Source organism: Nonomuraea sp. NEAU-A123 (genome assembly GCF_018603905.1).
Taxonomy (GTDB): Bacteria; Actinomycetota; Actinomycetes; order Streptosporangiales; family Streptosporangiaceae; genus Nonomuraea.
The window spans coordinates 55,892-112,871 of sequence record NZ_JAHFZZ010000011.1 but is presented as its reverse complement, the minus strand read 5'-3'; the positions used below and the strand labels follow the sequence as shown (position 1 = coordinate 112,871).

The 56,980-nt window shown below is 69.6% G+C and carries 50 protein-coding genes (2 of these 50 cut by a window edge); 25 read left to right on the top strand and 25 right to left on the bottom strand.

Annotation, left to right across the window (positions count from 1 at the left end; all coding sequences use genetic code 11):
- On the bottom strand, positions 1-217 hold the beginning of the coding sequence (locus tag KLK06_RS32300; protein WP_214639459.1) for an ROK family protein. It extends 746 nt beyond the left edge of the window; only the first 217 of its 963 coding nucleotides appear in the window; its start codon is at positions 215-217; its stop codon lies beyond the left edge, outside the window.
- A 65-nt stretch (positions 218-282) separates the two neighbouring features.
- Between KLK06_RS32300 and KLK06_RS32295 the strand changes: the two genes are divergently transcribed.
- From KLK06_RS32295 to KLK06_RS32275, 5 genes are all read left to right on the top strand, one after another.
- Positions 283-1,089 carry a GNAT family N-acetyltransferase gene (locus KLK06_RS32295; RefSeq protein WP_214639458.1) on the top strand — a complete coding sequence of 269 codons (807 nt, stop codon included), beginning with the start codon at positions 283-285 and terminating at the stop codon, positions 1,087-1,089.
- A gap of 56 nt (positions 1,090-1,145) precedes the next feature.
- Positions 1,146-2,165: a phosphotransferase family protein gene (locus KLK06_RS32290; RefSeq protein WP_214639457.1), complete on the top strand. Its 1,020-nt coding sequence runs from the start codon at positions 1,146-1,148 to the stop codon at positions 2,163-2,165.
- Between the two features lie 84 nt (positions 2,166-2,249).
- Positions 2,250-2,510, top strand: coding sequence for a hypothetical protein (locus tag KLK06_RS32285; RefSeq protein ID WP_214639456.1), 261 nt, complete (start codon positions 2,250-2,252; stop codon positions 2,508-2,510).
- A 56-nt stretch (positions 2,511-2,566) separates the two neighbouring features.
- The gene (locus KLK06_RS32280; protein WP_214639455.1) at positions 2,567-3,418 is read left to right on the top strand and encodes a helix-turn-helix transcriptional regulator; all 852 of its coding nucleotides are present in this window, start codon (positions 2,567-2,569) and stop codon (positions 3,416-3,418) included.
- Between the two features lie 70 nt (positions 3,419-3,488).
- Positions 3,489-3,755 carry a hypothetical protein gene (locus KLK06_RS32275; protein ID WP_214639454.1) on the top strand — a complete coding sequence of 89 codons (267 nt, stop codon included), beginning with the start codon at positions 3,489-3,491 and terminating at the stop codon, positions 3,753-3,755.
- Positions 3,756-3,789: 34 nt separating this feature from the next.
- Here the strand turns inward: KLK06_RS32275 and KLK06_RS32270 are convergent, their stop codons facing one another.
- Genes KLK06_RS32270 through KLK06_RS32255 form a run of 4 tightly spaced genes read right to left on the bottom strand, consistent with a single transcriptional unit; the run spans position 3,790 to position 7,111 of the window.
- The gene (locus KLK06_RS32270) at positions 3,790-4,407 is read right to left on the bottom strand and encodes a TetR/AcrR family transcriptional regulator (RefSeq protein WP_214639453.1); all 618 of its coding nucleotides are present in this window, start codon (positions 4,405-4,407) and stop codon (positions 3,790-3,792) included.
- Positions 4,408-4,426: 19 nt separating this feature from the next.
- Positions 4,427-5,383 carry an ABC transporter substrate-binding protein gene (locus KLK06_RS32265; RefSeq protein WP_214639452.1) on the bottom strand — a complete coding sequence of 319 codons (957 nt, stop codon included), beginning with the start codon at positions 5,381-5,383 and terminating at the stop codon, positions 4,427-4,429.
- A gap of 10 nt (positions 5,384-5,393) precedes the next feature.
- Positions 5,394-6,341 carry an ABC transporter permease gene (locus KLK06_RS32260; RefSeq protein ID WP_250906378.1) on the bottom strand — a complete coding sequence of 316 codons (948 nt, stop codon included), beginning with the start codon at positions 6,339-6,341 and terminating at the stop codon, positions 5,394-5,396.
- 5 nt (positions 6,342-6,346) lie between these two features.
- The gene (locus tag KLK06_RS32255; protein ID WP_214639450.1) at positions 6,347-7,111 is read right to left on the bottom strand and encodes an ATP-binding cassette domain-containing protein; all 765 of its coding nucleotides are present in this window, start codon (positions 7,109-7,111) and stop codon (positions 6,347-6,349) included.
- A 100-nt stretch (positions 7,112-7,211) separates the two neighbouring features.
- Between KLK06_RS32255 and KLK06_RS32250 the strand changes: the two genes are divergently transcribed.
- The 3 genes from KLK06_RS32250 to KLK06_RS32240 are packed head-to-tail and all read left to right on the top strand — an operon-like array spanning position 7,212 to position 10,115.
- Positions 7,212-8,363, top strand: coding sequence for a hypothetical protein (locus tag KLK06_RS32250; RefSeq protein ID WP_214639449.1), 1,152 nt, complete (start codon positions 7,212-7,214; stop codon positions 8,361-8,363).
- A complete protein-coding gene (locus tag KLK06_RS32245; RefSeq protein WP_214639448.1) occupies positions 8,360-9,694 on the top strand; it encodes a hypothetical protein in 1,335 nt (444 codons plus the stop codon). Before KLK06_RS32250 ends, KLK06_RS32245 begins: the two co-directional genes overlap by 4 nt.
- Positions 9,695-9,725: 31 nt before the next feature.
- On the top strand, positions 9,726-10,115 hold the full coding sequence (locus tag KLK06_RS32240; protein ID WP_214639447.1) for a FixH family protein: 390 nt from the start codon (positions 9,726-9,728) through the stop codon (positions 10,113-10,115).
- Between the two features lie 93 nt (positions 10,116-10,208).
- Here the strand turns inward: KLK06_RS32240 and KLK06_RS32235 are convergent, their stop codons facing one another.
- Both KLK06_RS32235 and KLK06_RS32230 read right to left on the bottom strand, forming a co-directional pair.
- Positions 10,209-10,742 carry an ATP-binding protein gene (locus KLK06_RS32235; protein WP_250906377.1) on the bottom strand — a complete coding sequence of 178 codons (534 nt, stop codon included), beginning with the start codon at positions 10,740-10,742 and terminating at the stop codon, positions 10,209-10,211.
- Between the two features lie 110 nt (positions 10,743-10,852).
- Positions 10,853-11,281, bottom strand: coding sequence for a hypothetical protein (locus KLK06_RS32230; protein WP_214639445.1), 429 nt, complete (start codon positions 11,279-11,281; stop codon positions 10,853-10,855).
- A gap of 114 nt (positions 11,282-11,395) precedes the next feature.
- Between KLK06_RS32230 and KLK06_RS32225 the strand changes: the two genes are divergently transcribed.
- The 3 genes from KLK06_RS32225 to KLK06_RS32215 all read left to right on the top strand — a co-directional run bounded on the left by KLK06_RS32225 (position 11,396) and on the right by KLK06_RS32215 (position 12,856).
- A complete protein-coding gene (locus KLK06_RS32225) occupies positions 11,396-12,217 on the top strand; it encodes a helix-turn-helix transcriptional regulator (protein ID WP_214639444.1) in 822 nt (273 codons plus the stop codon).
- Positions 12,204-12,425, top strand: a complete 222-nt coding sequence (locus KLK06_RS32220; RefSeq protein ID WP_214639443.1) for a DUF397 domain-containing protein — start codon at positions 12,204-12,206, stop codon at positions 12,423-12,425. The genes KLK06_RS32225 and KLK06_RS32220 overlap by 14 nt, the downstream gene beginning before the upstream one ends.
- 89 nt (positions 12,426-12,514) lie before the next feature.
- Positions 12,515-12,856, top strand: coding sequence for a hypothetical protein (locus KLK06_RS32215; protein ID WP_214639570.1), 342 nt, complete (start codon positions 12,515-12,517; stop codon positions 12,854-12,856).
- On the opposite strand, the gene KLK06_RS32210 is transcribed toward KLK06_RS32215, so the two are convergent.
- The 8 genes from KLK06_RS32210 to KLK06_RS32175 all read right to left on the bottom strand — a co-directional run bounded on the left by KLK06_RS32210 (position 12,844) and on the right by KLK06_RS32175 (position 29,088).
- The gene (locus KLK06_RS32210; protein WP_214639442.1) at positions 12,844-13,071 is read right to left on the bottom strand and encodes a hypothetical protein; all 228 of its coding nucleotides are present in this window, start codon (positions 13,069-13,071) and stop codon (positions 12,844-12,846) included. The genes KLK06_RS32215 and KLK06_RS32210 overlap by 13 nt on opposite strands.
- A 286-nt stretch (positions 13,072-13,357) precedes the next feature.
- Positions 13,358-13,855, bottom strand: coding sequence for a hypothetical protein (locus KLK06_RS32205; protein WP_214639441.1), 498 nt, complete (start codon positions 13,853-13,855; stop codon positions 13,358-13,360).
- 32 nt (positions 13,856-13,887) lie between these two features.
- Positions 13,888-21,258 carry an RHS repeat-associated core domain-containing protein gene (locus KLK06_RS32200; protein WP_214639440.1) on the bottom strand — a complete coding sequence of 2,457 codons (7,371 nt, stop codon included), beginning with the start codon at positions 21,256-21,258 and terminating at the stop codon, positions 13,888-13,890.
- A 910-nt stretch (positions 21,259-22,168) separates the two neighbouring features.
- A complete protein-coding gene (locus KLK06_RS32195; RefSeq protein WP_250906349.1) occupies positions 22,169-24,562 on the bottom strand; it encodes a glycosyltransferase family 39 protein in 2,394 nt (797 codons plus the stop codon).
- A complete protein-coding gene (locus KLK06_RS32190) occupies positions 24,559-25,725 on the bottom strand; it encodes a bifunctional glycosyltransferase family 2/GtrA family protein (RefSeq protein ID WP_214639439.1) in 1,167 nt (388 codons plus the stop codon). The genes KLK06_RS32195 and KLK06_RS32190 overlap by 4 nt, the downstream gene beginning before the upstream one ends.
- A 43-nt stretch (positions 25,726-25,768) precedes the next feature.
- Positions 25,769-27,106 carry a cell wall metabolism sensor histidine kinase WalK gene (locus KLK06_RS32185; protein WP_214639438.1) on the bottom strand — a complete coding sequence of 446 codons (1,338 nt, stop codon included), beginning with the start codon at positions 27,104-27,106 and terminating at the stop codon, positions 25,769-25,771.
- Positions 27,107-27,129: 23 nt separating this feature from the next.
- Positions 27,130-27,825, bottom strand: a complete 696-nt coding sequence (locus KLK06_RS32180) for a response regulator transcription factor (RefSeq protein ID WP_214639437.1) — start codon at positions 27,823-27,825, stop codon at positions 27,130-27,132.
- A 54-nt stretch (positions 27,826-27,879) separates the two neighbouring features.
- A complete protein-coding gene (locus tag KLK06_RS32175) occupies positions 27,880-29,088 on the bottom strand; it encodes a cytochrome P450 (protein ID WP_214639436.1) in 1,209 nt (402 codons plus the stop codon).
- A gap of 105 nt (positions 29,089-29,193) precedes the next feature.
- Between KLK06_RS32175 and KLK06_RS32170 the strand changes: the two genes are divergently transcribed.
- Positions 29,194-29,778, top strand: a complete 585-nt coding sequence (locus KLK06_RS32170) for a TetR/AcrR family transcriptional regulator (RefSeq protein ID WP_214639435.1) — start codon at positions 29,194-29,196, stop codon at positions 29,776-29,778.
- Here KLK06_RS32170 and KLK06_RS32165 read toward each other — a convergent pair.
- Positions 29,767-31,269 carry an NAD(P)/FAD-dependent oxidoreductase gene (locus KLK06_RS32165; protein ID WP_214639434.1) on the bottom strand — a complete coding sequence of 501 codons (1,503 nt, stop codon included), beginning with the start codon at positions 31,267-31,269 and terminating at the stop codon, positions 29,767-29,769. The two genes, KLK06_RS32170 and KLK06_RS32165, sit on opposite strands and share 12 nt — an antisense overlap.
- A gap of 42 nt (positions 31,270-31,311) precedes the next feature.
- On the opposite strand from KLK06_RS32165, the gene KLK06_RS32160 reads away from it, so the two are divergent.
- Positions 31,312-31,761 (top strand): NUDIX hydrolase, encoded by a 450-nt coding sequence (locus KLK06_RS32160; protein ID WP_214639433.1) that lies wholly within the window; start codon positions 31,312-31,314, stop codon positions 31,759-31,761.
- Between the two features lie 22 nt (positions 31,762-31,783).
- Here KLK06_RS32160 and KLK06_RS32155 read toward each other — a convergent pair whose 3' ends face one another.
- Positions 31,784-32,662, bottom strand: a complete 879-nt coding sequence (locus tag KLK06_RS32155) for an SDR family oxidoreductase (RefSeq protein ID WP_250906348.1) — start codon at positions 32,660-32,662, stop codon at positions 31,784-31,786.
- 80 nt (positions 32,663-32,742) lie between these two features.
- Entirely contained in the window at positions 32,743-33,633 is an 891-nt protein-coding gene (locus KLK06_RS32150; RefSeq protein WP_214639432.1) for a LysR family transcriptional regulator, read from the bottom strand.
- A 110-nt stretch (positions 33,634-33,743) separates the two neighbouring features.
- On the opposite strand from KLK06_RS32150, the gene KLK06_RS62555 reads away from it, so the two are divergent.
- The 5 genes from KLK06_RS62555 to KLK06_RS32125 all read left to right on the top strand — a co-directional run bounded on the left by KLK06_RS62555 (position 33,744) and on the right by KLK06_RS32125 (position 39,547).
- Positions 33,744-33,911, top strand: a complete 168-nt coding sequence (locus KLK06_RS62555) for a hypothetical protein (protein WP_214639431.1) — start codon at positions 33,744-33,746, stop codon at positions 33,909-33,911.
- A gap of 8 nt (positions 33,912-33,919) precedes the next feature.
- Entirely contained in the window at positions 33,920-34,828 is a 909-nt protein-coding gene (locus tag KLK06_RS32140; RefSeq protein ID WP_214639430.1) for a putative sulfate exporter family transporter, read from the top strand.
- 107 nt (positions 34,829-34,935) lie between these two features.
- Positions 34,936-35,862, top strand: a complete 927-nt coding sequence (locus KLK06_RS32135; protein ID WP_214639429.1) for a pseudouridine-5'-phosphate glycosidase — start codon at positions 34,936-34,938, stop codon at positions 35,860-35,862.
- The gene (locus tag KLK06_RS32130; RefSeq protein WP_214639428.1) at positions 35,859-36,788 is read left to right on the top strand and encodes a carbohydrate kinase family protein; all 930 of its coding nucleotides are present in this window, start codon (positions 35,859-35,861) and stop codon (positions 36,786-36,788) included. Before KLK06_RS32135 ends, KLK06_RS32130 begins: the two co-directional genes overlap by 4 nt.
- 83 nt (positions 36,789-36,871) lie before the next feature.
- The gene (locus KLK06_RS32125) at positions 36,872-39,547 is read left to right on the top strand and encodes a hypothetical protein (protein ID WP_214639427.1); all 2,676 of its coding nucleotides are present in this window, start codon (positions 36,872-36,874) and stop codon (positions 39,545-39,547) included.
- A gap of 28 nt (positions 39,548-39,575) precedes the next feature.
- Here the strand turns inward: KLK06_RS32125 and KLK06_RS32120 are convergent, their stop codons facing one another.
- The 3 genes from KLK06_RS32120 to KLK06_RS32110 all read right to left on the bottom strand — a co-directional run bounded on the left by KLK06_RS32120 (position 39,576) and on the right by KLK06_RS32110 (position 43,964).
- The gene (locus KLK06_RS32120) at positions 39,576-42,452 is read right to left on the bottom strand and encodes an AAA family ATPase (protein ID WP_214639426.1); all 2,877 of its coding nucleotides are present in this window, start codon (positions 42,450-42,452) and stop codon (positions 39,576-39,578) included.
- Positions 42,453-42,562: 110 nt separating this feature from the next.
- A complete protein-coding gene (locus KLK06_RS32115; RefSeq protein ID WP_214639425.1) occupies positions 42,563-42,997 on the bottom strand; it encodes a GNAT family N-acetyltransferase in 435 nt (144 codons plus the stop codon).
- 43 nt (positions 42,998-43,040) lie between these two features.
- A complete protein-coding gene (locus KLK06_RS32110) occupies positions 43,041-43,964 on the bottom strand; it encodes a hypothetical protein (protein ID WP_214639424.1) in 924 nt (307 codons plus the stop codon).
- A gap of 83 nt (positions 43,965-44,047) precedes the next feature.
- On the opposite strand from KLK06_RS32110, the gene KLK06_RS32105 reads away from it, so the two are divergent.
- Genes KLK06_RS32105 through KLK06_RS32090 form a run of 4 tightly spaced genes read left to right on the top strand, consistent with a single transcriptional unit; the run spans position 44,048 to position 49,587 of the window.
- A complete protein-coding gene (locus KLK06_RS32105; protein ID WP_284735203.1) occupies positions 44,048-45,634 on the top strand; it encodes a serine/threonine-protein kinase in 1,587 nt (528 codons plus the stop codon).
- A 4-nt stretch (positions 45,635-45,638) separates the two neighbouring features.
- Positions 45,639-47,240 carry a serine/threonine-protein kinase gene (locus KLK06_RS32100; RefSeq protein ID WP_214639422.1) on the top strand — a complete coding sequence of 534 codons (1,602 nt, stop codon included), beginning with the start codon at positions 45,639-45,641 and terminating at the stop codon, positions 47,238-47,240.
- 2 nt (positions 47,241-47,242) lie between these two features.
- Positions 47,243-48,820, top strand: coding sequence for a serine/threonine-protein kinase (locus KLK06_RS32095; protein WP_214639421.1), 1,578 nt, complete (start codon positions 47,243-47,245; stop codon positions 48,818-48,820).
- A complete protein-coding gene (locus KLK06_RS32090; protein ID WP_214639420.1) occupies positions 48,817-49,587 on the top strand; it encodes a hypothetical protein in 771 nt (256 codons plus the stop codon). The genes KLK06_RS32095 and KLK06_RS32090 overlap by 4 nt, the downstream gene beginning before the upstream one ends.
- Here the strand turns inward: KLK06_RS32090 and KLK06_RS32085 are convergent.
- The 4 genes from KLK06_RS32085 to KLK06_RS32070 are packed head-to-tail and all read right to left on the bottom strand — an operon-like array spanning position 49,584 to position 55,296.
- Positions 49,584-50,720 carry an acyl-CoA dehydrogenase family protein gene (locus KLK06_RS32085; protein ID WP_214639419.1) on the bottom strand — a complete coding sequence of 379 codons (1,137 nt, stop codon included), beginning with the start codon at positions 50,718-50,720 and terminating at the stop codon, positions 49,584-49,586. The two genes, KLK06_RS32090 and KLK06_RS32085, sit on opposite strands and share 4 nt — an antisense overlap.
- Before the next feature lie 6 nt (positions 50,721-50,726).
- Complete coding sequence (locus tag KLK06_RS32080; protein ID WP_214639418.1) at positions 50,727-51,638, bottom strand: hydroxymethylglutaryl-CoA lyase; 912 nt, start codon at positions 51,636-51,638, stop codon at positions 50,727-50,729.
- Positions 51,638-53,692, bottom strand: a complete 2,055-nt coding sequence (locus KLK06_RS32075) for a biotin carboxylase N-terminal domain-containing protein (protein ID WP_214639417.1) — start codon at positions 53,690-53,692, stop codon at positions 51,638-51,640. Before KLK06_RS32075 ends, KLK06_RS32080 begins: the two co-directional genes overlap by 1 nt.
- A 35-nt stretch (positions 53,693-53,727) precedes the next feature.
- Positions 53,728-55,296, bottom strand: a complete 1,569-nt coding sequence (locus KLK06_RS32070) for a carboxyl transferase domain-containing protein (protein ID WP_214639416.1) — start codon at positions 55,294-55,296, stop codon at positions 53,728-53,730.
- Between the two features lie 64 nt (positions 55,297-55,360).
- On the opposite strand from KLK06_RS32070, the gene KLK06_RS32065 reads away from it, so the two are divergent.
- The 3 genes from KLK06_RS32065 to KLK06_RS32055 all read left to right on the top strand — a co-directional run.
- Complete coding sequence (locus tag KLK06_RS32065; RefSeq protein WP_214639415.1) at positions 55,361-55,945, top strand: TetR/AcrR family transcriptional regulator; 585 nt, start codon at positions 55,361-55,363, stop codon at positions 55,943-55,945.
- An 84-nt stretch (positions 55,946-56,029) separates the two neighbouring features.
- Positions 56,030-56,674, top strand: a complete 645-nt coding sequence (locus KLK06_RS32060) for a PadR family transcriptional regulator (protein WP_214639414.1) — start codon at positions 56,030-56,032, stop codon at positions 56,672-56,674.
- Positions 56,675-56,676: 2 nt separating this feature from the next.
- Positions 56,677-56,980 carry the 5' end (the start) of an ATP-binding cassette domain-containing protein gene (locus KLK06_RS32055; protein WP_214639413.1) on the top strand. The gene runs 677 nt beyond the window's last position, so 304 of the gene's 981 nt are visible here — the first part of the coding sequence; the start codon lies at positions 56,677-56,679; the stop codon falls past the right edge of the window.

Below are 56,980 nucleotides of genomic sequence, written 5' to 3'. Positions count from 1 at the left end.
CGGCCAGCCCCACCGCGACAGGACTCAGCTCAACAGGCTCCGCAGAAGTGCCGACCCGGCGCGGGCGGGACAGGTCCGTGACGAAGGCCGAGATGGCGGCGATCACCCGTTCCGGGCCCTCGGCGCGCGGCGTGGCCCGGCGCTCCACGTACAACAGAGTCCCGTCGCGACCGACGAGGCCGCCCTTGATCGTCGTCCCACCCACATCAACCGCCACAACACACTCCACGCTCCCAGTAAATCGTTTTGAACGAGCGGCCGGGAACCAGAAGGATGTCCAACATGAACCCGCGTCTGCTCTCCCCGACCGACCTGGACGACTGCGCCCGGCTGGCCCAGGACCGCGAGTGGTTGCCCGAGCGGCACAAGTGGGGGCTGCTGTTCGAAGTCGGCGAGGTGTACGGGATCGACGCGCCCGACGGGGACGGCCTGGCCGCGACGACCATCCTGACCCGCTACGGCCACGACCATGCCGTGATCAGCATGGTCCTCACCGCCTCCAGATACGGCAGGCAGGGGCTGGCGGGCAAGCTGATGGAGCACGTGCTGCAGCAGGCGGGAGACCGCGTCGTCTCGCTGCACGCGACCGAGAACGGGCGCCCGCTGTACGAGCGGCTCGGCTTCCGTACCGTCGGCCGGGTCGCCAAGCACACCGGCGTCTTCCGGGGCGAGCGTTCCGGAAGAACCCGGCCCGCCACGGCGGAGGACCTCGACGCGATCCTGGCGCTGGACGCGGAGGTGTTCGGCACGGACCGGTCGGCGCTGCTGCGCCGCATGTTCGGCTTCGGGGAGCAGGTGCGGGTCGCCGAAGGCGGTTTCGGCCAGGCGTGGCGCAACGACGACAGCGTCGTCATCGGACCGGTCGTGGCGCGGGACCAGGAGACCGCCGAGGCGCTGATCGGCGACCTGGCCCTGCACGTGGGCGGCGTCGTACGACTGGATCTCGACCTGGCCAAGGACGGCCTGGTCAGGTGGGCGGGTGAGCACGGCATCGGCAACCCGTGGCAGGTCTCGCTCATGGTGCTGGGCGGCGAACTCCCCGGCGACAGGAGCCGTCAGTTCCTGCCGTTCATGCAGGCGCTCGGTTGACCGCTCGAACGGGGGTCTCGTAGGGTACTAGAACATCATTCTACAAAAGGGCGGCGATGACCTCCACCCACATCGACGTCGGCGCCATCGACTTCGGCGCGCTCGGAGCCTGGATGGACGCTCAGGGCCTGCCGGGCGGCGTCATCAGCGGCGCCGCCCCGGTCCTCGGCGGCACGCAGAACGTCATGGTCCGCTTCGAGCGCGGCGGCACCCCGTACATCCTGCGCCGACCTCCCCTGCACGCCCGGCAGAAGAGCAACGAGGTGCTGCGCCGGGAGGCGCGGGTGCTCGCGGTGCTGCGTGACACGCCGGTGCCCGCGCCGAGGCTGGTGGCCGCGCAGACGGCGGACGAGCCGGTCTTCTACCTGATGGAGCCGGTCGACGGGTTCAACCCGTCGACCGGGCTGCCCGAGCCGCACGCCTCCGATCCGGCGATCCGGCATCGGATGGGGTTGGAGGCGGCGGCCGCGCTGGCCGAGCTGGGGCGCGTCGATCCGGCCGCGCTGCCCGGCTTCGGCCGGCCCGACGGGTTCCTGGAACGGCAGGTGCCGCGCTGGCTCAAGGAGCTCGACTCCTATGGCCGCCTCGACGGCTACCCCGGACCCGACATCCCGCATCTCGCCGAGACGGCCGAGTGGCTGGAGCGGCACCGGCCCGCGGCGTTCACGCCGGGGGTCATGCACGGCGACTATCACTTCGCGAACCTGATGTTCGCCCACGACGGCCCGCGCGTGGCGGCGATCGTCGACTGGGAGATGTGCACGATCGGCGACCCGCTGCTCGACCTGGGCTGGCTGCTGGCCACCTGGCCGTCGAACAACGACCACGTCCCGGGCCTGCCGCAGCCGGCCGAACTCGTCGCCTACTACACGGCGCTGTCCGAGCGCGACCTGTCGGCCATCGACTGGTACGCCGTGCTGGCCTGCTTCAAGCTGGGCATCGTGCTGGAGGGCAGCCACGCCAGGGCCTGCGCCGGCCAGGCCCCCAAGGACATCGGCGACCTGCTGCACGCCACCACGCTTGCTCTGTTCGCGAGGGCCCAGGAGTTCATGGAGGGGCTTCTCGACCGTCCCTAAATACCTATTTTTCCCAAAACGATCACATATATCCGCCCGAGTCGTACAATTGCGCGCAATTGCAATACTCGGGGAAGGATAGTCATGCGCATGCGGTTCCTCGGCTCCACATCGGAGGCGGGCGCCTGCCCCACCCTGTACGAGACGGACCGGGGCACGATCGTCATCCAGGGCCTCGAACTCACCGACAAAGAAGCGCTCGCGGATCTCCGCGACGTGCTCGATGGCGAGACGGCGGTGGAGGTTCCCCGCGAGCTCATCACCGAAATAGCCCGCCGGGTCCTGTCCGATACCCCGGCAACCGCTTTCCCCAGCAGCGATGAGACACCCTTCGCGACCGATTGATCACAATTGCAAACCGGGTCTGGCATGATCCACGCAACCCCGTCTAGCCTCATGCGGTGACGTCGTTTCAGCAGGCGCGCATCGACCTCGGCAGCCAGCTACGCCAGCTGCGCGAGACCGCTCACCTTTCGGGCAAAGAGCTGGCCGAAAGGCTGCGATGGCAGCCGTCGAAGGTGTCGCGCCTGGAGAACGCCCGGCAGACCGCCACAGAGGACGACGTGGTCGTCTGGGCGGCCGCCGTGAACGCGCCTCCGGACACGGCGGACGACCTGATCAGGCAGTCCATCGCGCTGCTGGAGCGGCACGACGACTGGAAACAGCGGCACCGCAGCGGCCTGGCCGCGCTCCAGGAGGACATCCGGGATCTGGAGGCGCGCACCAAGCTCTTCCGGGTGTTCGAGCCGGCGATCGTGATCGGGCTGCTGCAGACCTCCGAGTACGCCAGGCACGTGTTCCGCAAGGTCAAGCGCCTCTACAGCGCCGCCGACCAGATCGACGCGGCGGTCCGGGTACGCATGCAGCGCCAGGAGATCCTCTATGACCGGAGCCGCACGTTCAGGTTCGTGGTGACGGAGTCGGCGCTGCGCACTCGGATCGCCCCGCTCGACGTCATGCACGGCCAGCTCGACCGGCTGCTGGCGGTCAGCACGCTGCCGAACGTGGAGTTCGGGGTGATCCCGTTCACCACCGAGATCCCCTCGTCGCCGATCAACGGGTTCTGGATCTACAACGAGGCCATGATCGGCCTGGCCACCATGACGAAGGACCTGGTGCTGCGGGACCCCGACGACATCGCCTTCTACGTGCGGGCCTTCGAGGACTACGCGAAGTGCGCGGAGTTCGACGAGGGCGGCCGGGACGTCATCATCAGCATTCTTGACGATTATCGAAAACAATCCTCACATTAACCGCCGCAATTGCTTGCCTCCCGCCACAAGATCGTGCAATTCTGTCGCGGAGACGTTGCGGAGGTGACGCATGATGCTTGATACCGCGCTCAACCTTGAGCAGTTCGCGTGGTACGCGGGACGTCACGCCGACCTGGCGGTACAGAATCTCGCTCTTTCCAGCGACCCCGCCTATGTGTCGGTGCGCAATCGCTTCTCCGCCACCTTGGCCGAAACCGTCACCCTGTCCGAGGGTGGAAGTTTCATCACCTCGTGGGGCTACCGGCTCGGGACGACGGACGACGTCGAAGGTGCCGCTGCCCGGCTTGCCTTCCTCCTCGCCGCGCTGCCGGCGTAGCTCTTTTTTTAGACCACCTGGGAAAGCGCCTTCCTTATGTGAAGGCCGTCGGCTCGATGCCGGCTTCTCTGGCCGCTGCCGTGCGCGCGTGGTCCAGCAGGCGGGAGCGGGTCAGGACCGCCGGATGGAGGGTGTAGCGGATGATCAGGCCGTCCAGCATGGCGTCGATGCGTTCGGCCGAGGCCGCCGGGTCCGCGCAGCTGAACTCGCCCGACTCCGTGCCCTCGGCGAGGACCTGGGTCAGGGCCGCCAGCCAGGCCGATTCGAGGTCCAGCATGATCTCGCTGACCGTCGGCTCGCGGAGGGCGGTGTTCCAGGCGTCGATCCACAAGAGCCAGCTCTGGTCGGAGCGGGACTCGGGGATGTAGTAGCGCAGAACTCGGTCCAAGCGGTCGATCGCGGTGCCGGGGCCGGCCACCAGCTCCGCCAGGCGGGCGCCCTCGATGTCGAGGGTGGCCCGCAGCATGGCGGTGATCAGCTCTTCCTTGGTGGCGAAGTGATAGTGGATCAGGCCGCCGCTGACGTTGATGGACTTGGCGATGTCGGCGATCCGGGTGTTGGCCAGGCCGCGCTCCAGGACCACCTTGCGAGTGGCCTCCAGGAGCTCCGCCCTGCGCTGGTCAGCCTGCTCGGCCCGGCTCGTCCTCCGCACCGGGCCAGCCTATCGGCCTTCAGCAGCCTGCCTTGTAGAGCACCTTCTGGATCTCGGGGCTGGTCAGGTTCTGCTGGGTGACGATCGTGGCGTCGGTCGGGATCGAGGCGGTGACCGGCTGGCCCTTCACCGCGGCGACGGCCTGCTCGACGCCCTTCGCGCCGATCTCGCCGGGCAACTGGGCGATCAGGGCCGACACGACCCCGTCCTGGAGCTGCTTGACCTGTGCGGGACCGGCGTCGAAGCCGACCATCTTCACCTTGCCCAGCTTGCCCGCCTGCTGGAGCGCGGAGCCGGCGCCGGTGGCCGAGTTGAGGTTGGTGGCGAAGATCCCGGCCAGGTCCGGGTCCTTGGCCAGCGCCGCGTTGACGATCTTGGAGGCTTCGCTGACGTCGTTGTGCGAGTACTGCACGCCGAGGTAGGAGATCCCCGGGTGGTTCGCCTTGATCTCCTCCTCGAAGCCCTTGATCCGGGCGTCCACCGAGCTGACGCCCGGATCGGTGGAGATGACCAGCGCCTTGCCCTTGTCGCCGATCTGCTCGGCCAGCGCCTTCGCGGCGGCGGCGCCGCCCTTGACGTTGTCGCTGCTGATCCTGGACAGGCCGATGCTCGGGTCCTCGACCACCGTGTCCACCAGAATGATCTTGATATCCTGCTGCTTGGCCTGGGTGAGCGGCGCGATGAGGGCCTTCACGTCGGTCGGCGCGATCAGTATGGCGCTGGGCTTGCCGGCGATGACCGAGTTGACGATCGGCGTCTGCAGCGTCGGGTCGAACTTCTGCGGCCCCTGTACGTCGAGCTGCACGCCCAGCTCCTTGGCCTTGGCCTTGGCGCCACACGCCATGGTCTCGTAGAACTCCTCCCCCGCCAGGCCCTGGATGAGCGTTATCTTGATGGGCCCACTCTGGGTTGTCGTCCCACCACCACAGGCCGCGACGGTGAGCAACAGCGTCGCGAGTGCCAAAGCCTTGCGCATGGTCGTCTCCTTACTGGTCGCGCCTGCCGCGCTGCCATTGGTCGACATAGACGGCGGCGACGAGCACGGCGCCCACCACCACCTGCTGCCAGAACGGCCGCACCCCGAGGATCTGGAACCCGTTCTGCAGCACCACCGGGATGAACACCCCGATGACAGTCCCGACCACGGTCCCGACGCCGCCGAACAGCGAGGTGCCGCCGATCACCACGGCCGCGATGGCCTGCAGGTTGTCGGTGGAGTGGGCGGAGACGCCGGTGATCCCGTACTTGGCGAGCGACAGATATCCGGCCAGGCCCGCCAGCAGCCCCGCCAGGCCGTACACCCTGATCAGGTGCCTGTTCACGGCCACGCCGCCGCGGCGGGCCGCCTCGGCGTTGGAGCCGATCGCGTACGTGTGGCGGCCGAAGCGGGTGCGCGCCAGCGCGAGGGCGAGCACGGCGGTGATCGCGGCGCAGATCCACGCGATCTGCGGCACGCCGAGCCAGCGCGCCAGCCCCAGTCCGAGGTTGAGGTCACCGGGCGCGCGCAGGTCCACGCCGCCCGTCAGCAGCAGCGCGCCGCCGAGCGACATGCCGAGCGTGCCGAGCGTCACGATCAGCGCCGGGATCCGGCCCTTGGCGACCAGAACGCCGTTCAGCAGGCCCCAGGCCAGCCCGGTCAGTACGGCGCTCGCCGCGCCGAGCAGCAGTGAGCCGGTGGTCTCCATGATCTTCGTCGCGGCCACGGCCGAGAACACCAGCACCCCGCCGACCGACAGGTCGATACCCGCCGTGATGATCACGTACGTCATGCCGGTGGCCAGGAGCAGCAGGATGGCGGCGTCGCTGACCAGGTTCAGCAGGTTGAAGGAGGTGGCGAAGCTGCCCGGCCGCAGCACCGAGAAGGTCAGCAGCAGCAGGGCCAGCACGGCCGCGATCCACACCACCTGCCGGTCCCGCAACCGCACCCGGTCCATGGCGTTCACCTGCCGTTCTCGTGCTCAATCGCGCCCGTCATGGCCCCCACCAGGTCCTCCATGGACACCCTCGCGGTGTCGAACCTGGCCACCCGCCGGCCCAGCCGCAGCACCTCGACCCGATCCGAGACGGCCTTCACGTCCTGCATGTTGTGGCTGATCAGCACGACGGCCACGCCCGAGTCGCGTACACCGCGGATGAGGTCGAGCACCCGCTGGGTCTGCAGAACGCCCAGCGCGGCGGTCGGCTCGTCCATGAACACCACCCGCTTGGCCCAGGTCACCGCGCGCGCGACCGCGACGCCCTGCCGCTGCCCGCCCGACAGCGTGGAGACGGGCGCGGCCTGTGACTTGAGCTGGACGCCGAGCCGTTCACAGGCCTCCTTGGTACGGCCGCGCATGGCGGCGTTGTCGAGCACTCCGAGCCGGCCGAGCAGGCCCGGTTTGAGCAGTTCCCTGCCGAGGAAGAAGTTGCCCGCCGGGCTCAGGTCCGGGCAGAGCGCGAGGTCCTGGTAGACGGTCTCGATCCCGGCGCTCCTGGCCTCCTCGACAGACCCGAACACGACCGGCTCGCCGTCCACGGCGATCTCCCCCGAGTCCGGCCGCTCGGCGCCCGAGAGGATCTTCGCCAGCGTGGACTTGCCCGCTCCGTTGTCGCCGATCAGCGCCACGACCTCGCCGGGTAACAGGGTGAAGTCCGCGCCACGCAGCGCCTCGACCTGGCCGTAACTCTTGACGATCCCGCGGGCTTCCAGCAGCGGTGCGGACATAGCACTATCAAGAGCGGGGATGACATCGTTGTCAACCCCCGATCTACGCGACTCCCAGCCACGTCTGCCAAGATTTGATCTAGAAGAGAGGAGCCTCGACATGGCTTTGGACAACGCCGGAATACGGCGATTACTCGCGGACTCGGGGGAGCAACGCGGGTGGGTGTCACCGAGGACGGACCTGGTCACCGCGCTGCTGGGGGTCTGGTTCGGCATCGGGTTGATGATCGACGCGTGGGCGCACACGAACCTGACGCAGTTGGAGACGTTCTTCACGCCGTGGCACGCGGCGTTCTACTCGGGATTCGCCGCGGTCTCCGGCTGGATCATCTGGCAGGTGTGGCGTAACGTCCGGACCGGCCGCCAAGGGGTTGCGGCGGTGCCCACGGGCTATCTGGCCGGGCTGCTCGCGGTGCCCGCGTTCGCCGTGTTCGGTCTCGCCGACCTGATGTGGCACACCTTCCTCGGCATCGAGACCACCATCGACATCCTGTTCAGCCCTTCGCATCTCGGGCTGATCGTGACGATGATGCTCATCATCACCACACCGCTCCGCTCCGCGTGGAACGCCCCCGACCTGGGCCCGCGGCCCTCGCTCGGCCGGCTGCTCCCGGCGCTGATCGGGCTGGCGTTCGCCACCACGCTGGTGTCGCTGTTCCTGGGGTACGCCGACGCCCTGCAGTGGAGCGCGCCGGGCATCGTCGAGGCGTTCTCCGCCGTGGAGGGCGTGCACGCCGACCGACTGGCCAGCGCCATGGTCATCAGCAACGTCGTCACGCTCGCCCCCGTACTGCTGCTGGCGCGTCGCTGGCGCCTGCCGTTCGGCAGCGTGACCATCCTGCACGCGGTGGGCATCCTGATGTCGGGCGCGCAGACCGCGTTCGAGAACCTGCCGATCCTGCTGACGTTCGTGGCCGCGGGTCTCGTGAGCGACCTGCTGATCCGCTGGCTGCGGCCCTCGGGCGAGCGACGGGGCGCTTATTGGGCGTTCGCCGGGTTGTCGGGCTTCCTCACGTGGTCGCTGTACATGGGGGCCGCGTCGGTGGCAGCCGGTGGGCTGCCCGCCATCCCGGAGCTGTGGACCGGGGCGCCGATCGTGGCCGGGCTGATCGGCTTGGCGCTCGGGGCGCTGTTCCTGCCCAACGCGGTCACCGCCGAGCCGGTTCCGTCCGGCGGGGCCGATCCGGTTGCGCACAGCGCGGCCGCTGCCGAGCCGGTTCCGTCCGGCGCGGCCGACTCCGACCGGGCATGATCCGAGTCCTCCGGGTCCTCCTTCTCGTTGCGGTCCTGACGCTGGCGGGCGCCGCTCCGGCCGCCGCGCACAATGTCACGGCCGGCGCGGATCTGCGGATCGCCCAGACGATCGCGGGCGCGGAGCTCACGATTGTGATCAAGGGGACGACGCGGGTGCCCGGGCCGTTGCGGATCGGTGTCATCGCCTTTGGGCCGGTGACCGACCTGCCGGTCGGCCTGGAGGTGCGCTCGGTCGCGGACGGCCGTACGGTGACGGGCGTGGCGCGGGCGGCGCGGGACCCCCAGTACGTTCAGCTCAAAGTGGACGCGACCGGCCCGCACGAGCTCACCCTGCGGGCCGGGAACGAGGTCGCCGTGCTGCCGTTCCGCGTCCTGGTGGACCGCGGGTCGGCGGGAGAACTGCTGATCTACGGCGGCCTGCTCGTGGCGGCCCTGCTGCTGGTGGGCGGCCTGCTCACCGGGGCACTGGCCCGTCCCGGTCCGGCAATGCTGCTGGCCGGCGGCGCCGCGGTGGGGTTGACGGTCGCCGCCATGGTCGTCGTCTTCGAGCCGATGCTGCCCGCTGCCCCACCCGACGGCGCCGCACCCACGGTGGCGGCGACTGCGGGCACGACTGTGGGGGCGGCGGCCGGGGCGCAGACCGGTGGCCGCCCGTTCACGCAGGGCCGGGTGGCGACGGTCCCGGCCCGCCCGGCTTCCGGAGCGGAGTTCACGTTGCGGTTCGACCTCATCGACGGATCCACCGGACGGCCCGTGGACGATCTCGTCCTCCACCACGAGGCCCTCGCCCACGTGGTCGTGACCAGCGAGGACGGGCGCTTTTTCCGCCACGTGCACCCGCTGCGCACGGCGCCGGGGCGGCTGGAGGTCAGGATGCGGACCGACCGGCCGGGCCGATATCTGGCCTATGCCGAGCTAGAGCGTGAGGACTCCGGCGGACAGCTCGTCACCGGGTCGTTCAACGTCGGCGACCCTGTCGCGTCTGACACGTCTGTCCCATCTGACGCGGCGGAGACGCCTGTTGAGGCCGCCGCGCCGCTCCTGCGACCCGCCGCTCCCGTCGCGGGCCGCCCGACGACGATCGAACTCGGCACGTCGGGCACCGTGCGCCCCTGGCTGGGCATGACCGGCCATCTGATCGTACGCAGCCAGGACGGCACCTTCCTCGGCCACATACACGAGATGGGCTCCCCCGGCCCCCGACTCAGCTTCACCTTCAGCTTCCCGTCAGCGGGACGATACTTCGCCTGGGCCCAGTACGCGACCACCGACCGCATCGTGACCATGCCCTTCACCGTCGACGTCACGGCATCGGGAAGCCCGTCATGAGGCGGGACGTCACGGCATCGGAGACCCACTCGTGAGGCGGGCGGCCGTGGCCGTGACGGTCCTCGCGGTCGCGGTGGTGACGTTCTTCATCGTGGGCAGAAGCTCAACCCCCGACCCGCTCCGTCAGACCATCACGGGAACGCGCTACACGGGCACCGTCTCGATCGACCGGCCGACCACGGGACGCGTCACCGTGGACGTACGGCTGACTTCGGGCGACCCGGACGGCGTGGCCGTGTCCGCGGTGATGCCCGCGATGGGTCACGCCATGCCGGAGATCACCGCCCGGGAGCCGGAACCCGGCCACTTCGTCGCCGAGGGCGAGCTGTTCCCGATGACCGGCGTCTGGGAGCTCTCGATCCGGCTGAACGGGCCTGTGGGCGAGGAGACGCTGACCGTGAACGCGCCGATCACCGGCTGAAAGGAGGACGGCAAATGCAGGATGGCGGCGCCGGGACCGTACGGTTTTCTTCTTACAGTCCTTCGAGGCATGTCCTCTTCTACCACCGGACTCTTACGTAGAGTGCGGTGGCGGGGATGCGGGTTCCAGAGTGCGGCTGAACCAGATGGTCTTCCCCGTACCGCAGGGGGCCGGTTCGTACCGCCATTCGTCCGTGAGAGCAGCCACGATCGACAGGCCGCGGCCATGGTCTGAGTCGTGCCGGACCGTGAGGCATCGAGGTCGTCCAGCGCCCTGGTCATAGACGTACCCGGTCACCGCCTCGGGGGTTAGGCCCAAGCACAGCCTGATCGGAGGGGCTCCGTGGATCAGGGCATTGGTGACCAACTCGCTGATAACCAGAGTGATGTCGTCGATCAGGTCGTGCAGATTCCACGAGGTGAGGGTTTCGCGGACCAGATCGCGAGCCTGTCCGATGATGGCTGGATCATCGGACAGGTCCCAGTGCAGGGCCTGCTCGACATGCGCGGGGCTCGCCATCCGGCCGCCCGGTGACCACGTCGGCGGGTGGTAGAGGTACTTGGGCGCGGCATCTGGCTTGTGGAAAGACCTACGGAAGCGTTTGAGGAAGCTGAGCGTGAACGCCATGATCACGTACCGTTCAGTATCGGTGGCTGTGAATGGGTGTGCTGGTAACTCCCGTCAGGCATGCGGGCACCACGGGGGCGTCCACGTGCCCAACGGGGGCCTGCCAGCGTTTATGGGCGCGGGTTGTGGACGAGGTAGGCGGCTCCGCGCCATATCTCCCTGCCAGTGGCGGGTAGCAACTCGGCCAAAGGGCGACGGCCCAGTTCGTGGTAGTGGGCGGCGAGCCGTTCCGCTGCGGCCTGGACAGTGACGGCGTATGTCCATAGCGGCGTGGGGCGCTCACGGGCGTTGGGGACGAGCCACCAGAGCCGAGTCCCGTCGGTGTAGACCAGCAGGCCGATGTAGATCGAGATGATGACCTGGTCGCCTCGTAGTGGCAGAGCGAGCGCAGGGATGTTGTGCTGCCGAGCAAGGGTCTGGATGAGCTCGGCGGCGCATTCCTCCGCGAGTGATGAGGTCGGCTGCGCGCCCACGGGTTGGACGGTGGGCTTGTGGGCGTTCACGTTCTTACCTCGCTCTCCGGCTGGGTTGACCTTCACCAGAATGACAATGGTGAACAGAGAGTGATAGCAGAATCACCCCACAGCAACACCACACTCTTTGTAGGCTTGCTTCGTAGTAGTTCCAACACGAAGAGTCACGGTTGGATGTCTATGTCCAGATCAGCGGAGATTGACCCGGACGAGAGCCCGCGGGCCGCGTTCGCCTACCTACTTCGGCGGCTCCGCACCTCGGGCGGGCTGACACAACGCGATCTGGCCGACCGGCTCGGCTACTCCGAAAGCCAGATCGGCATGGTCGAGCAGGGTCGGCGCCGCCCGACGCAGCATCTCGCCGACCTACTCGATACCGAGTTCGGCGTTGAGGAGTTCGGCCAGCTGTACGTCCGTACGACCTGGGCTGGCAGCCCCGAACATTTCCGCGCATGGCTCGATGAGGAACAGGAAGCGACAGCGCTACGCAGCTGGGAGCCGATGCTGGTGACCGGACTCCTGCAAACCGAGGCGTACGCGCGCGCACTGTTCGCCGCCGAGCCCGGGATCACTCCCAAGGAGGTAGACGAACGCGCCGAAGCCCGCATGCAGCGTCAAAGGGTCTTGACGAGGGACAAGCCGCCGACGGTCACCGCCATCATGGACGAGGGAGTCCTGCGCAGACCGGTCGGGGGCGCCGAGGTGATGCGAAATCAGCTCGCCCACATCCTGGATCTGGCGCAGCATCGCCAAATCTCCGTACAGGTCGTGCCGTACAACGCTGGTGCATACGCGGGACTGCTCGGCGGACTGATCATCGCCGAGCGACACGGGACACCATCGACGGTGTACGTGGAGTCGCAACCACACGGACGAGCGTATGAGGATCGGGCCATTATCTCCGGCGTTCTGCGGCGTTACGATTACGTCCGCTCAGAGGCCTATCCGCACCATCTATCGTTGAACATCATCAAGGACGTGATGACGCATGGCCCACAATGACACCCCCGACCTTCAGCACGCCGAATGGCGAAAGAGCAGCCACAGCGGCGGGGACGGCGGCAACTGCGTAGAGGTCGCCACCAACCTGCCAGGGGTGATCGCGGTCCGTAACTCCCGGCACCGCTCCGACAAACCGTTGATCTTCACCCCATCGGAGTGGACCGCCTTCCTCGTAGGCGTCAACGACGGCGAATTCGACATCGCCTGATCGAACGCTCTAGGCGACGGGGAACCTGGACTCCAGGTTCCCCGACCGCCGGCTCCGCCCCAATTCGCGTGCGGTCAGAGGGATGGAGCTTGAAGATCACTCTTGGGGCTTGCCCGCCTGCGGGGCACCACGGTCCCGTCCAGGCAGGTGGCACCGATGATGCAGTCGGCGATCACAGTTACCTGCCGTACGCTCACCTCAACCACTACGAACGCGCGCACTGGACCGTGGAAAATCGTCTCCACTGGGTCCGCGACGTCACCTTCCGCGAGGACCATTCCCAGGTCAGGACCGGTGCCGCACCCCGAGTCCTGGCCAGCTTCCGCAACCTGGTCATCAGTACCATGCGCCTGGCAGACCGCGCCAACACCGCCCATGCCCGCCGTGACCTGCTCGATCACAATGCCGCCTTCACCGTCTACAACATCTGATCAACATGCCGGAACTCGACAAATCGAATCAACGCCGGGGCCCTGGGCTCGGCGGTGCTCAAGAAACGTGTACCAAGCTCCTTGCGATCCGCGCTGCCGCTCGGCATGAACTCCTTGATCACCTTGGCGGCAGCGACGCCCCGCCACCCAAGGAGAACCGTGACGGCGAGGATCCCGCTCAACCAGAGCGGGATGTCCGGCCCAAGATCGATCACTGCGTGCGCCCTTCCTTTGGTCCGAAAGGGCAAGGCAGATGATGCCAGGCTACGGCGCTCCTCAGTCGCGGCACACCAACCAGCCCTACCCTCGGAAGAAATGAGGAAGAGCCCTCTTACTGACGAACGAGCGAAAACGCTAGAAGCGCATCAAGGGTGGCAGGCGCAGGCGCGAGAGTGGAGAAGAAGGCCCAAGCCGTCATGACCCGCCGGCACGGCATTGAGGCCGCCACCAAGGTGACGCGATGCGAGACCCCTGTAGCCTCTTTTCGTGAGCACACTTTGCTCAGCAATAGAGTCGCGCCCGCGCCTTGAACTCGCCGTCAGTCAGAAGGACATTCTTGTCACGGTCGGACAGGTACTCCTGGATCAAAATTCTGTCGAGCGGAATATCCTTCTTCACCTTGGTCGTGAAATCAACAGGGCGGAGCATGGCATTAGTTTTCGAGGAATAGGCGGCAACTCTATACTTCACCCCGTCCTCGAACTTCAGGTTTCCTTCCTGGAGGGACCACCCGGCGGGTATCTCCTCCAAGTTCAGGGAGGCGCTGCCGCCGGTCAGCGACGGCGCCTTGATGTCCGCCTGTTCCTGTAGTTCGCCAGCAGTGTCGTAACGGTAGAGCTGCACTCCATCCGGGGCGCTCCCAGCACACCAGGACGTCACCATCACGAGCTGCCCGTTGGCAGTCACGGTGACCCCGGTCGCGCCCATCTGCGCCGGGCTGCCGTAGCCACAGGCCACCAGCAGGAAGCTGAGCGTCAGAAAGGTTACGGTCCTCTTCATGCTATGGATCCTCGCGACAGCGTTACGGTATGTCAACAGCGGTACCGGCCGTCTTTCAGGCCCGCTTCTATTTCAAAGCGGTTCTTGCATGCGTCGAATCCGGCGGCCGCATAGAGAATGGGAAAGGCGAACCAGTATCCGGTTTGATTGGCATAGTAGTACCACTGGTCGCGATGAATCTTCTCGTGTTTGGCAAGGTCCGCATCGATATCCTTCGACCATAGCCTGGTGACGAATACACCGGCGATCGTATATCCGCTACGCCCATTCGGGATATACTTATCCGGCATCCCCGTACACATCAACATCCCCCGATGTGTGCCGCAATGTCCCTTTACCGAATCAGCCCAGGCCATGACGGCGCGTTCTACGTCCCTGAGGTTGCTATTGGCGAATATAGCGGCGACAATGTTACTGGGTATGTAAGGGTACAGCTTACGGAAGGCTTTTTCTCCAATCTCGATCGCCTTGGCACCAAGATCTTTGATGAATTGGACGGCAGCCCCTACTCCGTTCTGCATGCTGTTGAATACGCCCTCGAGCCATTCGGGGATTCCTGCCTTTTGCGCCGTCGAATCCCCCGCAGCCGGGCCGGACGCTATGTATTGGTCGAGGTCGCCAGCTGCCAGCATTGCCAGTCCTGCAAGGATCTGATATTCCTTAGCAGACTTGAGGTAAGGCACGTAGAGCTCCAGGAAGTATTCTTGTGCTTCCTTCGACATCTTCCAATAAGGCACGCCCTTCTCGACTGGCCTGCCGTTATGCATGACCTTCCAGCCCAATCTCTTGAGTTCGTCATCACCGAACCAGAATTTCTTTTCCTTCTCCAGCTCGAACTCCCGAAGGTAGCTTGGATCGACCTCGGCACCTGCGCATCCCCAGATGTCGCAGGCGATGGCACCGCCCGAGTAGTTGCCTATGGAGCCGCAGCTGCCGATGCACAGTCCGCTTCCTGCGCCTGTGGCCTGCACGATGCCGTGCTGGGCGTAGTAGTCGATGGCCGTTTGGTTGTCGATGCCTGGGGTGTAGGGGGAGTTCCAGGTGCCGCCGACCGCGTCGCCGGAGATGACGGTGGAGTGGCCGGTGGGGTCGGTGCCGGTCAGTGGTGAGGCGTTGGCGTAGGTGTAGCGGTTGGCCTGAACGGATGGGCTGGGGTTGAGGGTGGCGGTGTCGCGGCTGGTGAAGGCTCCGGTGCCGGGCTGGTACCAGCGGGCGTGCATGTTGACCTTGCCGGTGTCCGGGTCGGTGTAGGCACCCTGGTAGCCGAGGGTGGTCTTGACGCCGGTTTGGGCGGTGATGGTGCCGAACGGGTCATATGCAGTGGTGGTGGCCAGCGCGGTGGTGTTGTAGGTAGCGACCAGGTCGCCATGCAGGTCGGTCAGTGTGGCCAGGGCGGGGTTGGTGCCCTCTTGCTGGCCGAGGAGCGTGCCTGCTGCGTCGCGGCCGTACTTGGCCTGGACGGCGCCGCTGCTGTCGGTGAGGGCGGCCAGGTCGTTGCTCAGCCCGGCGTAGGCGAAATTCTGCTTGGCCGCGCCTTTGATGCGGGAGGTGACGCGGTCGAGGGCGTCGTAGCTGTACAGCGAGTCGCCGTCGGCGATGAGGCGGTCGAAGACGTCGAAGGTGTAGTTGGTGGTGGTGCCGGCTTTGGTTTCCGTGGCCAGGGTGCCGCGCGGGGTGTACGTGTAGTCGGTGCCGTCGCCGCTGGTCAGGCGGTTGCGTTCGTCGTAGGCGTAGGTCTTGGTGCCGGCCTTGGTGCGGTTTCCGGACTTGTCCCACTCGTAGGCGGTGGTGGCGCCGCCCGGGGCGGTCCATGACGTCAGCCTGCCAGCGTGGTCGTAGCCGTAGGTGTTGGTGCCCGCTCCGGCCAATCCTGCGGTGGTCTTCGTGGTGAGGTTGTCGTCCTTGTCCCAGCCGTAACTGATCTTGGCGAGTTGGGTGCCTGTGCTGGTGCCCTTGCGCAGCGTCTGGGAGTCCAGCCGGTGTGCGTAGTCATAGGTGAAGATCTGGGTGTCGACCGTGGTGGTCCCGGTGGTGGCGGTCAGCGAGGACAGGTTGTCGGCCGCGTCGTAGCCGTAGGTGAGTTTGCGGCCGGTGACCGGGTCGGTGGCGGTTGCGGGCCGGTTGTTGGCGTCCCAGGTGAAGGTGGCGGTGCCGGCGGCGTCCACGCGCTGGGTGGGGTTGCCCAGGCCGTCGTAGGCATAACCGGTCAGCTGGGTGGTGCCGCGCTTGATCGACAGGGGCAGGGTGCGGTCGTTGTAGTCAACGGTCAGGTCGCCGATGGTGGTGGGGCGGTCAGCCAGGTCGTAGCCGAAGGTGCGCTCCGCGGTGGCGGCACCGCCGCCCGCGCCGCTCTCCTTGGTGAGCCGTCCGAGGTGGTCGAAGGTGCGGTCGATGCGCACCCCGCCGGGCTGGATGACCACATTGGGGTTGCCGGCCGCGTCGTAGCCGGTGCTCCAGGTGCGGTCGGCGGCGTTCGGGTGGGCGGTGGTGGCCGGTTCGGTGACCGTTTCGGCGAGGGCGAGGCTGTTGTAGGTGGTCCAGGTGGCGTAGCCGCGGCCGTCGGTGAGGCGGGTGCGGGCGCCAGTGGCGTCGTAGCCGAAGCTGGTGGTGATCGAGTCGGTGGCGGAGATGGGTTCGATCAGTGAGGTGACGCGGTTGAGCGCGTCGAAGGTCTGCCGGGTGGCGTGGTCCTCGCCGGAAGTAACGCTGGTCTGGTTACCGGCCGGGTCGTAGCCGACGCTGGTGGTGCGCCGGATGGTCGTACCTTCCAGGTCCTTGGTGGCGATCTTGCGGCCGGCCAGGTCGTACTCGGCGGTGGTGGAGTTACCACGCTGGTCGGCGGTCTTGATCAGGCGGCCGGCCAGGTCGTACTTCATCGTGGTGGTGGTCGCCGTGGCCGTGCCCTGCGCGACGATCTGCGTCTCGACCTCACCGGCCGCGTTCGGCGAGTAGTCGATGGTCTTGTTGCCGGGGGCGACCGTCTTGGTGAGGTAGCCAGCCTGGTTGTAGGTCAGGTTGGTGGTGTAGACGGCCGCGGTGGGCTTGCGTTCGATCTGGGTTTGGGTGATCTGACGGCCTAGGCCATCGTAGGTGGCGGCGCTGCGGGCGCCGGTGGGGTCGACGTTGGCCAGCTTCTCCCCGGCCATGTCGTATTCGATGATCGACCGGCCGGGGGTCTGCCCGTCTGGGGCGGGGTCGGTGATGCGGACCTGGCGGCCGAGCTTGTCGTACTCGAACGTGGTCGTATTGCCGCGCGGGTCGGTGGTGGAGGTCAGCTGACCGGCCGTGTCGTAGCCATAGGCGGTGGTGGGGGTGACGGCGGTGCCGCCGGGCGGGGTGTAACTGGGGGCGCTCTGGCTGGTCAGCCGGCCAGCCTTGTCGAAGACCGAGGTAACCGTCCGGCCTTCAGCGTCCGTGGCGTGGGTCTTGGCGCCGAGCGTGTCGTAGCCATAGTGGTCGGTAGGGTGGGCGTCACTGGACGTGCCAGCCTTGTCCACCTTCACCTGCGGGCCGCTCGCCTCGATCAGCCGGCCAAGCGCGTCGTAGCGCATAGTGGCGGTGAAGTCGGCCGCGTTCGCGCCGGAGGCGTTGCCGCGCGGGTCAGTACTGGCAACGGCCACGCCACGATCGTCATAGGTGGTGGTGGAGACCAGGTCCTGATCACCGTTCTCCACCGTGGTCTTGGTGACCTGGTTGACCTTGTTGTAGGCGTACTCGGTGATCTCAGCGCGACTGGATCCGGTGCCGGTACGAGTCGTCTTGAGCACGTTGCCGTTGGCGTCGTAGACGAAGGCCGTCTTACGGGCCAGACCGGCGGGGTCGAAGGTCTGCGAGGTCAGCCTACTGGCGGCGTCGTAGACGTAGTCGGTGGTGATGGCCTTGTCGCCGCCGGTGACCAGTGTCAGCTCGTTGCCCGCCGCGTCGTAGGTGTGATCCTCCAGCACCACATCCTGCGGGGCGTTGGTCGGATCGTTCAGCTTGGCCCCGGTGGCGATCTTCTGGTCGAGGAGGTTGTCCTTGAAGTACGTGAACGTGGTCTTGCGGAGCATCGAGTCGACCTGGGACTCCAGACGCCCGCTGGCGTCGTAGGTGAACGACTCCAGCACCACATCCTTGGCCGGCTCCGGGCTGACCGGGCTGCCGATCCAGCCCTTCAGCGTGCGCGATAACAGCTCTCCACGCTCGCTGTAGCCATAGTCGACCACAGCACCCCGCGCGTCGGTCACCGTGCCCAGCTTGCCAATGGTGTTCCAGGTCTGCCGGACCACGCCGCCACCCGGGTCGGTAATCGTCTCCACCCGGCCGAGGCCGTCATAGGTGTAGACGGTCGACCGTTCGGCGTCGCCGCCGGTCAGGTCGGCGATCGTCTCGCTCAGCTTGTTGCCGTCCGGGTTGTAGGCGTACGTGGTGCGCTTGGTGTGCGTGACCCCGGAGACCTCGTTCTTCACTCCAGGCTCCGTCTGCGTCAACGGACGGCCCAGCCCGTCGTAGGTGAAGGTGGTCTTCACCCCGTCCGGGTTCGCCTGCGAAACCTCGGACTTCTCGCGCACGCGGCCGAGCCCGTCGTAGGTCAGCTTGGTCAGCAGGCCCGCTGCGTTGGTCTGCTCGGCCAGGTCACCCGCTGCGGTGTAGCGGTAGGTCCAGGCGTTCCCCCGCGCATCCGTTTGCGATGCGATCAGTCCCGCGGGGGTGGTGCCGCCGCCGATCGCCGCCTCACTGCCATCGGTATAGGCGACACTAGTCGAACTGCCATTGGGGAAGTCCGATGTAGCCGGAGTCTTTTCCTTCAGCTGCTCGCCATACTGGTTGTACTCCCACTTAGTGGCATAGGTGTCGCTGTCAGCGTCGTCCGAGCGGGCATCACGGTAGACGAGCATCTGGTCATTGCGTGGGTCGAACTCGTCGTCTTCATTGACGTGATAGCTGGCATAGGCGTTCTGGCAGTCGGTCGTCGTTGTACGGCAGGAGTTGCCTTGGATCGGGTTGCCGCGCTTGTCGTTCCATCGCTGGAAGACGTTGCCGTTGCCGTCGGTCACCTTCGCCACGAAGCCGCCGGTGTCGTATTCGTAGCTCGTCTTGACACTGCGTTGATCTTGCTCGTACACCAGCCGGTCCCCGCGTCCGGGATCATAGACGTAGTCCAGAGTGCCGTTGCGCGGATCGGTCACCGTGATCTTGGTTTCCCGCTCCAGCCAGTCGATCTCGGACTCGCCGAGCTGCCAGGTGCCGCCTTGCCGGTCAATGTGCGTCTTGAGCCGGTCGGTGCCCTGGTCGTAGGTGTTCTTCGCCCAAATCCGGCCCGACGGCAGCGTAGTCTGCGTCAGCTTGTTGGCCACCTTGGTTCGGGCCGCCCAATGCGCAGAGATCTCCGCGTCGGTCAGCGGCTTGTCATAGACGGCGAACTCGTCGATCGACCCCTTGAACGCGAAGGCGCCCGAGGCCGTCTGCCCGCCGGGGATGTCGGACCAGGAAACGGCACGATCCCCACTGCCGACGTAAGCCTCCGAGCGAAGTTCCTCATACATCTCGCCGCTCACCTGGCCGACGGCCTGCCCGTCCAGGTACAGCTTCTGCTGCTGGCCGGACACGCTCAGCACCACGTGATGCCACTGGTTGTTGTTGACCGGCGCGGCCGAGGTGATCGGCGTGTACACGTAATCGCCGGAGCTGTTCGTGATCTCACCCAGCTGGCCGCGCAGCTTGCCATCCACGCCCACATACAGCACCGGCTCGGTGGCGCCATACGGAGAACCGAACTGGCCAGCGGAGAAGATGATGCCGTTCTGCGAGGTCTTGAACCAACCCTCGACTGACACCTGGTCCCGCGCCCGCGACAGTGTGTAGAACGGCAGCGCCATCGTGGACTTGGTGAACCCGACGGCCGTGTCCGTGCTGCCCTCCAGCGCACCCGGCTGCCCCACCGTCACATCGGTGTAAACCCCGGTCCCGCCGCTGCTGCCCAAATTCTCCGGCGGCTCATATTGGGCATCGCCCAGCCGCCAATACCCCACCGGCTCCGAATCCAGCACGATGCCGCGATACCGCGACCCATCCGCATAGCTGTAGCTGGTGCAGTTCGGCGCGGCCACCGGCGCGCACACCGTGGACAGATTGCCACCGACGTAGGTGTAGGACCACGTCGATGCCTGGCCGTCGACCGGATCGGTGGACACCGTCGCCACCCGCGGCCCGTTCCAGGTGAAATGCAGCGCCCGACCGCCAGCACCGGTGATCTGGCTGAAGGTGCCATCGCTTGCGTACGTCAGCGTCTGGCTGCGCCCCCGCCGATCGGCGATCTTCGTCAGCCGACCCGCCGCATCGAAGGTGTAGGTGTTCGACGAGGTATCCATCAACCGCCAGCCGCCACCCGATACATCGGCCAGCGCATCATGCATCCCGGGTGGCGGCTGATAGGTGCCATTTCCCCGGTTGGCGAACCGGACCCGGCGACCGTTCGGATAGGTGACCAGCAGGCTTGTCACCGTCGTACCCGACCGCTCCGCGAGGACCTTCATGTCCCACTGCGTCGACCAGCCCGCCCCGAAGATTCCATCGGTACGCGCATCCAGGCTGTTATAGGTGCGCGCCACCGACAACGGTGGCCCGGCCACCGCCACCTTCGCGTCCACGAAGCTGGAGGTGTAGTTGCCCACGATCGGCGCGAACTCCTGACCGTCACCGGCCCGTTCCCCCAGATGCGGACTGGTCAGCGGCTGCCGCGCCCCGGTCGTCACCAGCATCTCGGCGCTGTCGGCCGTTCTGCCGCTGTCCAGATCGCGCACATGGGCCGACCATTTGTACTCCTTGCCCCATTCCAGCTCGCCCGCCGGAACCCGCCAGGAATACACCCACCCCAGCTCACCGGACTCCACACACGTCGGCACCGGGGCGGGCGGGAACGGCGGAATCGGGTCGGTCTCCTCAGGTACTTCACAGATCTTGAACGAGACGCTCAAACCCTTGTCGTTGACCGACCCCACACCGATCTTCGTGTACTCCAGCACCAGCAGCGGCGTCGCGCTCACCAGTGCCCCGGTCTCTGGATAGGTGTCATCGATTAGCGGCCAAGTGTCACCCGACGTCTGCTGATCCGCCAGCTCCGCACGCTGCACTCCGACCGGAAGGTCCGATTTCGCCGTGTCCTGCCGCACCGCAGGACGCACCTCCAATGGCAGCGCACCCCGCACGCGCTCCCGCCGCTCGGCGGAAGCGCCTCCCCTAGGAGGCTGGTCGGCAGAGGTACGTACGGACTTCGGCACATGGGTGCCTGAACCCATCAACTGCTTCGGTGTGACCAGCTTCGCTTGCGCATCCGCCGTCTCATTGATCACCAGCGCCTGCGCGGCCACGGGGAAGGCGGCAAGCGACAACAAGCCGGGCAGCAGGGCGGCAAGAACCAGCACAGCACAAGGCCATGACAGCAACCGGCGCATACGCCGTCACACTCCGAACCACGCGGGGCACCTCACGGCACCGGACGAAGCCCCAGCTCACCCGGCACGAACCCGAAGGCCCCCGACCGTGCGGTTCGGAGCAAGATTGCCAAACGGACCGAGCGTAAGCTCCAGACAAAACGGACACAAGATCGATTTTAGCGATCAAGAGTCACGGAATGTGACTTACCGCATGATTGGGAACACATACCGACATATGCGCATGCAGGGGCTAAGGAGTGATAGTTCGTGCAGTCGCTGGACAGAGGGGCGTTCAGGACAGGCCGATTGCAAGTTCGGACTGGTGAGTCGCTATCCAGGACCCGCATTCGGGTGCCAGCCGAGGATTGCTCTGATGCGACGGGCTACACATACAGGCGCATGAGGATCCTCATGCTGCGCATACTCTCCACCGGACGCTTGGTCCCTCTGACTCAGTTCGCGGCGCCACGGATCTCAACCTTGTCCGCTGGTAGGACCTCCACGTCGCCTCCCCGTTCGACCACGGTTACCCAGCCGTCGTCGGCAAGGTCGAGTTCCCCACGCTCTGATTCGCTGGCCCTGCGGTTGGTGATGCGTGTCTTGGAGTCCACGACGATATACGTGCTGAAGTCCGCTCCGGCCCGTACTCCCGCGGTTCTTCACCGTGTAGACGAGGTCGCGAGCTCGTAGCAGGCCGAGCGCTTGCAGGATCGTTTGGCGAGCGACGCCATATTGCTGTTCGAGGTGGGCGGGAACCCTTTGCCGAGGCCTGCACGGTGAAGCCCGCGGATCGCTCGCCCGAGTACGCCTGAGCTTCGGTCCTGGCAGCCCTCTCTGCCCCCTTGAAGGCCCGTTCTGGGGGCCGCGTAGCTACAAAGATCGCGGCCCCCAGACTGGATCATGAGGAGCAGTCGTACAGCCCGTCCTGGCCGGTCACGGCCTTGCAATTGGCCTGGACCCAGGTGGTTACCTCGGTGTTGCCTCTGCCGGGGCCGCCGCGGTCGTCGCCGCCCGCCATTACGTAGCGGAGCTTGCCGGAGGAGACGAGTTCCTTGAGCTTGGTGACGGTCATGGCGGGGTCGCTGCCGGTGAAGCCGCCCATCGCGAGGACCGGCTTGCCGGTGGACAGGATGGTCGAGGACGCCTGCATGGCGCTGCTCACGGCGACGAGCCACTCGGCCTTGCCCTGGTTGGCCACCAGGTAGGAGACCATGGAGCTGCTGACGCCACCACCGGGACCGCCGCCGCCCATCCGCCCGAACCGCCGCTCCGTCCCCTGGTCGTCACCGGCCTGCCCATCCTGGCCCTGCGGGACTTGACCCTGCGGGCTCTGGTCCTGCCCGTCCTGGCCCTGAGGCATCTGGCCCTGCGGGACCTGGCCCTGCGGCATCTCACCTTGCGGCATCTGGCCGCGGAAGCCGCCGCCGCCAGGGCCGCCGAAGCCCATCCCGCCGCTGGACGGTCCCGCGGTCGGGTTGCTGCCGTTGACCTGCGAACCCAAGGGCGACACCGCGAACGCGGCCGGTCCGGCGAGCCCGGCGATCGCCGTCGCCACGAGCGCGACCGCGGCCGCCTTCACCGCGATCTCCTTGCTGAACTTGGCCAGTACCAGCCCCGCCACCGCGACCACGGTCGCGGCGAGCACCGCCCAGGCCAGCCACGGCACGAAGTCGGGAGTACGGCGGAGCACCACGAACGACCACGCGCCCGTGACGGCGACCCCCAGCGGCAGCGCCCAGGCCCACAACCCGGGCCGCCGGTAGGCGTCCCACATGGCCAGCCCGCCGAAAGCAGTGACGGCGGCGACGGCGGGCGCCATGGCGGTCGTGTAGTAGGGGTGGAAGGTGCCGCTGGCGAAGCTGAACACCATGAAGTGCACGACGAGCCAGCCACCCCAGACCAGCCACGCGGCGAGGCTTGCCCCGGGCTGACCGGCGGTCCCCGAAGTGCCGACGACCCCCGAAGCGCCAACGGCTATGGGCGGGGCAGCGACCTCGGGCGCAGTGCCGACCTTGGAACCGGCGCCAACCGCGGTGCCACCCTCGGGCGTGACCAGGCCGACCCAAGGCGTGGTCGCCTCAGGCTTGGCCGCGGTGCTCGCACCCGTAGCGGCCCCAGGCTCAGAAACGGCGACTGCGACGGCACTCGTGTCCGTGTCAGCCCCCTGCGGCGCAGTGAGCTTGGCGCGTCGCCACCGCGCGGTCAGCGCGAACACCAGGGCCAGCCCGCAGAACGGCAGCAGCCAGGAGATCTGGCCCGCCATCGTCTCGTTGAACAGCCGGTCAGCCCCGGCGGCACCGCCGAACGAGGCCCCACCCCCGCCGCCGAACCCGCCCGCACCGCCGCCACCCGGGCCGCCGCCACCCTGACCGAAGATGCGCCCGAGACCGTTGTACCCGATGACCAGGTCCCAGACGGAGTTGTCGGTCGAACCACCGATATAGGGTCGCGAGTCGGCGGGCAGGAGGTCCACGATCACCATCCACCAGGCGCTCGACACCGCCATCACGGCTCCGGCGGCCAGCAGGTGGCCCACGCGCTTGCCCCAGGAGACCCGGGCGCACAGCAGGTACGCCAGGACGAAGGCGGGCACGACCACGTACGCCTGGAGCATCTTGACGTTGAACGCCAGCCCGACGAACAGCGCGCACACCAGCAGCGAGCGCAGCCGTCCGGTCCGCAGCGACTCCAGGCAGAACCAGGCGGCCAGCACGAGCAGGAACACCAGGATGGTGTCAGGGTTGTTGTCCCGGTTGATCGCCACGGTGATCGGCGTGAGCGTCATGACGACGGCCGCGATCAGGGCGGCCACGTGCGCCTGCCGTACCTCCGAGTAGGCAGATGCGAGCCGAAAATCCTGCCCTACCTCCGAGTGGGCAGACGCGGGCCGCAGAATGGGGAAGGCACGCCGTACCGACGAGTAGACCAGCCCGACGGAGGCCACGCCGGCCAGCGCCTGCGGGATCAGCATGCTCCACGTGTTGAATCCGAAGATCCGCGCCGAGAGCCCCATCACCCACAGGGCCAGCGGCGGCTTGTCAACCGTGATGAACGAGCCGGAGTCGAGCGCGCCGAAGAAGAACGCCTTCCAGCTCTTGGTGCCCGACAGGATGGCCGCGGAGTAGTACTCGTTGGCGTTGCCGCTCAGCGCCCACGTATAAAGGACGAAGGCGACTGCCAGCACGATCCAGAGCGCGGGCCGGGACCAGCGCGGGTCTTCCGGGGCGCCGCGCCAAACAGCACCGCGCCAAACAGAGCGGCGGTGGCTCGGCTGGTCGAGGGTCATGGTCATGAGGTCCTCCGGCTCGGATTGAAGACCCAGACACGCAGCAGGAGAAAGCGGACCAGCGTGGCCAGCGCGTTGGCCACGACGACCGCGACCAGTTCCACGCCGTGGGAGACGGTGGCGGGCAGCAGCGCCAGGCTGCCGGTGGTCAGCACCAGCCCGACCAGGAACGCGATCAGGCCCTCGAACTGCTGCCGCATGGCCCCGGCCGACCCGGTCACGCCGAAGGTGAAGCGGCGGTTGGCGGCGGTGTTGGCCACGGCGGTCACCAGCAGCGCGATCGCGTTGGCCATGAGCACCGGGATCACCTGCCGCAGTCCCGAGAACAGCAGCAGGTACGCCAGCGTGCTCACCACGCCCACGACGGCGAACTTGGGCAGTTGCGCGGCCATGCCGCGCGGTAGCTGGGCCTGCGACACCCGGGCGGGCACCGGGATGCGGGCCGCGCCGGACAGCGTCTTGCGGGCCACCCTGACCAGGCCGCGCAGGTCGTCCTTGGCGGTCTGGAAGACGTCCACCCGGCTGTCGGGGTCGTCCACCCAGTCGACGGGCACCTCGTGGATGCGCAGCCCGTGCCGCTCGGCGAGCAGCAGCAGTTCGGTGTCGAAGAACCACTGCTCGTCCTCGACGGCGGGCAGCAGCGCCTGCGCGATCTCGGTGCGCACGGCCTTGAACCCGCACTGGGCGTCGGAGAACTTGGCGCCCATGAGGTGGAGCAGCAGGTTGTAGGAGCGGGAGATGAACTCGCGCTTCGGCCCGCGCACCACCCGCGACGCCCTGGCCAGCCTGGTGCCGATGGCCAGGTCGCTGTGGCCCGACAGCAGCGGGGCCACCAGCGGCAGGAACGCGTCGAGGTCGGTGGACAGATCGACGTCCATATAACTGACGACGTCCGCGTCGCTCTCCGACCACACCTGGCGCAGTGCCCGCCCGCGTCCCTTGCCGTCCAGGTGTACGGCCCGCACGTGGGGCAGCTCGGCGGCCAGTTCGATGGCCAGTTGCCAGGTGTTGTCCGTGCTGGCGTTGTCGGCGATCGTGATGCGGTAGTCGTAGGGGAAGGTGCCCGACAGGTAGGCGTGCAGCCGGCCGATGCTGTCACGCAGGGCCCGCTGCTCGTTGTAGACCGGGACGACCACCTCGACCAGGCGGGTCTTGAGTGTTGTGTGCATGACCTGAATCTCATCGTTCGGGTCTTTAACGGGACTTAGCCGATTATGAGTGCGGGGTGAGATTCCCGGGCAGTTCGACGATCGCGATCGCGCCGCCGCCGGGGGCGTTCTCCAGGCGCACCTTTCCGCCCGTCTCGGCCACGGCCTGCGCGACGATCGCCAGCCCGAGCCCGGAGCCGGGCAGGCCACGCGCCGCCGGCGAACGCCAGAAGCGCTCGAAGACATGCGGCAGGTCCTCTTCGGGGATGCCGGGCCCGTGATCGCGCACGGTCAGCTCGCCTTGGCGCAAGGTCACCTGGACCTCGCCGTCCGGGCTGAACTTGGCGGCGTTGTCGATGAGGTTGAGCACGGCACGTTCCAACGAGGCGGGACCGCCGACGACGTACCAGGGGGCCAGATCGGTGGCGACCGCGGCCCCGCGCAGCCGGGCCCGCTCGGCGGCGGCCCGGACCACGTTGCTGAACTCGAGCTCGATGTGCGGCTCGTGGTCGGTGTCGCCGCGGGCGAGCTGGAGCAGATCGCCGACCAGCGCGGACAGCTCGGCGAACTGGGCCTTGACGTTGACGAGCAGCCGTTGCTTGGCGCCGGGGTCGAGGCTGCGGCCGGTCTGCTCGCTGCGCAGCAGCAGGTCGATGTTGGTACGGAGGGTGGTCAGCGGGGTGCGCAACTCGTGTCCGGCGTCGGCGACGAGTTGCTGCTGGCGCTCACGCGATCCGGTCAGCGCGGTGGTCATGGCGTTGAAGGAGGCACTCAGGCGGGCGATCTCGTCATTGCCCCGCACCGGGATGCGGGTATTGAGATCCTCCGTTCTGGCGATGTGCTCGACAGCCTTGGTGAGGCGGCCGACGGGGCGCAGCGCCGTACGGGAGACCAGCAGGCCGGCCGCGGCGGCGAGGAGCACGCCGAACGCCGCCACGCCGGCGAGCATGAGCACCAGGTTGCGCAGCGTGCCGTTCAGCTCCGCCAGGGGTCTGGCCACCACGAGCGCCGCGCCCTTGTCGATGTTGGTGGCGAGCACGCGCACCGGGGTGCCGTCGTCGTAGTAGCCGTCGTAGAACTCCTGCGCGTGGGGGTACGACGCGGCAATGACCTTGTCGTGCGGCGTGACCTTGATCGCGGTGTTGCCCATGACGCAGCGGGCGCCGGTGGCGAGGACAAGCTGCATCGGCTCGGCCCAGGGGCCGCGCTCACCGGGACCTCCGTTGTCGACGGGCTGGTCCGAGCAATGCCGGGCCGCGTTGTTCATGTCCCTATATGGCGGGTTAATCTGCTTCAGCGACTCGTTGAGCTGGTACGAAAGCTCCCTGCGGACGATGTACCAGCAGCCCACGGCCGAGATCGCCACCGCGATCGCCACCGCCGCCGCGACGAGCAGGGTCATCCGGGAGCGCAGACTGCCTTTCCTCACGGTGCGGCTCGCAGCGTGTACCCCACCCCGCGGACGGTGTGGATCACACGAGCCTCGCCACCGGCCTCGGTCTTGCGCCGTAGGTACATCACGTACACGTCGAGCGAGTTGGACGTCGGCTCGAAGTCGAACCCCCACACCTCGCCCAAAATCTGCTCGCGGGTCAGCACCTGGCGCGGATGCGACAGGAACAGCTCCATCAGCAGGTATTCGGTCCTGGTGAGGTCCAGCCGCCGCTCGCCCCTGGTCACCTCGCGGGTGTCGGGGTCCATGCGCAGGTCGCCGTAGCTCAGCGTGACCTCGGGGGCCCCGGCGTGCAGCGCGCCCCGCCGCAGCAGGGCGCGGACCCTGGCCAGCAGCTCGTCGAGCTCGAACGGCTTGACCAGGTAGTCGTCGGCGCCCGCGTCGAGCCCGGAGACCCGGTCGCCGACCGCGTCGCGGGCGGTCAGCATGAGCACGGGGATGTGGTTGCCCGTGGCCCTGAGCCTGCGGCAGGCGGTCAGCCCGTCGAGGCGCGGCATCATGACGTCGAGCAGCACCGCGTCATAGGTCTCGCGCGCCAGCTCGTCGAGCGCGGCCTGCCCGTCATTCGCCGTGACGACCTTGTAGCCCTCGAATTCGAGGCTCGACTGCAGCGCCTCGCGCAACGCGGGCTCGTCGTCCACCACCAGCAACTGTGCAGGCTCACTCATGCTCTTAAGCTAAGGCCCCATCATGAAAACGCTATGAACGATTTCGGGGATGTTTCATGAGTCCTGCCACGTGACGGGCATGGCGTTCGCCCCGAAGATGACCTGACTGTACTTGAACGAAACCTCCTCCTCGCTCACCGCGAGACGCAGCGACGGGATGCGCTCGAACAGCGTCCGGTAGGCGATCTCCAGTTCGGCCCTGGCGAGGTTCTGGCCGAGGCACTGGTGCACGCCATAACCGAAGGCGACGTGGTGGCGGGCGCCGCGGTCGATGTCGAACTCGTCCGGCCGCTCGAAGGCCCGCTCGTCCCTGTTCGCCGAGGCGCCGAGCACGAAGATGCCCTCGCCCTTCCTGACGAGCTGACCGCCGATCTCCTGGTCCTCGACGGCCACCCGGTCGAAGGCCACCCAGTCGACGATCGAGAGGTAGCGCAGCAGCTCCTCGACCGCCATCGGCCACAGTCCCGGGTCCTCCCGCAGCCTGGCGAGCTGGCCGGTGTGGCGCAGCAGGGTGAGGACGCCGAGCGGAATCATGTTGGCGGTGGTCTCGTGGCCGGCGATGAGCAGCAGCGAGATCATGCCGACGATCTCGTCGTGGCTCACCTCCCCCGCCGTGATCAGCCGCCCGAGCAGGTCGTCCTTCGGCTGCCGTTCCGCCTCCGTGACCAGGTCGTCGAGGTAGTTCTTGATCTCTATGATCGCGGCGAAGCCCGCCTGCGGGTCGTCGCTGGCCACCATGATGCGGGTACGCGACTGGAAGAACTCGTGGTCGGCGTACGGCACGCCGAGCAGCTGGCAGATGACCAGCGACGGCAGCGCCAGCCCGAAGTCGGCGACCAGCTCGGCCTCCGGGCCCTTGGCGAGCATGTCGTCGATGAGCAGGTCGGCGGTCCGCTGGATGCCGGGCCGCATCTCCTTGACACGCCTGACGGTGAACTCGGGGATGAGCAGCCGCCGGTAGCGGCCGTGTTCGGGCGGGTCCATGTCGATGAACTGGCCGACCCTGAACCGTTCCATGACCTCGCGCTGCTCCTGGGTGGGCTCCTCGGTGGTGAAAGCGTTGTTCGGGTGGCCGGGGGTGGCGGGGCTGGTGCTGATGCCCTGGCCGTTGAGCACCTGCCTGGCTTCGGCGTACCTGGTGACCAGCCAGACGTCGCCGTTGGGCAGGGAGGCCCGCACGAGCGGCGCCTCCTCGCGCATCCGCTCGTACTCGGGCGGCGGCGCGTACGGGCAGGTGCGCGGGAGGGGGAAGGATTGGGTCATAGTCTTGCTCCCTACAAAGCCGGATTCGCATTGCTTATTTCGCGAAAGCTTACTTACGTGAAAGTAAGCAATGCTGGGCCCGGCCGTCAAGTGGACGGGAGCGGAATGGCAGGGCGGCGGACCGACACACGTGAGCGGATCCAGCGGGTCGCGATGGAGCTGTTCGCCGAGCGGGGCTACGACAAGACCACGTTGCAGGAGGTGGCGGAGCGGCTGGAGATCACCAGGCCGGCGCTCTACTACCACTTCCGGACGAAAGAGGAGATCCTCGCCAGCATCGCCGACGGGTTCATCTCCTCGCTCGACGAGCTCGGGGAATGGGCGCGGGCGCAACCGGACACCTTCGAGGCCCGGGAGGAGATCCTGCGGCGGATCGCCGGGCTGCTGGACGACCGGTGGCGGCCGCTGATGCGGTTCGCGCAGGTGAACCAGGGGGTGTTCGCCGAGACGTCGGTGGGCGACCGGATGCAGGAGCGCATCATCACGCTGCTGTCGGTGCTGAGCCGGCCGGGGGGCGACGCGGTCGTGCAGTTCGAGGCGCGGCTGGCGGTGTTCGCGCTGATCCTGGCCACGGTGCCGGAGCTGTTCGGCATGGACCTGCCGCCGGCCGAGCTGGCCTCCGCCGCCATGACCGTGGCCGTCCGGCTGGTCTCGGATCACGAGTCGTCAGGCGAATCCTCAGGCCAGTAGGGCCATCGCCGCGTTGTGGCCGGGGATGCCGCTGACGCCGCCGCCCCTCCGGGCGCCGGCGCCGCACAGCAGGATCCGCTCGTGCGCCGTCTCCACCCCCCAGCCGCCTTCCTCCGCGTACGGCCAGCTCAGGTCCCGATGGAAGATGTGCCCGCCGGGCAGCCCCGCCTCGTTCTCCAGGTCGACCGGCGTCTTGGCCTCCACGCAGGGCGTGCCGTCAGGGGCGCGCAGGAGGCAGCCCTCGATGGGCTCGGCCAGCACGCTGTCGATCGACGCCAGGGTGGCCTTGAGCGCCTCATCCCTCGCCTTATCCGGATTTTCCCGGAATAGGCGGGCAGGCATGTGCAGCCCGAACAGCGTCAGCGTCTCCGCCCGCCCCCGCAGCTCGGGGCCGAGGATCGACGGGTCGGTCAGCGAGTGGCAGTAGACCTCGGCGGGCGGCAGCTCCGGGATCCGGCCCCGGGCCGCCTGCGCGTGGGCCCTGGCCAGTTGGTCGCGGCTCTCGTTGATGTGGAACGTACCGCTGAAGGCCGCTCGCGGGTCCACCGAGGCGTCCTTGAGCCGCGGCAGCCTGCTCAGCACCATGTTGACCTTGAGCTGGGCGCCCTCGGGCACCTCCGGCGTCGCGCCGAGCAGCCGGTCGAGCACGGCCGGCGGCAGGTTGACCAGCACGTGCCGCCCCGTGACCGTGTGCTCGCCGTCGTCGGTGCGGAACGCCACCTCACCCGACGGCGAGATCCCGATGATCTCCGCACCGGTCCTGATCTCGGCCCCCGCCTGCCTGGCGGCCGCTTCGAGCGCCCCGGACACCGCGCCCATCCCGCCGACCGGCACGTTCCAGTCGCCGGTCCCGTCGCCGATCACGTGGTAGAGGAAGCACCGGTTGGCCAGCAGGTCCGTGGCGGGGTCGGCGAACGTTCCGATCAACGCGTCGGTCAGCACCACGCCACGCACGGTGTCGTCGCGGAACCGCTCGTCCACGACCTGCCCGATCGGCCGCTGGAACATGTCCCGCCACGCCTCGGCGCCCACCAGGCGTTCGATCTCGGCGGGTGTACGCAGGGGTTCGAGCAACGTAGGCGCCAGCGCCCGGGCCACCCCGGCGGTCAGTCCGTAGAACTCCGCCCACGCCCGGTGGTCGGCGTCGCCTCCGGTGACGGCCCTGAACGAGGCGGCGGTGGCGTCTTCGTCGCCGTCGTCCACGAGCAGGCCGGTGTCACCGTGGGGTGTGTAGGAGGAGTAGCGGCGACGGCGCAGGTCGAGGCGGAGCCCCAGGTCGCGGACGATCTCGGTGGGCAGGAGGCTGACCAGGTAGGAGTAGCGCGACAGCCGTACGTCCACGCCCGGAAAGGGTCGCGCGGAGATCGCCAGGCCGCCCACGTACCCGAGCCGCTCCAGCACCAGCACCCGCCGCCCGGCCCGCGCCAGGTAGGCGGCCGCCACCAGCCCGTTGTGCCCGCCACCCGCGACAACGACGTCATAGGACCCCATATCCGCACCATACCGAGTGATCGCCGCCGTAAAGTGCCGGGCATGATGAACGCCTGTGTCACGGGAGGCGGACGCCCGGCCTTCGTGGTGAACGTCGAGGTCTTCCTGGAACGAGACGGCCGCTGGCTGCTGATCAGGCGCGGCGAGCGGGAGGCCCACGCGCCCGGCATGCTCAGCGGCGTCGGCGGCAAGGTCGAGGCCGACGGCATCGGGGACGCAGTCCTGGAGGAGACCGCCCGCCGGGAGGTCGCCGAGGAGGTCGGCGTCGACCTGACCGGGGTCGCGTTCTCGTACGTGGAGAGCGCGTTCTTCGTGACGGACGACGGCGACCCGGTGATCAACGTGGTGTTCTCGGGCCGGCTGCCGTCCGGCGCCCGGCCCTTCGCCGCCTCGGGCGAAGAGGTGGCCGGGCTGGCCTGGCTCACCCTCGCGGAGGCCGAGGCGGACCCGAACTGCCCGCCGTGGATCCTCCGTACGATGCGCAAGCTTTAGCGCCTCGAACTCCGCCGTCGGGTCAGGCGGACCCTGCGCCAAAGGTGCGAACGACGTCGGACAGCGGGGTGGCCGGGTGGCCGGTCAGACGAGGGATGGCGTCGCTGACTCCGTCGAGTTCGCCTTCGGCGATGGCGGTGTAGGTCGAAACCCACGCGTCGACCTGCCAGTCAGGGGCGCCGTAGGAGGCGCGGGATCGGTAGGCCTCCGCCACGGTCTCGGGGTGGTAGGTGATGGCGCGCCCGGTCGCCTGCGACAGGATCGCGGCGATTTCGGCGAGGGTGAGCGATTGCGGGCCGGTCAGGTCGTAGGTGGCCCCGGCGTGCTCGGGAGCATGGAGCAGTACGGCGGTGGCGGCTTCGGCGATGTCGTCCTGGGCGACGACCGCGGTTCGGCCCTGCCCGCCTGGGCCGCGGATGACGTTGTCGTCCCCGACCAGGGCCGGCGTGAAGTCGGCGTAGAGGTTGTCGCGCAGGAAGGTGAAGGCCAAGCCGCTGGCGCGGATGTGCTGTTCGGTGGCCCAGTGGTCACGGGCGAGGGTGAACGTCGCATCGGGGGCGGCCCCGTAGAAGGAGATGTACACCAGGTGGGCGACGCCGGCTTCGGCAGCGGCGTCGACGAAGGTGCGGTGCTGCTGGAGGCGGTCGGGGGTTTCCGAGGCCGACACCATCAGGACCCGGTCAACGCCGTCCAGGGCCCGCAGGAGGGCGTCACGCTCGCCGAACCCGCCGCGGACCGCGGTGGCGCCGGGCAGCCGCGGGGCGCGGTCCAGGTCGCGGACCACCATGGTCTGCGGGGTGCCGGCGGCGGCGAGCCGCCGGGCGACGCGCCCGCCGAGGTTGCCGGTGACGCCGGTCACCGCGAGCTTCGCGTCGGTGGCGTGGCTGGACGGGCTCGTCATGGGCGGACCTTTTCTATCGGGTGGTCTCGGCTTCTGTCGGGTGCTCTCGGCGGGTCGGGTGCTCTCGGCGACAAGTGTGCTCATGGGCGGCTGGCGATCGCCAGGAGGGTGGCGGCCGGGGCGGCGAGTGTGCGGCCGCGGCGCCACACCGCGCGCAGGTTCCTGACCAGGTTCAGGCCCGCGAGCGGCACTTCGACCAGGCGCCCCGTGGCCACCTCCGACTCCACGGCGTACCCGCTGAGCACCGCGGGCGCCGACCCGGCCTGGGCGGCGCCCTTGACGGCCGAGTTCGATCCCAGCTCCAGCCGCGGGCTGGCGCGGTGCAGGCTCCTGAACGCCACGTCCAGCGTCTCCCTCGTGCCCGACCCGGGCTCGCGCACGACGAGCGGCGTGGCGGCCAGCTCCGCCCCTTTGAGCGCGGTACGGCGTCGCGCCCAGGCATGCCCCGGCGCCACCACGACCACCAGCCGGTCGGTGCCCACCACGCGGCTGGCCAGTCCCTCGGGCACGCTCGGCCCCTCGACGAAGCCCAGCTCCACCTCCCCTGCCAGCACCCGGGCGGCGACGTCGGCGGAGTTCACCACGTCGAGGCCGACCTGGACGCCAGGCTCCCGGTTCTGCAACTCGCCCAGCCAGCGCGGCACCAGGTACTCGGCCACCGTCATGCTCGCCGCCACCCGCAAATGGGCCGCTCCGCTGTGCCGTACCGCCTGGGCGGCGCGCATCAGCTCCTGGGCGGCGGCGAGCACCTGCGCGGCCCAGCCCGCCACCATCTTGCCCTCGGCGGTCAGCGTCGACCCGCGCGGCGTACGCTCCAGCAGCGGCAGGCCCAGACGGCGCTCCAGGTGCGCGATCCGCTTGCTGGCCGACGGCTGGGCGATGCCCGCGACCTTGGCCGCCTGCCCCAGGCTGCCCAGCTCGCCCACGTCGACCAGGAGCTTCAGCGAGTCGAGATCCGGCAGCGTACTCATAGCCACAGGCTATGACCTACCAGGCAACGGATGGCTACCGAGCCCTCCCGGCACTCAGAACACTGGGATCATGTCCTTCACCGCCCGTCTGCCGCACGATCGTCCGCCTGGTGATCGTCGCCTGGGTGGTGACCGACCCGGCGACCACCCACCTGGTGACCGCCGGAGCGGCGACCGTCCGAGTGACCACAGTCCGCTCGGCGGCCGTCGCCTCGGTGCCCGCCGGCTTGATGATCGGCTGCCTGGCGTCGGTGCGGCGGCGCTGGCGGTGGTGTTAGCGCTGGTCGTGAACCATTTCGTGCCCGTGCTCAGCCCCGCGGTCGTCGCCGTGGTGTCGGGCGCGGCGCTGGCGAACCTGGTGGGCGTCGGCGAGCGGCTCAAGCCCGGTCTGCGGTTCGTCGCGAAGCGGGTGCTGCGTACCGCGATCGTGCTGCTCGGCCTGCAGATCGCGGTGCCGCAGGTGCTGGCGCTGGGGTGGCGGACGGTGGCCGTCGTGGTGCTGGCGACCGGCGTCACGTTCACGCTGACTCCGCTGATCGGCCGCCGTCTCGGCCTCACGCCGGGCACGTCGCTGCTGGTCGCCACCGGCGTCTCGATCTGCGGCGCCGCCGCGATCGCGGCCATGCGCGAGAGCACCGACGACTCCTCCGACGATGACGCGGCCAGCGCGCTCAGCGTGGTCGTCCTGTACGGCACCACCGCCATCGTCCTCGTACCGCTGGCGGCGTCCTGGCTCGGGCTGTCACCGACGCAACTGGGTGTGTGGGCCGGGGCCGCCGTGCACGAGGTGGCCCAGGTGGCCGCGATCGGGGCCGCATCGGGCGTGCTGGTCACCGCCGTCACGGTCAAGCTGGGACGCGTCATCCTCCTCGCCCCGATCGTCGCCCTGACCTCCTACCGCCGCCACCGCCACGCCGTTGCTCCCGGCCAGTCCAAGCGGCCACCGGTCATCCCGCTGTTCGTGGCCGGGTTCCTGGCGATGGTGGCGCTGCGCAGCACCGGCCTGGTCCCCGACGTCGTGACCACCGCGATCCCCCAGGTCACGAACGTCCTCATGGCCGCGGCCCTGTTCGGCCTCGGTACGGGGATCGATGCCCGCATACTGGTCAAGGGCGGGCGCGCACTGCTGCTCGGCGCCATTGCCACCGGCCTGGTCGGGGCCGTCTCGCTCGCGGGTGTCATGCTCCTCGTGTGATCATCGGTGGACGTGCGGCCGGTCCATCCGTAACGTGCTTAAGCGGAACAAACTTCGTAAAGTAGACCGTTCCATAAAGCCGCCGTACGAAGGAGCACGAAACCCGCATGCAGCACGCCGCCGACCCCATCCTCCGGCCGTCCGACGAGGTCGCCGAAGCCCTCGCCACCGGCGCTCCCGTCGTGGCCCTGGAGTCCACGATCATCTCGCACGGCCTGCCGCAGCCGCGCAACCTGGAGGTCGCCCGGGAGCTGGAGGACATCGTCAGGTCGGCTGGTGCCGTACCGGCCACGATCGCGGTGCTCGACGGCGTCGCCCACGTGGGCCTGAACGGCGTGGAGCTCGAACGCATCGCGACCGAGTCGGACCTGCGCAAGCTGAGCCGGCGCGACCTTCCGGTGGCGGCGGCGCTGAAGGCGAGCGGTGCGACGACCGTGTCGGCCACCTCGTTCCTGGCGGCCCGCGCGGGCATCCGGATCTTCGCCACCGGCGGGCTCGGCGGCGTGCACCGGGGCTGGGTCCAGGAACAGGACGAGTCGGCCGACCTCGACACGCTCGCGCGTACCCGGATCACCATCGTGTGCGCCGGGGTCAAGTCGATCCTGGACGTGCCCGCGACCCTCCAGCGCCTGGAGACCCGCGGCGTGACCGTGGCGGGATACCGTACGGACACCTTCCCCGGCTTCTACCTGCACTCCTCCGGTGAGCCGATCGACTGGCGGATCGAGTCGGCCGACGAGGCCGCGGCCATCATGCGCGGCCAGGACGCGTTCGGCGGTCAGGAGAGCGCGCTGATCGTCGCCAACCCCATCCCGGTGGACCGGCAGCTCGACCCGGCCCTGCACGACCGCGTGCTGAGCGAGGCGCTGGCCGCCGCCGACCGCGAGGGCGTGACCGGGCAGAAGATCACCCCGTTCCTCCTCGGCTACCTGGTGGACGGCACCGGCGGCGCCTCCCTGGAGGCGAACCTGGCCGCGGTCCGCGGCAACGTCACCCTCGCGGCCCAGATTGCGCTCTCCTGGTCACGAGCGTGACCGGCACCGGCCTCCTCGTCATCGGCGACGTCGTCACCGATGTGGTGGCCCTGCACGACTCGCCGGTCATGTCGGGCACCGACACGGCCGCCGACATCGTGCTCCGTCCCGGCGGCTCCGGCGCGAACACCGCCTCCTGGGCCGCCCACCTGGGCGCCGACGTACGGCTGCTGGCCAGGCTCGGCTACGACAGCAGTGAGTGGCACACCGCCGAGCTGATCAAGACCGGGGTGCGCCCGCACGTACGCGTCGACCCCGACCATCCGACGGCGATCGTGATCTCGATGGTGGACCGGACCGGCGAACGCTCGTTCCTCACCAACCGGGGCGCGGGCGGCCGGATCTCCGCCGAGGACTGGGACGGCTCCCTGCTCGACGGGGTGGGCCGCCTGCACCTGTCCGGCTACACGCTCTTCGCCGAGCCCGGGCTGCGGCTGGCCAGGCTCGCCATGGCCGAGGCCCGCGCCGCCGGGGTGGCCATCAGCGTGGATCCCGCCTCGACCGGCTTCCTGCACGAGTTCGGCATCGACCGGTTCCTCCGCGAATCCGCCCCCGCCGACCTCATCATCCCCAACCGGGACGAGGCCCTCCTCCTCACCGGAGCGCCGACCCCTCAGCGCGCCGCCGAACTGCTCAGCGAGAGGTACGGCACCGCGATCGTCAAGCTGGGACCCCAGGGCGCGCTGGCAGCTTCGGACGGCACCGTGACGGCCGCGACAGCTGGGGTTCCAGCGAAGGTCGTGGACTCGACGGGAGCGGGCGACGCGTTCGCTGCGGGATATCTCACAGCAAGGTTGAACGGTGCCGGTGAAGGGCAGTCTTTGGAGGCCGGATGCCGGGCCGGAGCCGAGTGTGTGGCCCTGGTGGGCGGTCGGCCACGGTACGGTTTGGAGCTGAACCTTCTTTACCCTATTCACACCGATTGATAGCTTGCCGCGTAGGCTGCACCATTAACCACATGCGTATTGAGTAGCAACACGCGGCTCACTGGGGAGGATAAGGTCCGCCGATGGAAGTCGAGTCATCGATCTGCCTGAGCGACCTGGTCCCTGCCTTGCGCTGGAGCCGTCCCCAGCAAGTCGCGGAGGCGCTGGGGGATCCGCGCCTGCCCGCCGGGTGGTGGTCGTCCGTCGCCCTGTCGAGGGCTCTCGGTACGGCCGGCCTCGACTGGATCTGCGACCGGCTCGCGTTGCTGGCCTCGTCCCGCTGGGACCATCTGGCACTCGCCGACGTGCTACCCGCGCTGACCGTGCACCACATCGACCCGGCGCTGCCCGGCTGGCCGGAGGCCACCAGGACGGCGATCACCGGCCTGGGAGGCTGGCAGCGACTGCGCCGCCTCTCGCCCGGCGATCTGGGCACCCCGTCGGCCACGCCTGAAGTGGTGATCGGCTCGGTGTTCCGCGAGGTGCTCAGCCGCATCCCGATCCAACGCGAACCCGGCCAGTCCGCCCAGCAGCCCGGCCCGGCACAGGCCCGGCCCGGCGTCCACCCGGGACAGAGCCGGCAGCCGGTCCGTCCGGCACAGGGCCCAGAGGTGACCCGTCCGCTCCAGCGCGGCACGGTCCCCGGCCAGCGCGACGGCGGCCCGGTCCAGAGCCCGGCGCACACCGGCCCGCACCCCGTGGCCCACGAGAACGGCACCGCCCAACGCCAGACCGGCTCCTTCCCGGGCCAGGGTGCTGCCCAGACGGGTTCCTTCGCCGATCAAGGCGGGCCCCAGACAGGCTCCTTCGCCGCTCAGAGCGGCGCCGCCCGCCAGACCGGCTCGTTCCCCGCATCGAATGGACCGGCTCAGACCGGCTCGTTCCCCGCGCCGGGCGGACCGGCTCAGACCGGCTCGTTCCAGGCGCTGAACAAGGACGGCTCGCAGTCCACGACCGGGGGGCAGCCGCTGGCCGCTCCGCAGCCCCAGTCCGGGCCCCAGGCGGCCCGCCAGGACACGAATGCCCCCGGCACCAACCCGCCCGGCGCCAACCAGCAGGGCGGCGGCTTCCCGGGCACCGGCCTCCCCGGCCCCGGGGTCCCAGGCACCAACGCCCCAGGCAACGCGAGCCCCGATCGCACCGGCCCGCATTCCACCGCCGGTCCGCAGACCGGCCCGCACGCTGCTGCCAGTCCGCACACGGGCCCGCATCCCACCGCCGGCCCGCACACCGGTCCGCACCCCACCGCCGGGTCTCAGGCCGGCACGCCGCCCATCGGCAGCCCGCTCACCACCGGCGGCCCGGTCACCCCAGGTAGCCCGGTCGCCTCTGGCGGCCCGCACACCGGGCCTGTCGCCGACCGTGCTGACGGACCGACCCAGCAGAGTCCCCTCCCGGGCGCCGAACCCGGCGGGAAACCCCACACCGGACCGCTCCCGGCCGCCGGACTGTTCGCGCCCGGATCTGTCACCGGCACCGGGCAATTCCCCGCTGTCGGGCCACTCGCGGGCACCGGAACGCCCACAGGCAACGGATCACCCACCGGAGGCAGCTTCCCAGGCGACCTGGGCAAAACGCCCCGCACCCCGAACGCGGACACCCACACCGGCCCCGTCCCGGCGGCGGGCGCCGCGGGCAACGGCAGCACGTACAGCGCCCCGGTGCCGGCCGGCAATGCCGCACCGGCGCCGCCCACCCCCTCCGAGACCGACCACGCCATGGTCCGGGTCGTCGACAACCTGTTCCGCAGCCTGGACAAGCTGGCCCTCGCGGTGGCCGTACACCGCCTGTTCGCCGAAGACCCCGTCAGCCTGCGTACGCTCGCCCACAAGATGCTCGTCGACCGGGACATCCTCTCCCAGGCACAGCGGACGGCCGAGGAACGCGTGCTGCACTGGCTGCGCTCGTCGGAGTCGGCGCCGGTCACCGGGCACATGTTCCGGCTGACGGAGTGGCTCGGCGCGGCCGCCACCCAGGATCAGCTCATCGGCGCCGACCCGGCCCACCCGGTGATGGTCCCGTCGCTGCGTACGCCGCTCTGGCGGGTGCTCGTGACGCTGATGCCCGACCGCCGCCTCCAGGACGGCTGGCTGGTGGTCGGCGACCTTCACGGCCTGCAGGCCCGTACCAGGCAGTTGCTGGCCGGCCAGCCCGCCGACACCGACGTCGTGGAGCTGCTCAGCGAGCTGGGCATCCGCGCGCACTCGGCCAAGGCCTGGCTCGACGCGCTGCCGGACACGTCGGACCCCGTCGCGTCCGCGCCGTCACCGGCCCAGCCGCTCCCCCGGCGTACCCCCGGAGCCAACGGCCACCACCACAGGGGCGGCCAGCCCATCCCCTCGGCCGAGAGCAAGTCCATCGACCCCTCGGCGGCCCTCGCCACGCTGTCCGCCCTCTCGGGCGGCCGGTCCGGCATGCTGCCGGGCACGCTCGCGGGCACTCCCGCCACCCCGCCGCCCCCGCCGCCGAGTCCTTCGTCGGACCCGCGCCGCTGGCAGCGCATCGAGGTCACCAACGAACACCTCCGGGGCGGCCCGGTCCCGGTGCCCGAGGGGTACGCCACGCAGCTCGGCATGCGCCCCGGCACCCTCCTGTCGGTCACGGGCCCGGGAGACAACGCCATCGTGCTGGTCTGGCAGGGCCACCAGCCGGTGTTCGACTCGCTCCAGCCGGTGCTCATGCGCCTCAACGCCCGCGCCGGCGACCAGGTGTACGTCACGGTCGACGGCTACCGCCTGGAAGCCCAGCTCACCGGCTGACCGCGCACCGACGCGGCCTTGACGTCGATCACTCCCCGGCGAAGAGCCGGATCCGATGAGCCACGGCGGAGGCCTCGCCACGGGAGGCGACGCCCAGTTTGGCCAGGATGTTGGAGACGTGCACGCTCACGGTCTTGACCGAGATGAACAGCTTCCCCGCGATCTCCCGGTTGCTGTGCCCCTCGGCCACCTGCCGCAGCACCTCCAGCTCACGCGCCGTCAGCCCCAACGGCAGCCCGTCGGGCGCCGGCTCGTCGGCAACGGCGATGCGGCCCCGCCGCGCGAACGCGTCCAGCCGCTCGACCAGCGGCGTCGCACCGAGCTGCTCGGCCAGCTCCCGGGCTCTCGCCAGCCGGACCCCGGCCCCCTGCCGATCACCGGCCTCCAGCGCCGCACGGGCGGCGCCTTCCAGAGCCCGAGCTTCGGAGTATGGCTGCCGCAGCCCCGCCCAAGCCTCCACAGCCGCGTCCCACGCCTTGACCCGCGCACCCTCAGACCCAGCTTCGGACTCCGACAGGCCCGCCAAAGCCATGAAGGTGAGACGCAGGGCCTGCTGGTAGTCGCCCGCAGCCTCCAGCCATCCCGCGACCGACCGCAGCTCCGCCCCGACCTCCCCGCCGAGCTGCGCGAACGTCACCAGCAACGGCCACGCGTATCGCGGGCTGGCCACCAGATCTTGCTCGCGCAGCGTCCGAGCCGCCGCCTCCCGCGCCTCGTCCAGGCGCCCCCGCGCCAGCAGCAGCTCGACCTCCCTGCGAGCGTGCGGCAGCACGCTCTGGTCACGGAACCGCCCGCGCGCCAGCACGCTGCGCGAGGCCGCGAACAGCTCCTCGGCCCGATCGATCCGCCCGCGCGCGAGCGCGATGTCGGAGGCGATCCCCTGCAGGCTGGCGCGGTAGGGCAGCGGCGGCGCGAGCTCCAGGGCGTGCTCGATCACCTTCAGCGCCTCGTCCCAGTGCCCGAGCGACATTAGGGGCTCGGCCAGGTTGATCGACAGGAACGTGCCCGAGGTGCGCGCCACCCCGTAGCGTTCGGCCTCGGCGATGCCGTCGCGGGCGACCTGGGCGGCCCGTTCGTGCCGGCCCGCGCCCTCCAGCACGTCGGACTCGGAGATGGCGCAGCGCAGCATCGCGTTGTAGGCGTCGGCCGAGGCCGAGATGCGGCGCGCTTCGGCGAACCCGCCCAGGTTGGCGTCGACGTCGGAGAACTGGCAGCGCGCCCAGGTCAGGGTGATCAGCGCGTGCGCCTCGGTGTTGGCGTCGCCCACCTCGTGGCCGATCTCCATGGCCAGCCGGGCCGTGGAGATCTTCTCCTGCCAGCCGTCGTAGAGCATGCGCGCCAGGGTCTCCAGCACCTGGGCCCGCAGAGCGGGCTTGTCGGCCGGCACCAGCGACGCCGCCCGGCGCAGATCGTCGACATGGCCGGGGCGGCTGAGGTCGTAGCCGGTGAGACCGCGCTGCCGCAGCAGCCTGGCGGCCGTGGCCGGCTCGGCCGCCTCGTCGACCTCGGCGAGCCCGGCGCCGGCCAGGGCGATCGCGCGTTCGTACTCGCCCGCCAGGTGGGCGACCGTGGCCGTCTGCCGGAGCACGTTGACGCGGTCGGTGCCGATGCGCTCCGCGGCGTCGGGCACCTGATCCCACAGCTCCAGCACCCGGGACAGCATCCTGTGCTGCTCGTCGTAGGCGGCGGAGCGGCGGGCGGCGGCGGCCGCGCGCCAGGCGCTGACCAGCGCCCAGGTGGTGTCGTGGGCGGAGTGCCAGTGGTGGGCCAGCTCGATCGCGCCGCGCGGGGCGGGCAGGATCGACAGGTCGTGCTCCAGCGCCTGGGCGAAGCGAGTGTGCAGGCGGGTGTGCTCGCCCGGCAGCAGGTCGTCGTGGAGCGCCTCGCGGATCAGCGCGTGCCTGAACGAGTAGCCTTCGCCGTCCACGACGAGCACGTTGCCGGCCACGGCGGGCCGCAGCGCGTTGGACAGGGCCCCGTCGTCCATCCCGGCGACGGCGGACAGCAGGTCGTGCTCGATGCGCTGGCCGCCCGCGCTGGCCACGCGGAGCAGCTCCTGGGTGTCGTCGGGCAGCCGCTCGACACTGGCGAGCAGCAGGTCGCGCAGCGACTCCGGCAGCGCCTCGCCGGCGCCGGACTCGCTGAGCAGTGCCTCCACGAACAGCGGGTTGCCCTCGCTGCGCGCGTAGACCAGGTCCATGTCGAGGTCGGACAGCTCGCGCTCCAGGATGCTCGCCGCCTGCTCGACGACCTCCCTGCGGGTGAGCCTGCGCAGCTCCAGCCTGGCCACCCAGCCGACGCGGCCCAGCTCGGCCAGCAGCGGGCGCAGCGGGTGGGTGCGGTGCAGCTCATCGGAGCGATAGGTGACGACGATCAGCAGCCGTACGTCGGAACGCTGGTAGCGGACCAGGAACGAGAGCAGGTCGCGAGTGGAGCGGTCGGCCCAGTGGGCGTCCTCGATGACCAGGACGATCGGCCGGTCCTCCGCCAGCCGCTCCAGAAGGCCGAGCAACTGCTCGAAGAGCCGGGCGCGGGCCTCGGGGCCGTCGCCGTCGGGCTCGCCGAACTCGGGCAGCAGCCGGGCCAGCCCGCGCGTGGTGCCGCCGGGCACCAAGGCCGCCACGCCGTCGCGGCCGAGCGTGCGCACCAGGCCGCGCAGCACCGCGGTGAAAGGGGCGAACGGCAGGCCCTCGGTGCCCAGCTCCAGGCAGCCGCCGACGAGCACCATCGCGTCGCCCGCCCGATCGGCGAACTCCTTGATGAAGCGCGTCTTGCCGACCCCCGCCTCGCCGCCGACCAGCACGGTGGCCGCCGCGCCGGTCCGGGCGCCGGCCAGGGCACCGTCAAGCGCGCCCAACTCCGCGGCGCGGCCGACGAACAGCGGGCTCACCGCGTGGATGCTCACGCCCCAAGAATGCCATCCGGCGGCGACAGAAAACGCCGCCGGTCAGTGCGGATCTGATCGTCTGTACGGGACTCGCCCCCGGCGTACGCGATCGACCGCGGGACCTGCCGCTACCGGAGAACCTTCCTGAACATGGTCGCCGACGCCTCGTAGCCCAGCGCGTGGTAGAACTCGGGCGCCCGCCGCGTCGCCATGGCCACGTAACCGGCCTCCCTCGCGCGGGCCCAGGCCTCGAACTCCACCAGCAGCGCCCGGCCGATGCCCTGCCGGCGCGACCCGCTCTGCACCATCGCCTCCTCCACCCAGGCGACGGGCCCGTTCGCGAACAGCGTGAGGTGCACGAACCCCAGCAGGTAACCCTGGACCCGCCCGCCCACCACGGCCGCGATCAGCATGACGTCGTCGTCGCGCAGCAACTGCGGCAGCGCCGCGTCGAAGGCCTTGCGCTCGGGCCTGAAGGTCAGCCCGAACTCCCTGGCCAAGGCGAACAGCTCGTCCGCGTCGGTCTTCTCCGCTCTCCTGATGTGGAGATCGTCTGACGTCATGTCGTACGACCTTAAGTCGTGGCGTGGCCGCCGTCCAATCACCTCAGCGTGTCAGCGCCTTGACAGTCTGTTCGGCGACCTCCTGGGCGCCCTTCATGAGCACGTCTTCGGCGACCGGCTTGGTGTTCGCGCCCTGGGCGGTGATCTGGCCGCCCTTGTTGTCGGTGCCGAAGTAGCGGACGTTGATCGTCGTGTTGCCCATCACGATGTACGCCCAGACGTTCGTGGTGCCCTTGAGGTTCTGGGTGTACATGGCGTGGGTCTCGTCGCCGATGCCGTCGAGGTCCTTCATCTCGCCGTACGTGCTCAGGTACCGCAGGCCGGGGTTCTCCTCCTTGGTGCCCGCCATGTCCTTCATCGAGTCGAAGTTGAAGTCGGCGTCCTCCCGCGCGTCCTCGACACTGGGCCAGACGTTGACGGCCAGGAAGATGGTCCGCGATTCCAGGATGCCGTTCTTGATGTTCTTGGCCGTCTGCGTCCACTCGCAGCCCTTGCGCAGGGCGCCGTACCCGTCCTTCTGGACGCCCGGCTCGGACTGCGACTTGGGCGCGAGCCGCGTGGTCAGGCTCGCGGGCAGCAGGTCGCACACCTCGGGCACCGCCTTCAGCGGCGGGAAGGTGGAGGTGGCCGCGGGCGTCTCCGCCGCCTCCGACGAGGACGCCGCCGAAGGCAGGCCGGACGACGAGGGGAGCGACGACGGCAGTGTGGAGGGCAGCTCGGACGGCAGGTCGGACGGCAGGTCGAACGAGGGTGACGGCAGCGCGACAGGAACGGCGTCCTGGCCGACGCCGCGTACCGCGATGAGCCCCCCGCCCAGCACCGCCACCGTCGCGGCCCCGGCCAGCACGGCCTTGGCCCAGCCTGGCGCCTTCGACGTGACGGGCCGCTCACCGCCCCCGTCCGGCCAGTACGAGGCCGGAGGTACGGGTGGCGCCTGCGGTGCCTGCGGGCCCTGGATCATGGCCATCCCTAAATTCGCCGATCATTACAAATGAGCTGCTGTTGCCGCGTCCGGGACGGAAATATAGCGAACCGAAAGTGTTGAACACTATGGTCTCCAGCGTGCCTGGTCTGGGGGATTCCAAAATCGCAGGCCGCTATCGGGTGCTACGCGCGCTCGGTCAGGGTGGCATGGGCACGATCTGGCTGGCTCACGACGAGCTGCTCGATCGCCAGGTCGCCATCAAGGAAGTGCTGCTCCCGCAGTCCCTCGCACCGGCCGAGCGGACCGAGGCGCTCCAGCGGGCCATGCGCGAGGCGATGGCGGCCGCCCAGGTGCGGCATCCGGGCATCATCACCATTCACGACGTGCTGTCCGAGGGCGGGCGGCCGTGGATCGTCATGGAGCTGCTCAGGGGCCGCGACCTGAAGGACGCGGTGGCCGCCGAGGGCCCGTGGTCGCCGGAGCGCACCGCGGCGATCGGGCTGCGGGTGCTGGAGGCGCTGTCCGTCGCCCACGCGCACGGCATCCAGCATCGCGACGTCAAGCCCGCCAACGTGTTCCTGACCGACGACGGCCGGGTGGTGCTGACCGACTTCGGCATCGCCAAGCTGGAGGACCAGGCGACGATCACCGAGTCGGGGCTGCTGATCGGGTCGCCCGGGTTCATCGCCCCGGAGAGGTTACGCGGCGAGCGCGGCGGACCCGAGTCGGACCTGTGGTCGCTGGCCGCCACGCTCTACGCGACCGTGGAGGGCCAGGCTCCCTATGTCGGCACCTCTCCCATGTCGGTGCTGCGTGACGCCCTGACCCTGCCGCCCCGGCCACCCCAGCGCGCCGGGAACCTCGGGCCGGTGCTGATGCTGATGCTGGCCCGCGAGCCGTACCAGAGACCCGTCCCGCAGGCGGCCGAGCAGTTGCTGCGACGGGTCGCGGAGGGCCAGCCCGCGCTGGCGGCCACCCAGCCGACGGCCAGGCGCGCCAACCGGCTGCCGATCGTCGTCGGCGGCGGGATCGTCGCGGCTGCGGTGGCGGCGGTCGCGTTCGTGGCCCTGCGGCCCGCGGACACCCCTGCGACACCCGTGTCGCAGCCCGTGAAGCAGCAGGCGCCGACCACGTCGGCCGCCTCCACCCCCACTCCCACCCCCACCAAGGAACCGGAGCCGGAGAAGACGCCCAAGTTCACCGCCGCCGTGAACCTGTGCACCCTGCTGACCCCCGCCCAGATCGCCAAGCTCACGCCCGGCGTGGGCAAGGGCAGGCGCGACGGCGACTCGTGCGAGTGGACCACCCGAGGCAAGGGGCTGTCCGCCGAGGTGCTGGCCGATTCCGGCGGGCCCGACAAGTGGAGCACGGTTCCGGAGGACGCCGAGGAGCACTACGTCAACCTGCGCAACCTCCGCGGCCAGGACGCGGAGATCACGTGGTCCTGGCCGGAGATCGGCCTCGCCAAGGCGATCAAACAGCAGCGCAAGAACGTCCAGGACATCAACGGCATCGGCGACGAGGCGTTCGGCTACGAACTGGTCAGCCCCAAGGGCAACGCCGAGAACGTCACCGTGATCTTCCGGCTCAGCAACGTGAACGTCGAGATCGGTTATGTCAACGTCAACAAGATCGGCAACAACGCCGCCCTGCGCAAGGGAGCGCGCGACGCCGCGCGCTGGCTGGCCGAGGCATTGAACCGCCAGGAGTGAGGCAATGAACCAACCGCGACTCGTGGGCGGCCGCTACCAGCTGCTCGAACAGCTCGGCCGCGGCGGCATGGGCATCGTCTGGCGCGCGCACGACACGATGATCGGCCGCGAGGTGGCGGTGAAGCAGGTGCTGATCCCGCCGAACCTCGCCCCCGCCGACCAGGCCGCGCTGCGCCACCGTACGTTGCACGAGGCCCGTGCGGCGGCCGGGATCCGGCACCCGGCGGTGGTCGGCATCCACGACGTGATCGACGACAACGGCGAGCCGTGGATCGTCATGGAGCTGGTCCGCGGGCGCTCGCTCGACCAGGCCGTCAAGACCGGCGGGCCGATGTCGCCGGCCTGGGCGGCCTCCATCGGCCTGTTCGTGCTGTCGGCGCTGGCCTCCGCGCACACGCGCGGCCTGCTCCACCGCGACGTCAAACCGGGCAACGTGCTGCTCGCCGATGACGGCCGCATCCTGCTGTCCGACTTCGGCATCGCCGCTCCGACGGGTGCGGCCGCTCAGCAGGGCGGGGTACCGGTGGGCACGGCCGGATTCACCGCGCCCGAATGCCTCATCGAGGGCGTCGCGCCGGGGCCGCCGTCCGACCTGTTCTCGCTCGGCGCGACGATCTACACGGCGGTGGAGGGCGTACAGCCGTTCCAGCGCAACACCGCGATGGCCACGCTCGGCGCGGTGATGACCGAGCCGCCCAGGCCGCCGCAGCGCGCGGGCGAGCTCGCCCCGCTCCTGCTCGGCCTGCTGGCCAAGGACCCCGCCCACCGGCCCGACGTACGCACGCTGCGCCGGGGGCTGGAGCGGGTCGCGGGCCACGCGGCGGCCACCGTCAGGACGCCCGCGCCCGCGTGGGTGGTCTCGCGCACGGCCGCGTACGGCTCGGCGGCGGCCGTGGTCGTGGCGTTCGTCGTCGCGGTCACGCTCATCCTCACCACGACGTCCTCCGCCGCACCGTCGCCGCAGACCACGCCGACGGCGGCGCGTACCACGAAACCGGCGCCGACCAGCGCTGCGTCGACCGCGTCAGCTTCGGCTTCGGCTTCGGCTTCGGCTTCGGCCAGCTCCTCCCCCGCCGTCACGCTGCCGGCCGGGAAGTTCTCCAAGATCCCCCGGCCCTGCCAGCTGCTCACCAAGGAGCAGGCCACCCGGCTCGTCGGCACGTTCCTCACCTCGTCGACCGACCCGACCTTCAGGTGCGCGTGGGCGACCGCGGGCTTCCCGCCGGCGGGCAAGCAGCTGAGCGTGTTCCTGACGCTCTGGCTGTACCCGCCGCAGGGCGACGGCTACGAGACCACCCTCGCGCAGGAGCACGTCGCCGGGGCGAAGAAGGAGGCCGAGGACAAGGCGGGCAGGGGCGGCACGGGCGAGAAGCAGGGCGAGGTCTTCGAGATCCCCGGCGCGGGCGAGGAGGCCATCGCGTACGAGATCTCCAGGGTGAAGTTCAGCAACAAGCACGAGGTCGAGGTACACGTGCTCTTCCGCACCGGCAACATGGTGGGTGAGTTCCGCTTCGTGCACGACGTGGCCAAGGACGCCGCCCTGCGGGACAAGGCCGCGCAGGCCGCCAAGTTCCTGGCCGCGAACCTCGACGCCAAGGCCTCCTGACCATGCGCGTGATCGCCGGACGCTACCAACTGCTCGCCCCGCTCGGGGCGGGCGGCGCGGGCACGGTGTGGCGGGCGCGTGACGAGCTGCTGCACCGCGAGGTCGCGGTCAAGGAGGTACGGCTGCCGCCCGGCCAGGACCAGCAGCGGGCCCTGGTCGACACGCTGCGCGAAGCCAGGGCGGCGGCGGCGCTGAACCACCCGTCGATCATCACCGTGCACGACGTGATCTCCGAGGGCGGCCAGCCCTGGATCATCATGGACCTGCTCGCGGGCAGGTCCCTGGGCGACCTGGTCAAGGAACGCGGCCCGCTGCCGCCCGGCCACGTCGCCACGATCGGCCTGCGCGTGCTCGACGCGCTGGAGGCCGCCCACCACCGCGGCATCCTGCACCGGGACGTGAAGCCGGGCAACGTGATGATCACCGATCTCGGCGAGGTCGTCCTGACCGACTTCGGCATCGCCGCGCACACGGATGACGTCCCCGGCGCGGGTACGGCCGCCGCCGCGGCGCACGCCGGCGGCGTCGCGGGCTCCCCCGGCTACATCGCGCCCGAGCATCTGCGCGGCGAGCCGTCGGGCCCGATGGCCGACCTGTGGTCGCTCGGCGCCACCCTGTACCTGGCCGCCGAGGGCCGGGCCCCGTTCGAGCGCGACTCGGCGATGGCGATCGTCGCGGCCGTGCTCACGATGCCCCCGCCGCCGCCCGTCAACGCGGGCCCGCTCGGCGGCCTGCTCATGGCGATGCTCGACCGGAACCCGGCCACCCGGCCGCACCCGCGGACCATCAGGGCGCACCTGGAGTCTTTGGCGGTCCCGCTGCCCGTCCGGCCGCGCGAGACCGCGCCCGCCACGGTCCCGGTGCGGGCACGCCCGCGCCGCCGCACGCCGTACATGCTGGGCGGCCTGGCGGCGGGTACGGCCGTCGCGGTCACGGCGGTCATCCTCCTCAACGGCTCCGGCGGCACTGGGGGCTCTGGGGGCTCCCCCGCCGTCACGACGCCGGCCACCCAGATCGCCCAGCCCGCTTCGACCGCGGCGCCCTCTCCGACGACGACCACGGCGCCCCCGACCAACCCGGCCAGGGGCGACGGCGCGTTCGGCCGCCCGCCGAAGGCATGCTCGCTCCTCACCGCCGAGCAGGCGCAGCGCGTCCTGCCCGGCTCCCACTCCCGGCAGCGCGGCGTCTACGACGACAGCGAGTGCTCCTGGTCGGTCGGGCTCAGCGGGTTCCTCGACACCACGTCCATCAACCTCAAGGTCAAGCACTCCAGCGAGGTCAAGGCCGCCGAACGCGCCTTCACGCAGGCCGTACAGGCTCGCGACACGGAGGCCGGCAGCGAGCAGACGGTGACGACCTCGCGCATCAGAACGGTGAGCGCGGGCGACGAGGCGGCCGCCCAGGACAAGGAAGCCGGCATCACCCACTCCTCGACCACCACCATATGGATGCGGATCAGCAACGTGATCATCCAGGTGGCGGTCAGCCATCCGAAGCGAACGAAGGTGACCCCGCAGCTCCGGGACACCGCTCTCAAGACCGCCCGCGCGGTGGCCGACACCCTCCAGAAGGCGCAATGAACGACTACCAGCAGAAAGACTTCCCGACCGCGGCCGTGCGGCACACCGCTCCCACCCAGCAGTCCCGCCCCGGGCTGCGGGTGACACCGGCGATCCTGAGCGTGGCGTCGGCTGTGGTCGTGCTCATGCTGTTCACCGTCGTGTTCCTGCTCACCCGGCAGCCGGACAAGACAGCGGCCGTGGCCGTACCCGTCAAGACCACGCGGGCGGCCGAGCCCTCACCCAGCGAGCCTTCGCCCACCGAGCAGGCCACCACGAGCGAGCCCGCACCGACCGGGGCCGCCACGTTCACCAAGACCGTCGACCCCTGCACGGTCACCGACGAGGACCTGGTCAAGAAGCTGACGCTGTTCCCGGACAAAACGCAGATCAAGGCCGACGAGTGCGAGTGGTCGACGCTCGCGCCCGGCTCGGGGATGCCGGACAACATGCAGTTCCGGCTCCAGGTGTACGTGAAGGTCTTCCCGGGGGATGTGACGGCGGCGCACGAGCAGTTCCTGGGACAGCGCCAGGAGGCCGTCCTGCTCGCCGAAACCTCCACCCCCGCCGAGCCGCCCATCGGCGACGCCTCCTGGACCACCCTCTACACGCTGCCCGGCGACACGGGCAAAGGACCGACCACCGCGACCGTCGGCGTCCGGGTCAGCAACGCCGTCATCCAGGTGACCTACCAGCGACACGTCACCGAGGACCCGACGGGCAGACTGACCAAGGGCGCCCTGGACGTGGCCAGATCGGTCGCCGAGAAACTCGGCACCTCGAACTAGAGATCACCCAGGCCGAGCTGACGGGCGATCAGCATCCGCTGGACCTCGCTGGTGCCCTCGCCGATCTCCAGGATCTTGGCGTCGCGGTAGAAGCGGCCCACCGGGAACTCGTTCATGAAGCCGTACCCGCCGAAGATCTGCGTCGCGTCGCGGGAGTTGTCCATGGCGGCGTTCGAGGAGACGAGCTTCGCGATCGCCGCCTCCTTCTTGAACGGCACGCCGGCCAGCATCTTCTCGGCCGCGTGGTAGTAGGCCAGGCGGGCGGTGTGGGCGCGGGCCTCCATGTCGGCGATCTTGAACTGGATGGCCTGGTAGTGGCCGATCGGGTGGCCGAACGCGCGTCTGTCCCTGACGTAGCGCAGGCATTCGTCCACGCAGCCCTGGGACAGGCCGACGCCGACGGCGGCGATGGCGATGCGGCCCTCGTCGAGCGTCTGCAGGAACTGGGCGTAGCCGCGGCCGCGCTCGCCGAGCAGGTTCTCGGCGGGGACGCGGCAGTCGGAGAAGGACAGCTCCCTGGTGTCGGAGGCGTTCCAGCCGACCTTGGAGTACTTCTTCGAGACCGTGAAGCCGGGCGTTCCTGACGGCACGAGGATGGTGGAGATCTGCCGCTCGCCGGTGAGCGCGGCGACGCCGACCACGCCGGTGATGTCGGTGCCCGAGTTGGTGATGAACGCCTTGGTTCCGTTGATCACCCATTCGGCGCCGTCGAGCGTGGCCGTGGTGCGCATGCCGCCGGGCACGTCGGAGCCGCCGCCGGGCTCCGTCAGGCCGAACGCGCCGAGGGTCTCGCCCGCCGCCATCGCCGGGAGCCAGGTCGCCCGCTGCTCGGGCGTACCGAAGCGGTAGATCGGCATGGCACCGAGCGACACCGCGGCCTCCAGCGTGATCGCCACGCTGGAGTCGGCGCGCGCCAGCTCCTCCAAGGCCAGGCAGAGCGCGAAGTAGTCGCCGCCCATGCCGCCGTACTCCTCGGGGAACGGCAGGCCGAACAGGCCCATGGCGCCCATCCGGCGCACGATGTCGTACGGGAACTCCTCTCGCTCGTAGAAGTCGCCGATCACCGGCGCCACCACGTCGCGGGCGAACGCCTCGACGGTCTTGCGCAGCTCTTCGTATTCGTCGGTGAGCATGGTGGGTCAGCCTTTCGCGAGGGCCTGGACGACGCGGGAGGGGCTGGGACGGCCGAGCCGTTCGGCCAGCCAGGTGCTCGTGGCCACGAGCTTGTCGAGGTCGAGGCCGGTGTCGATGCCGAGCCCGTGCAGCATCCAGACGAGGTCCTCGGTGGCGAGGTTGCCGGTGGCGGACTCGGCGTAGGGGCAGCCGCCGATGCCACCGGTCGAGGCGTCGACGACGTGCACGCCCGATCGGAGCGCGGCCAGTGTGTTGGCCAGGGCCTGTCCGTACGTGTCGTGGAAGTGCACGGCCAGCCTGTCGGGATCGCGGAACGACTCGATCAGCGCGCTCACGTGTCCGGGGGTGCCGACGCCGATCGTGTCGCCGAGCGACAGTTCGTGGCAGCCCAGGCCGAGCAGCCGCTCGCCGACCGCGACGACCTGCGCGATCGGCGTCGGGCCCTCCCACGGGTCGCCGAAGCACATCGACACGTACGCGCGTACCTTGACACCGTTGTCGAGCGCCCTGGCCACGACCGGCTCGAACATGTCGAACTGGCTCTCCAGGCTGCGGTTCAGGTTCTTGGCGGCGAACGTCTCGGTGGCGCTGGCGAAGATGGCGATCTCCTCGACGTCGTGCGCCAGCGCCCGGTCCAGGCCGCGCTCGTTCGGGACGAGCACCGGGTAGCGGACGCCCGGCCGCCGGTCGAGCCTGGTGAGCAGCTCTTCGGCGTCGGCGAGCTGGGGCACCCAGGTGGGGTGGACGAAGCTGGTGGCCTCGATCACCCGGTGGCCGGCGTCGGCGAGCCGGTCGATGAACTCGGCCTTGACCTCGACCGGGACGATCGCGGACTCGTTCTGCAGGCCGTCGCGCGGGCCCACCTCGTAGACGGTGACCTGGTGCGGGAGACCTTCCATCGGGTACGGCCTGCGCATCAGGACTCCCCCGCCGAGTCCGACGAATCCGACGAGTCCGCCGAGTCCGCCGTGACGACGGCCAGGACGGCGTCCATGTCGACCGGCTGGCCCGCCTGTACGGGCAGGTCGGTGACCTGTCCGTCGCAGGGGGCGGTGACGGTGTGTTCCATCTTCATGGCCTCCACGATGAGGAGCGGCTGGCCCGTGCTCACCCGCTCGCCCGGCTGGACCTTGACGACCAGAACGGTGCCGGGCATGGGGCTTCTGACCACGCCGTCGCCCGTGTGCGCGGCGCCGGGGCGGTCGCCGGGGTCGCCGAGGCGGTGGCGGGTCAGGGCCCACGACTGGCCGTCCCTGCCCAGCCAGAGGGTGTCGTCGTGGCGGGCGTGGGTGTAGTGGGAGGTACGGCCGGCGAGGGTGACGGTCAGCTTGGCGCCGCTGACCACGAGGCTGGCCGGGACGGCCGCACCGAGTACGACGGCGCCCGGCCCGACCATGCCGACCGCGGCGCCCGGCCCGACGGTGTCTGGGGTCTCCCGGTTCGCGGCTGGCGGGGGATTGATGCGGATTTCAGCGGATTTTTCTTGCAGGCCGCGTACCTGGATCGTGTGGACGCCGTCCCGTGACTCCAGCCGCCAGGACGTCCACGCACGCTCGCCGACCCGCCAGCCGTCCGCGACCTCCCAGGGATCCGAACCCACGGGCGCGGTGTGGAAGGCCAGCGCGGCGGCGGCCAGCACCTCGTCGGGCGGCCCGGCGTCGGGGACCAGCGTGGGCAGGACCCGCTCGACCAGCCCGGTGTCGAGCTCGCCCGCCCGCACGGCCGGATGCGCCGCGAGCGCCCGCAGGAACGGCACGTTCGTGATCACGCCCAGCACGGCCGTCTCGGCCAGCGCCTTGTCGAGCCGGCCGAAGGCCGCCTTGCGCGTGGGGGCCCAGGCGATGACCTTGGCCAGCATCGGGTCGAACTCGCTGCCCACGACACCGCCCTCGACCAGCCCGGAGTCCACCCGGACGCTGTCGGGCTCGGCCAGGCGCAGCACCCGGCCGCCCGTGGGCAGGAAGCCGCGCGACGGGTCCTCGGCGTAGACGCGGGCCTCGACGGCGTGGCCGCGCAGCCGTACCTCGTCCTGGGTGATGGGCAGCGGCTCGCCCGCCGCCACCCGGAGCTGGAGCTCCACCAGGTCGAGGTCTGTCACCAGCTCGGTGACCGGGTGCTCCACCTGGAGGCGGGTGTTCATCTCCATGAAGTGGTACTCGCCGGTCGTGCCGTCGACGATGAACTCGACCGTGCCCGCGCTCACGTAACCCACCGCGCGGGCGGCCTCCACCGCCGCGGCGCCCATCCGCTCGCGCATCGCCGCGTCGACGAAGGGCGACGGGGCCTCTTCGATGATCTTCTGGTGGCGGCGTTGCAGGCTGCACTCGCGTTCGCCCAGGTGGACGACGTTGCCGTGGGTGTCGGCCAGGACCTGGATCTCGATGTGGCGGGGGTTCTCGACGTAGCGCTCGATCAGCAGGGTCTCGTCGCCGAACGCGGCGCGGGCCGTACGGCGGGCCGACTCCAGCGCGTCGGGCAGTTCGGCGGCCGAACGGACCAGCACCATGCCCTTGCCGCCCCCGCCCGCCGACGGCTTGATCAGGGCCGGGAACTCGGTCCAGGACAGCAGCGAGTCGCCGGGCTCGGCGCCGCCCGGCACCACCGGGACCCCGGCGGCCGAGACGGTGGCCTTGGCGCGGATCTTGTCGCCCATGGCGTCGATGGCCTCGGGCGGCGGGCCGATGAAGACCAGCCCGGCCGCGGCGCAGCGGCGGGCGAACTCGGCGTTCTCCGCGAGGAACCCGTATCCGGGATGTACGGCCTGCGCACCGGACGCCTCGGCCGCCGCCACGATCGCCCCCATGTCCAGATATTTCGGGACCTGGAGGGCTATGTCTGCCTCGCGGACATGGCGGGCGTCCGCGTCCGAGGCGGTGTGGACGGCCACCGACGTGATGCCGAGCGCACGGAGCGTACGGATGACGCGGACCGCGATCTCACCCCGGTTGGCGATGAGCACGCGACTGAACATCGCCTGCGAACTAAGAGACGGGGCCATGAGCACACTCACATCCGGAAGACGCCGTAGCCGACGGGGTCGAGCGGGGCGTTGGCCGCCGCGGAGAGTGCCAGGCCGAGGACCGTGCGGGTGTCGAGCGGGTCGATCACACCGTCGTCCCACAGCCGGGCGGTGGAGTAGTAAGGGTTGCCCTGGTGCTCGTACTGGGCCCTGATGGCCTCCGCGTCGGCGTTGCCGACGGTGGTGAGCACGTTCGCGGCCTGCTCGCCGCCCATGACCGAGATGCGGGCGTTCGGCCACATCCACAGGAACCTGGGCGAGTACGCCCGCCCGGCCATGGCGTAGTTGCCCGCGCCGAACGACCCGCCGATCACCACCGTGAACTTCGGCACCCTGGCACAGGAGACCGCGGTGACCATCTTGGCGCCGTGCTTGGCGATGCCGCCCGCCTCGTAGGCCTTGCCGACCATGAAGCCGCTGATGTTCTGCAGGAACACCAGCGGGATGCGCCTGCGGTCGCACAGCTCGATGAAGTGCGCGCCCTTCAGCGCGGACTCGCTGAACAGGATGCCGTTGTTCGCGACGATCCCGACCGGGTGTCCGTGCAGGTGGGCGAAGCCGGTGACCAGCGTCGAGCCGTACTCGGCCTTGAACTCCAGGAACCGCGAGCCGTCGACGAGCCGGGCGATGACCTCCCGCACGTCGTACGGCCGGCGGGTGTCGGCGGGCACGATGCCGTAGAGATCGCGCGGATCGTGCCGGGGCTCCGCGGGCTCGGCCCTGTCCCAGGGCCGCTCGGCTCTCGGGGCCAGCGTGGAGACGATGTCGCGGACGATGGCCAGCGCGTGCGCGTCGTCGTCGGCCAGGTGGTCGGTGACGCCGCTGACCCGGGCGTGCAGGTCGCCGCCGCCCAGCTCCTCCGCCGTGACCTCCTCGCCGGTGGCCGCCTTCACCAGCGGCGGGCCGCCGAGGAAGATGGTGCCCTGGTCGCGCACGATGACGGCCTCGTCGCTCATGGCCGGGACGTACGCGCCGCCCGCCGTACAGGAGCCGAGCACGGCGGCGATCTGCGGGATGCCGCGCGCGGACATCGTGGCCTGGTTGTAGAAGATGCGGCCGAAGTGGTCCCGGTCGGGGAAGACCTCGTCCTGCCTGGGGAGGAACGCGCCGCCGGAGTCGACCAGGTACACGCACGGCAGGTGGTTGTGCAGCGCCACCTCCTGCGCGCGCAGGTGCTTCTTGACGGTGATCGGGTAGTACGTGCCGCCCTTCACGGTGGCGTCGTTGGCCACGACCACGCACTCGCGCCCGGCGATCCTGCCGACGCCGGTGATGATCCCGGCGGCCGGGGCCTGGTCGTCGTAGAGGCCGTTGGCGGCCAGCGGCGACAGCTCCAGGAAGCGGGAGCCGGGGTCGAGCAGGCCGTCGACGCGGTCGCGCGGCAGCAGCTTGCCGCGTTCCACGTGACGCTGCCGCGACCGCTCGGGACCGCCCGCGGCGGCCACGGCGAGGCGCTCCAGCAGGTCGGCGGCGAGCCGCTCGTTGAGCGCGGCGTTCTGCTTGAACGCCTCGCTGCCGGGGTCCGCGGCCGAGTTCAGCACCGGCCAGTCGCTCATGTGCCCCCTTCCGTTATGAGGCAGATGTTAGTCATCATTAACGTAACCGTCTACCATGTGAGACGTGACGACGACGCGGAGCCGTGGCACCCGGCGCCTGGAGATCCTCGGCGCGGCCGCGAACCTGTTCGCCGCGCGCGGCTTCCACGGCGTCTCGATCGAGGACATCGGCGGCGCGGTCGGCGTCTCGGGCCCGGCGCTCTACCGCCACTTCAGCGGCAAGGAGGCGCTGCTCGCCGAGATGCTGCTGGGCATCAGCTCGCAGTTGCGCGAGTCGGCCGCCGCGGCGGTCACCTCGCCCGGCGGGCCGGAGGAGACCCTCAACGCGCTGCTGAACGTGCAGATCACCTTCGCACTCGAACAGCCCGCGCTGATCACCGTGCACGACAGGGAACTGGGCAACGTGCCCGAGCGGGAGCGGCGGCAGATCAGGCGGCTGCAGCGGCTGTACGTCGAGGAATGGGTCACCGTGCTGGCCGAGCTGCATCCGTCGTGCCCGCCCGCGCGGCTGCGGGCCGCCACGCACGCCGTCTTCGGGCTGCTCAACTCCACCCCGCACAGCGCCGGCGAACTGCCCGCGCAGGCCATGCGCCCCCTCCTGCACGCGATGGCCAGAGCCGCCATCGCGGCCTCGGTTAACGCTCACTAACAGTCGGCTACAACCGCAAAACATGGGCTTTTCATGCCAACTATCTAGATATATCGTCAAGGTATCTCGATAGTTGGAGGCATCATGCGTGATCCGCACATGTGGGATGACATCCCTCAAGCGGCTACAGAACCCCCACACCCCCACTTCCCGCCGGATCCACCGTTCCCGCCCGGCGCACCACCGCACGCGATGGGCCCGGGCATGCCGCCCATCCCGGGCGGCGGCCCGGGGATGGGCGGCGGTATGCCCGGCGCGCCGCCGATGGGCTGGGAGGGCGGCGCTCCGCGCGTACGGCGGGGAGACGTCAGGGCAGCGCTGCTGAGCCTGCTCAGCGAAGGGCCGAAGAACGGCTACCAGATGATCCAGGACATAGAGGAGCGCAGCCGCGGAGTGTGGCGGCCCAGCCCCGGCTCGGTCTATCCATCCCTCCAGCAACTGGAGGACGAGGGCCTGGTCTCCAGCGACGAGACCGGCGGCTCCCGGATCTACATCCTGACCGAGCAGGGCCGCGAGCAGGCCGAACGGCACCTCGACGGCGAGGCGCCCTGGGACGAGGTGGCGCGCTCGGTGCCCGAGGACCGGCACGAGCTGCGGCTGCTGTGGGCCCAGCTCAACGAGGCGTTCAGCCACCTGACGCGGACGGCCAACGACCAGCAGGTCGCCCAGGCCAAGAAGCTGCTCAGGCAGACACGTAAGTCCGTTTTCCAGATCCTCGCGGAGGACTGACCATGACAGAAGTGGCTGTGGCCGTACACGGCCTGAAGAAGGACTACGGCAAGGTCGAGGCCGTCAAGGGCGTCGACTTCGAGGTGGCCCCCGGCGAGGTCTTCGGTTTCCTCGGCCCGAACGGCGCGGGGAAGACCACCACGATCAGCATGCTCTGCACGCTCGTCAACCCGACCGGCGGCAGCGCCACGGTCGCCGGGTACGACGTGGTGCGCGAGCGCGACGAGGTACGCAGGAACATCGGGCTGGTCTTCCAGGACCCGACGCTCGACGGCTACCTGAGCGCCGAACAGAACCTGCGCTTCC

Bases quoted from the DNA above. Each gene is read 5' to 3' on its own strand.
- KLK06_RS32080 (WP_214639418.1), bottom strand. From the start codon at position 51,638: ATGCGCAGGCCGTACCCGATGGAAGGTCTCCCGCACCAGGTCACCGTC.
- KLK06_RS32165 (WP_214639434.1), bottom strand. From the start codon at position 31,269: ATGGGGTCCTATGACGTCGTTGTCGCGGGTGGCGGGCACAACGGGCTG.
- KLK06_RS32095 (WP_214639421.1), top strand. From the start codon at position 47,243: ATGCGCGTGATCGCCGGACGCTACCAACTGCTCGCCCCGCTCGGGGCG.
- KLK06_RS32285 (WP_214639456.1), top strand. From the start codon at position 2,250: ATGCGCATGCGGTTCCTCGGCTCCACATCGGAGGCGGGCGCCTGCCCC.
- KLK06_RS32220 (WP_214639443.1), top strand. From the start codon at position 12,204: ATGGCCCACAATGACACCCCCGACCTTCAGCACGCCGAATGGCGAAAG.
- KLK06_RS32235 (WP_250906377.1), bottom strand. From the start codon at position 10,742: ATGGCGTTCACGCTCAGCTTCCTCAAACGCTTCCGTAGGTCTTTCCAC.
- KLK06_RS32060 (WP_214639414.1), top strand. From the start codon at position 56,030: ATGCGTGATCCGCACATGTGGGATGACATCCCTCAAGCGGCTACAGAA.
- KLK06_RS32110 (WP_214639424.1), bottom strand. From the start codon at position 43,964: ATGGCCATGATCCAGGGCCCGCAGGCACCGCAGGCGCCACCCGTACCT.
- KLK06_RS32290 (WP_214639457.1), top strand. From the start codon at position 1,146: ATGACCTCCACCCACATCGACGTCGGCGCCATCGACTTCGGCGCGCTC.
- KLK06_RS32205 (WP_214639441.1), bottom strand. From the start codon at position 13,855: ATGAAGAGGACCGTAACCTTTCTGACGCTCAGCTTCCTGCTGGTGGCC.
- KLK06_RS32070 (WP_214639416.1), bottom strand. From the start codon at position 55,296: ATGAGCGACTGGCCGGTGCTGAACTCGGCCGCGGACCCCGGCAGCGAG.
- KLK06_RS32155 (WP_250906348.1), bottom strand. From the start codon at position 32,662: ATGACGAGCCCGTCCAGCCACGCCACCGACGCGAAGCTCGCGGTGACC.
- KLK06_RS32255 (WP_214639450.1), bottom strand. From the start codon at position 7,111: ATGTCCGCACCGCTGCTGGAAGCCCGCGGGATCGTCAAGAGTTACGGC.
- KLK06_RS32265 (WP_214639452.1), bottom strand. From the start codon at position 5,383: ATGCGCAAGGCTTTGGCACTCGCGACGCTGTTGCTCACCGTCGCGGCC.
- KLK06_RS32150 (WP_214639432.1), bottom strand. From the start codon at position 33,633: ATGAGTACGCTGCCGGATCTCGACTCGCTGAAGCTCCTGGTCGACGTG.
- KLK06_RS32260 (WP_250906378.1), bottom strand. From the start codon at position 6,341: ATGGACCGGGTGCGGTTGCGGGACCGGCAGGTGGTGTGGATCGCGGCC.
- KLK06_RS32295 (WP_214639458.1), top strand. From the start codon at position 283: ATGAACCCGCGTCTGCTCTCCCCGACCGACCTGGACGACTGCGCCCGG.
- KLK06_RS32125 (WP_214639427.1), top strand. From the start codon at position 36,872: ATGGAAGTCGAGTCATCGATCTGCCTGAGCGACCTGGTCCCTGCCTTG.
- KLK06_RS32190 (WP_214639439.1), bottom strand. From the start codon at position 25,725: ATGCACACAACACTCAAGACCCGCCTGGTCGAGGTGGTCGTCCCGGTC.
- KLK06_RS32160 (WP_214639433.1), top strand. From the start codon at position 31,312: ATGATGAACGCCTGTGTCACGGGAGGCGGACGCCCGGCCTTCGTGGTG.
- KLK06_RS32135 (WP_214639429.1), top strand. From the start codon at position 34,936: ATGCAGCACGCCGCCGACCCCATCCTCCGGCCGTCCGACGAGGTCGCC.
- KLK06_RS32275 (WP_214639454.1), top strand. From the start codon at position 3,489: ATGATGCTTGATACCGCGCTCAACCTTGAGCAGTTCGCGTGGTACGCG.
- KLK06_RS32100 (WP_214639422.1), top strand. From the start codon at position 45,639: ATGAACCAACCGCGACTCGTGGGCGGCCGCTACCAGCTGCTCGAACAG.
- KLK06_RS32225 (WP_214639444.1), top strand. From the start codon at position 11,396: ATGTCCAGATCAGCGGAGATTGACCCGGACGAGAGCCCGCGGGCCGCG.
- KLK06_RS32180 (WP_214639437.1), bottom strand. From the start codon at position 27,825: ATGAGTGAGCCTGCACAGTTGCTGGTGGTGGACGACGAGCCCGCGTTG.
- KLK06_RS32195 (WP_250906349.1), bottom strand. From the start codon at position 24,562: ATGACCATGACCCTCGACCAGCCGAGCCACCGCCGCTCTGTTTGGCGC.
- KLK06_RS32085 (WP_214639419.1), bottom strand. From the start codon at position 50,720: ATGCTCACCGACGAATACGAAGAGCTGCGCAAGACCGTCGAGGCGTTC.
- KLK06_RS32115 (WP_214639425.1), bottom strand. From the start codon at position 42,997: ATGACGTCAGACGATCTCCACATCAGGAGAGCGGAGAAGACCGACGCG.
- KLK06_RS32105 (WP_284735203.1), top strand. From the start codon at position 44,048: ATGGTCTCCAGCGTGCCTGGTCTGGGGGATTCCAAAATCGCAGGCCGC.
- KLK06_RS32245 (WP_214639448.1), top strand. From the start codon at position 8,360: ATGATCCGAGTCCTCCGGGTCCTCCTTCTCGTTGCGGTCCTGACGCTG.
- KLK06_RS32170 (WP_214639435.1), top strand. From the start codon at position 29,194: ATGGCAGGGCGGCGGACCGACACACGTGAGCGGATCCAGCGGGTCGCG.
- KLK06_RS32075 (WP_214639417.1), bottom strand. From the start codon at position 53,692: ATGTTCAGTCGCGTGCTCATCGCCAACCGGGGTGAGATCGCGGTCCGC.
- KLK06_RS32185 (WP_214639438.1), bottom strand. From the start codon at position 27,106: ATGACCCTGCTCGTCGCGGCGGCGGTGGCGATCGCGGTGGCGATCTCG.
- KLK06_RS32175 (WP_214639436.1), bottom strand. From the start codon at position 29,088: ATGACCCAATCCTTCCCCCTCCCGCGCACCTGCCCGTACGCGCCGCCG.
- KLK06_RS32250 (WP_214639449.1), top strand. From the start codon at position 7,212: ATGGCTTTGGACAACGCCGGAATACGGCGATTACTCGCGGACTCGGGG.
- KLK06_RS32090 (WP_214639420.1), top strand. From the start codon at position 48,817: ATGAACGACTACCAGCAGAAAGACTTCCCGACCGCGGCCGTGCGGCAC.